We start from the raw sequence: 45,265 nt of genomic DNA, 5'->3' as shown, positions 1-45,265 counted from the left end.
AATCCTTATTTATTACTCGGTAGTTTAATTTTTGGAATCAAATTCTATTCTCTATTTTTCTCCTCTTTCAAATACCTTCTCATCTTCATCTACATAATACAGTATTTTCGGTATTAATTTGATTCATCAAATAAAAAAGGTGTTTGTCCCTCAGTAATTTGTCCATTCCTTAATGCATTTGAAGAATAAACTGTTTAACAGGTAAAGGAAAAGGGGTGGATAAATTTGAATATGCGACAATTTAATAATCAAGGAAATCAGTGTGGGTTTAGAAGTTCTAATAAAAAGAACAACAATAATAACAATAACAATAACAATAATATAGATATTGATGTAGATACTGATTTTGAAAACGATGTTCGCAACCGTTCAGAATCAGATGCAGATGCGGAAGTAGTTAATACTGACCGAAATACCAACGTTGCAAGAGCAACTGTCAACGATTCAGGAAATGCTGTTGTCAATGTTGTATTAAACAGCCGTAGCAATGCTCGTGCTAGAACTGATCAAGAGCAAGACAATGAGCAAGACCAAAATACGGATGTGGATGTTGATGTTGATTGATTTTCAAGAGATATTCTAATCGATATTTCTTAAACTCTATAAATTAATCTAAAATTTTTTGGGGGTTACAGAATGGCAAGAAGAGAAAATAATAATAATATAGCCCGTACAGGAAGAAACCGCAGTAATAACACCGACACAAACGTAAATGTAGATGTAAATAATGATTTTGAAAACGATATTCGCAATCAATCTAATTCCGATGCTGATGCCGAAGTACGTAATACTGACAATAATAATAATGTTGCGAGAGCGACAATCAATAACTCAGGAAATTCTCGGGTAGATATTTCACTAAATAGCAGAAGTAATGCGCGGGTAAGATCGGATCAAGACCAAGAAAATGATCAAGAACAAAATACCAATGTGGATGTTGATTTTTAAGATATTTTATTTCTTTTTCTTAAACTCTATTAATAAATTTTTAAAAAATTAGGGGGACTACAAAAATGTCAAGAGGAAATTCAGATAGAAACCGAAACCGCCGTAATAACTCAAACACAAACGTTAATGTTGATGTAAATACTGATTTTGAAAACGATGTTCGTAACCGATCAGAATCAGATGCTGATGCCGAAGTACGTAATACTGATAGAAACACAAATGTTGCGAGAGCCACAATCAATAACTCAGGAAATTCTCGCGTAGATATTACACTTAATAGCAGAAGTAATGCGCGGGTAAGATCGGATCAAGAGCAAGATAGCGAACAAGATCAAAATACAAATGTGGACGTTGATTTATAATTAACAATTAAGGGTGGGATAAATATATTCCACCCTTAATAAGGATAGGTGGAATGAATGGAAAAATACAGAGGTAGAAACAGGTATATCCCTTCTCGTTGGCAAAACTCAAGGATGAATAATAACACCTCTGAATCTGTTGCTATCGAAAAAGATGATGTAAGGATAAAAAGTGAAAATATAAACACGATAGGCCAAAGTGGCAATTCTGATGTGGATGTACAAGTTGAGGTATTTGTTGACACGACTCCAATTGCGTTTGCCATCCTTACTTCCTTGCTCGCAACTAAACAACTGAGTGTGGAAGAGTTTAACGAAGCAGTAAGGAGACTTGAAAATCTTACCCAAGATAGGGATTTTAATGGTACTTCATTTTTACCAAATAATGTTTCAGATGTAAAATTATTCACAAGAAATAATAGAAGAGCGGATTAATCTTTTAACGGGTTCCGTTTCCTATCGCAAAACGTGAATAAAAAAAAGACGTATGCCAAATTCATACGTCTTTTCTTGTCTTTTAATAAGAAAGCACGCACACGAATACGGAATCCATTGCTAATTTGAGTGTACAGCTTTTCTTTTATGCTTGGAGATCCAATAATCTTTCCTTCACTTCTTCTTCCGTTAAACCGTGTTGTACGATATAGCGATTTCTTGGGTGTGTTCTGCATTCAGGTGAACAACTTCTTAAATGACGGTGTTCGTTTTCTTCAGAACAGAGAATTTTTTTATTACACTCTGGATTTGCACAGTTTACATAACGTTCACATGGTTCCCCGGTAAAGTAATCCTTCCCTACTACCACATGCTCTTTTTGATTTACAGGCACGCTAATACGTTCGTCAAATACGTAAAGCTGACCATCCCATAAATCACCTTGTACTTCTGGGTCCTTTCCGTAGGTAACAATTCCACCTTCTAATTGTGATACATCTTCGAATCCTTCATTAAGAAGCCATCCTGAAAACTTTTCGCAGCGAATGCCGCCTGTACAATAAGTAAGAATCTTTTTACCTTCGAAATCTTGCTTATTTTCCCTAATCCAATCTGGTAAATCACGGAAATTTAGGATATCAGGTCGAACAGCACCTCTAAAATGCCCTAAATCATATTCATAATCATTTCGCGCATCGATGACAACTGTATCTTCTCTTTGCATCGCTTCAAAAAACTCTTTTGGTTTTAAATGTTTTCCAGTAATGACATGAGGGTCGACATCGTCTTCTAGACGTAAAGTAACTAGTTCTGGTCTAAGTCGAACGCGCATTTTTTTGAAGGCATGTTCCGTTGCCTCGTCAATTTTAAAAATCGTACCTGCAAAAAGCGGGTGCGCATCCATATATTTCATATAGGCATTCGTTTGTTCCACCGAACCTGACACAGTTCCGTTTATTCCTTCTGCAGCTATGATGATTCGGCCTTTTAAGCCTAATTCATTACAAAACTGTAGATGTTCTTGTTGTACTTCTTCTGGATTTTCTATTGTGACATATTTATAATATAATAAAACTCGATAATTTTGACTCATACTTACCACCTTATTAACTTTTATACACTCTTTATAGTAATAACTGAATTATTATATCAAAAAACACAGATACATTTCAATTGTAACGAACTTATAGAAAAAAAACACTAACGATGAGTTAGTGTTTTTTTATGATCACCCAAATTGCCAAACGCTATGACTTAAGTTGCCATATCGGTAGCTTCGATGGATTAAAGCAGCTTTTCGGCTATCATCGGCTGCGCCCATAGCGTAAAAAATTGGAATAAAGTGCTCATTTCCAAACTTCGGTACGGCAATTTCAGCATTGGGGGCAAGGGTATCATATTTAAACAATGAATCGGTATCCCATGTATGGAGATGATGAGCAATCCAATCATCAAACTCGATGGCCCATTGATGAATATTTTTGCCATCGTCCCCCCAGCTAACAGCTCCTAAATTATGAACGGTTCCACCGCTGCCAATAATTAATACATCGTTAGCACGTAAAGCAGTAAGGGTTTTTCCTATTTTATACTGTTCTTCCGGAGTAAGAGTAGGATTTACCGACATCGCAATGACAGGAACATCGGCATTTGGGTAAAGCAAACGAAGTACCACCCATGCACCATGATCCAAACCGCGTTTCATTTCTACATCAAAAGGAATATCATTTTCTTTGAACAATTGCTTTATTTCGTTAGAAATTTCCATAGCACCTTGTGCTGGATATTTAATGGTATAAAGTTCAGGCGGGAATCCACCAAAGTCATAAATCGTTTCATAATGATCTACTTCGCTTACTTTTTGTGCTTTAGATTCCCAATGAGCCGAAAATAAAACAATCGCTTTTGGACGTGGCAATGACTGACCTAGTTGTTGTAAAAATTGAGTATACTCATTATTTTCAATGGCTAGCAGCGGTGCACCATGTGCGATAAAGAATGATGGCATCATTATATTTACCCCTCCTATATTATAGTGATTGTGTTTGGTTATTTTGTCCTTTGAAAAAAACTTTATCTAGAGCAAACATCTTGCTGTCGTTGATAGCAATAAATAATGCGATAACAAGTAAGGCTAAATCTAATTCCCAACCTGCACCTTGACCATTACCTAAAAAGCCGCCTGCTAATTTTGCTGTTACAGTAGCTCCTAGCATTAATAAAACAAATAATGCAGATACAATTCTGCTTCCTAAACCAACAAATAAAGCAATTCCGCCCACCATTTCTAACAATGCAACACCATAAGCAAGGCCACCTGGTAATCCGATCGAATCAAACCAGCCTACGATATTTTCAATTCCACCTTGGAATTTCACTAACCCATGGACAAAAAATGTAACCCCTAATACTAAACGTAAAATTAATGTACTTACTTCTATTTTTTTCATCATTTTCTTCCTCTCCATTTTTAAATTATTTTTTTATTTGCTGTAATAGCCAAGTTGTAAAATCCTGCAGATTCTTTACTGAAACACTATGTCCTTCTTGATAGGTGTTAAAAGTTACTTTAGCACCTAAATGCCCAAAATATTCGTTATTAGCTAAACCCCACTCAAATGGGAGAACCTGGTCCATCTCACCATGTGAGATAAATACTGATACTTCATCAACAGGTTTAATATCGTATTCTTCTTTTACAAAGGCAGGAATGTAACCACTTAGAGCAATAATACCTTTTATTTTATTTCCTAAGGTTAACCCAAGAGTCATCGCTAAAATAGCTCCTTGGCTAAAACCTAGCAAGTATAATTGAGATAAATCTAACGGATACTGTTCGCAAGCATAGTCAATAAAGCTTGTAAGTTTATTTACGCCTTCATCGAACACTGCCCGATGTGGTTTGCCGTACCCTTCTATAGTGAAAAAGGCAAAGCCGGGTGGCTGTGTAAGGTGACCACGAATACTGAAAATGTAAAACTGTTCCTCTAAGCCGTTTACCAATGACAGCATATTTTGTTCATTACTGCCTATTCCATGCATAATAAACAAGGCAGGATATTTTTTATCAGGATTGATATCCCGTGGACGGCGTAGTTCATAAATCATCGGTGCATTCATGTCTATCCTCCCTTCTGTATTTTGTTTCTAAAGATCCATAGTAAGAAACACTCTCAAAAGTTTCTCAATATGAATATTTGTTGTTCATAGGATAACAGGAAATCTTGTGGATTGTCAATGGAATTTTTGCTAATATATAAATATGTTCTATATTAGGAAACTAAAAAGGGTGATTACACTGGATATCGGCGCAAAAATTCGTACAATCAGAAACCGAAAAAAAATTACAATCGCACAAATGTGTGAAGGGACCGGACTTTCAAAAGGATTTATTAGTAATGTTGAAAACAATAACACCTCACCATCGATTAGTACGCTGCAAACCATTGCAAATTACTTAGAGATTCCACTACCTTACTTATTATTAGAAAAAAAACAACATTTACGCGTGGTTAGAAAAGATAATAGAACAATGACAGCGCTTAATCAGCTGAAAATTGAGCATATATCTTCTATGGGTGGCTTAAGTTTGAGAAGTGTGGAGTTTCCACCGGGTGCTTCAATTGGGGATGCACATGCACATGAAGGGGAAGAATGCCATTTAGTGCTAGAGGGAAAAGTCCTTGCAGAACAAGGTGAGGATTCTGTTATTTTAGAAGAAGGTGATTCCTTCAGTTGGAATGCAAGTGTTCCTCATACGGTGAAAAATATTGGGGATTGTAAAGCTGTTGTATTAATTGCGGTATATACGAATAAAGAACTTTGAAAAGTAAGGAGGGGTTATCCATAATGGAACCCCTTCTTGCCTAAATGCCTTTGTAATACCATGTTCCATCCTGAAGAAATTTTTTACATTGGTTATTAAAATGTAAATACTCCAAATGGGCGATTGTTTCTCCCACAGCAAAGCGTGTTTCATGGATATTTAAATTTCTAAACATCTGTTGAGTGACTTCAAAGATGGTTGCTGGTCGTTTAATAGAATCATATGTTACCTCTAATCGTTTCTGATGATGTGCCAATAATTCTTCAATTCTCTGGTTGGCATTTCTGAACGGCTTTCCGTGTGATGGAATGACTACGTCCACATCCAATAATTTAATTTTTTCCAATGAAGTAAAAAATGCTTGTAGCGGATTACGAATACCACGGAACCAGTATGAAATATTAGGACTAATTCTTGGTAGAATATGATCCGTTGAAAATAAAATACTATTCTCTTTGTTAAATAAGGTGATTAGTCCATCTGAATGGCCTGGTGTAAACACAACCTCATATTCGTATTTTCCTAATACGATTTTCATTCCTTCTTCAAGGTAATGTTGAATGGTTGGGTATGGTTTTACCTGCGGGTTAAAGCCTTGTTCATCTGTTGTTAACACCTGGGATAAATTATCAGTCAGGCCGCATGTATCGTAGTTCTGATTTACAGTTTCTAATGAGTCTGGCTCCCAATAGGTTAATCCTGCGTCTGCGTCTATCTCAGACATCCATACGTCTGCTTTTGTGAGCTGCTGCAGGGTTCCAGCATAGCCAAAATGGTCGGGATGATAGTGTGTAAGAATAATGTCTTTAACCTCATGTTTTTCGATGATTGGTCTCCAAATGTCTCTAGATACTTCATTGTTCAATCCTGTATCAATAATTGTCCAACCTCTGACCCCTTCAGCTAAAAAGCAATGAACGTGATTTAGCCGAAAAGGCAGTGGAATCGTTACTTGTGTTACACCAATTTCTTTAAGCAATTATTTCTACTCCTCACTCTATTAATCTTTTATAAAGGCTGTGTTAAACTTGGCTGTTGATTTGCGCTACAGGCGCTACGCTTTCCGCGGGCTCACCCGTGAGCCTCCTCGCAGCTTCGCACCTGCGGGGTCTCACTCAGCTCGTGCATCCCGCAGGAGTCGAGCGCCTTTCGCTCCAATCAACAGGTTCTAAAATCAACTCATCCATTAACACAGCCTTTTAAAAAGAATTAGCTGCAAATTGTTATTGCGTATTCCCTCTTATTCACTAATTCTCTCTATAATCGTTCCGTTTGCCATTCCGCCGCCTTCACAAATGGCCTGTAATCCATATAGTCCGCCCGTTCTTTCTAACTCATGCATCATTGAAATCATTAATTTTGCACCAGTTGCACCAAGAGGATGCCCAAGAGCAATCGCTCCACCATTCGGATTCAGTTTCTTTGGATCTGCTTTAGTTTCCTCTAACCAGCACATTGGAACGGGAGCGAAGGCTTCGTTTACTTCATATGTGTCGATATCATCAATTGTAAGTCCAGCTTTGGCTAGAACCTGCTTGGTTGCTTCGATTGGGCCAGTTAACATTAATGTTGGATCAGAACCCACCACAGAACGGGCAACAATCCTGAATCTTGGTTTAAGCCCTAGTTCTTCCGCTTTATCTCTAGACATCAAGAGTACAGCTGCAGCACCGTCACTCATTTGACTAGCATTTCCTGCATGGATTTTTCCGTCTTCCTTAAAAACGGTCTTAAGAGCAGCCAATTTTTCAATGGTAGAACCTTTTCTTGGACCTTCATCCTGGTTCACAACAACTGAAGTCCCATCCTCCAATGTTACCTCAATCGGCATGATTTCCTTGTCAAATCTACCTTCTTCTTGTGCTTTAAGTGCACGATTATGACTTTCGATTGAAAATTCATCTAACTGCGTGCGTGTAAATCCCCATAAATCAGCAATTCGCTCAGCTGATAAGCCTTGATGAATTATTTCATATTTGGAAGTAAGAGTTTCACTCCAATCCGATTTCTGGCGGGATGAACCTAGTGGGACACGTGTCATACTTTCAACTCCGCCGGCAATCACAATATCCATGTCCCCGCTAAGAATCGCTTGGGATGCAAAATGAATCGCTTGCTGACCAGAACCGCATTGACGGTCTAAGGTCGTTCCCGGTACATGGATAGGGAAATCTGCCATTAAGGCTGCAGTCCGAGCAATATTCAGACCTTGTTCTTCTACTTGTGATACACAGCCAAGAATGACATCTTGGACTATTCCTGGAGAAATCCCAGCACGATTCACTAATTCTTTTAGGACTTTTGCAGCTAATTCATCAGGACGGACAGAGCTCAACAACCCTTTTCTTTTTCCAACCGGTGTCCGAACTGCCTCTACAATTACCACTTCACGCATATTTTCTTCCTCCCTATTATAGAAACCGTTTTCATCTATGTTTAAATAATAGCAATTTTCAAATAATTATACAAATAACTAATTTACTAACTTCTAATTTTGAAATAAGAAAGTCAAAAAAATAAGAGAAAAAGCCATGAGTTTAAACTCATGACCCGTTTTCTTTACCCAATTTTCTCTTCAGTTTCAGAGCTTAAAAGCACTCTTTTATTTGGCGTGATTGGTGAAAGGTTAGATCTCTTAAGTAGGTAGTTTAAATGGTCAAGTGGCATTGAGCCATAGCCCTTACCATCTTCAAGTGTGAATTGCACAGTAACCCCATTGTTTGTGGTAACCGTTAAAGAGTCTGCGGAGTTAAAATTCCCCTTAATACCCTGAGAAATTTGATATTTCATTCCTGCTTCGATTTGCATTTAGTTTCTCCTTCGGAAGTATTTAGTAATAGTATTCTCCGATTATTTTTATTCATACAAAAATATTCCATTTTGGCATAAATCAAATTCTAGCTATTAAAATAAGATATGATAAAATATCATTAACTACGGGAGGTGTAAAAATGGAAAGTTTTAGTGAACTTCTTAAAGTGCAGCGTGATTTCTTTCAATCCGGTAAATCGAAAGAGCTATCTTTTAGAATTAAAGCATTAACATCGTTAGGGAACTTGATTCGTTCGCATGAAACAGAGCTGATGGCTGCGCTTAAAAAGGATTTGAATAAGAGTAATTTTGACACGTATATTACCGAAATGGGGATTTTGTTAGAGGAAATCCGGTTTACACTCAAGCATATTAAAGATTGGACACAACCCCGTAAAGTAAAGACAACCTTCACCCAAATGGGTTCGAAAAGCTATATTTATTCTGAGCCTTATGGGGTGGTATTGATCATTTCTCCATGGAATTATCCCTTACAATTAGCCATTGCTCCACTTATTGGTGCGATTGCTGCGGGTAATTGTGCCATTCTTAAACCTTCAGAACTAACACCAGAAACGTCTAAACTCATGGCGGAACTTATCAGTAAAACCTTTCCTCCCGAATATATTTCCGTTGTCCAAGGAGATGCTGAAATAACTCAAGGTCTATTGGAAGAAAAATTCGATTACATCTTTTTTACCGGAAGTGTCGCAGTCGGAAAAGTAATTATGGAAGCAGCTGCCAAGCATTTAACTCCTATTACCCTTGAATTAGGCGGAAAAAGCCCTTGTATTGTTCATCATGACGCCAATCTTAAATTCGCTGCAAAACGGATTGCTTGGGGCAAGTTTATTAATGCAGGACAAACATGTGTAGCACCTGATTATTTATATGTTCATCGGGATATTAAGGATGAATTTTTAAGAGTGTTAATAGAGAGTATCAAGGAACTATATGCGGAAATTGTTAAAAATGGAGAATTTACGAGAATTGTGAGTGAACGTCATTTTAATCGTGTTGCCAGCTTGCTAACTAGCGGTGAAATCCTTCACGGCGGCAAAAATTCTATTGATAACTTAACGATTGAGCCGACGCTCCTTGGTGGGATTACTTGGGATGATGCTATTATGAAGGAAGAAATTTTCGGCCCTATCCTCCCTATCCTTGATTATAATGATGAAAGAACAATGATAAATAAAATAAACGAACATCCAAAGCCTTTGGCGCTATATATTTTCTCTGAAAATAAAGAGTTCCAAGCAACTATTTTAAATTCTGTCTCTTTTGGTGGTGGTTGCATAAATGATACTGTCATGCACCTTAGTTCCCCCTACCTTCCCTTTGGCGGCGTTGGTGAAAGTGGTATTGGTGCCTATCATGGCAGAGGCAGCTTTGATGTCTTTTCCCACCAAAAGAGTATTTTAAAGCAAACGACGACCTTCGATTTACCTTTTAGGTATCCTAATCGGAAAGATGCATTAAAACAAATCAAATTCTTCATTAAATAACAGAAAAGCCTTGCAGAGAGTTCCTGCAAGGCTCCAATTTGATGTTAAGCTAACACTTTTTTAATTTTCTCAACTGCCCAATCAATTTCTTCCTTTGTTATGATTAGTGGCGGCGCAAAGCGAATAACTGTATCATGTGTTTCCTTACATAACAAGCCTTCTTCCTTTAATTGCTCGCAAAATGGTCTTGCTTCTTCTGTTAGTTCCAATCCTATAAATAAACCTCTGCCTCTTATTTCTTTAATGACAGGATTATTGATCATTTTAAGTTGCTCTAAGAAATAGCCTCCTAATTCAAGCGAACGTTCAGCTAATTTTTCTTCCTCAATTACTTCCAATGCTGCTATTGAAACCGCACAGGCAAGTGGATTACCTCCAAAAGTAGAACCATGTGAACCGGGATTAAATACCCCCAATACATCGGAGTTTGCAACGACACAAGAAATCGGAAATACTCCGCCACCAAGTGCCTTTCCTAAAATTAACATATCAGGATTGACGCCTTCCCATTCAGTTGCAAACATTTTTCCTGTACGTGCTAAGCCAACTTGAATTTCATCAGCAATAAACAGTACATTGTTTTCTTTACATAGGTCAGACGCTGCTTTTAAGAATCCTTCAGGAGGTAAAATAATTCCTGCCTCACCTTGAATAGGCTCAATTAAAAATGCAGCTGTATTTGGTGTAATGGAAGCTTTTAATGCTTCAAGATCACCGTAAGGAATTAAGTTAATTCCTGGCAGCATTGGTCCGAAACCACGCTTATATTCTGGGTCGGATGATAAAGAAACAGCACCCATTGTACGTCCATGGAAGTTACCTGTACAAGCAATGATTTCAGCTTGATTCTCAGCTATTCCCTTTACATCATATCCCCAGCGGCGAGCAGCTTTAATGGCTGTTTCAACTGCTTCAGCGCCTGTATTCATTGGCAGTGCCATTTCTTTATTGGTTAATTTGCAAATTTTCTCATACCACGGACCAAGTTGGTCATTATGGAAAGCACGTGATGTTAATGTTACTTTGTCTGCTTGGTCTTTTAATGCTTGAATGATTTTTGGATGACGGTGTCCCTGGTTTACTGCAGAGTATGCACTTAGCATATCCATGTAGCGGTTTCCTTCTGGACTTTCAACCCAAACACCTTCTGCCTTCGAAACTACGATTGGCAGTGGATGATAGTTATTGGCACCGAATTTTTGTGTTTGTTCAATGATTTTAGTTGTTTTATTTATCGTTGTATTCATTCTATTGCCTCCTATAGTGTTTCAGATGTTGTTTTTGCCTGCATATGGAGAAGTAAATAATCAGGTCCACCTGCTTTTGAATCAGTACCAGACATATTGAATCCGCCAAATGGCTGATACCCAACGATCGCCCCCGTACAAACACGGTTAAAGTACAGATTTCCTACATGGAATTCCTCACGTGCACGTTCAATGTGTTCACGGTTATTGGAAATGAGGGCACCTGTTAGACCGTAATCAGTGTTGTTCGCAATTTTCATCATATGATCAAAATCACGCGCCTTAGAAAAACCAACAACTGGGCCAAAAATCTCTTCTTGCATAAGGCGTGCATTTTCGTCTAGGTCAGCAATAATAGTAGGCTGAATGAAGAAACCTTTTGAACCATCGCCTTCTCCGCCAGTCATCAGTCTGCCTTCTTCTTTTCCAACTTCAATATAATTCATGATTTTCTTAAAGGATTTTTCATCGATTACTGGACCCATATAGTTGTTTAAATCTTCTGGGTTTCCGATCGTAAGTGTTTTTGTTAAGGATACTGCTTTGTCTAGCACTTCATCATAAACATCTTGATGAACTACAGCTCGAGAGCCTGCTGAACATTTTTGTCCAGAAAAACCAAATGCAGAGTAAACAATGCTAGCTGCTGCTAAATCTAAGTCTGCATCCTTATCAACTACCACTGTATCTTTTCCGCCCATTTCAGCAATTACACGTTTAATCCAAATTTGTCCTGGGTTTACCTTTGCAGCCCGTTCATTGATCCGGCATCCTACTTCTCGGGAACCAGTGAAGGATACAAATCGAGTTTTTGGATGATCTACTAAATAATCTCCGATTTGAGCTCCGCTGCCAGGTACGTAGTTTAAGACGCCATTTGGTAAACCTGCCTCATGCATAAGCTCTACAAATTTAGCAGCAACAATTGGTGTGGAGTTTGCAGGCTTTAGTAGGACAGTATTACCAGCAACAATAGCAGCAACAGTTGTTCCAGCCATGATTGCTAATGGAAAGTTAAACGGCGAAATAATAATTCCGACACCTAGTGGGATGTAGTGATATTGATTGAATTCACCATCACGGCTTTGTACGGGAAAACCTTCTTTAATCCGCAGCATCTGACGACCATAATACTCGATGAAATCAATCGCTTCTGCTGTATCAGCATCCGCTTCCTTCCATGGTTTTCCTGCTTCTTTCACTAGATAAGCTGAAAATTCATGTTTCCTGCGGCGCATGATTGCGGCAGCACGGAATAAAATATTGGCACGATGCTCTGGCTTCCATCTTTTCCATGATTCAAACGTGGTCAATGCAGTCTGCATTGCCTTTTCTGCAAGGTCTTTGTCTGCCATGGAAACACTGCCAATAACCTCTGTCTTATTTGCTGGATTAATTGAATGGATCTTATGATCAGTCGTTATAGACTCCCCGCCAATTACAACAGGATATTCTTTGCCTAGCTGGGATTGAACATACAACAATGCTTGTTGAAACGCTTGTTTATTTGCCTCATCTGCAAAATTTGTAAATGGTTCATGTGTATATGGTTTCATTACTAATCCCCCTTGTTGTGTATATACAATACATAATGCAAGTTCCGTGCCAATTACAAAATCCTATATAATTAAGGGATTTATATTAGTAACAGCAAAATAATTTTGCGCAAAATATTTAATTATTTTCTTTGTGCAAAATTATTTTGCACTCTTTTAAGTTATTTGTTTTAATAGAAGGATAAACATTAAGGGGATTACGCTCATGGATCAAAGTAATGGTCAATATTTGCAGGTTCTTAACACAATCTATAAACAGATTTTAGACGAAGTGGATGTCGGGGTCCATGCTGTAGATGATTCAGGAAATACGATTGTCTATAATAAGAAAATGTCCCAGATAGAGTCTATGGATATTCAAGATGTCATCAATAAAAAACTGTTAGATGTTTTTATGTTTAAAGAAAATCAATCTAGTACACTTGTAAAAGCCTTACAGGAGAAAAAAGAAACAAAGAATGTGAAACAAACCTATTTTAATAACAAGGGACGAGAAATTACCACCAATAATAATACCATTCCCATTTATGAGAATGACAAACTCATTGGTGCTGTTGAAATTGCCAATGACGTTACCAAACTCGAACGGTTAATAAAAGGGAATATATCCGGAAAAGGGACAACCAGGTATACATTTGAAAGTATTATCGGAAACAGTTCTGCTATCAAGGAAGTAATCGAAGGAGCTAAGCGGGCAGCACGTACATCTTCCTATGTCTTAATTGTGGGTGAAACAGGGACTGGAAAAGAGCTATTTGCACAGAGTATCCATAATGCCAGCAATCGATTTTCTAGTCCGTTTATCTCACAAAACTGTGCTGCATTGCCAGATAATTTAATTGAAAGTCTTCTTTTCGGAACAAAACGAGGAGCATTTACTGGTGCAAATGACCAGCCTGGACTATTTGAACAAGCAAATGGCGGTACCTTGTTATTGGATGAAATTAATTCACTAAATTTAAATCTCCAAGCGAAACTGCTTCGTGTTCTTCAAGAAAAAACCATCCGCCGCCTTGGAGATACTAAGGACACTCCTGTTGATGTACGTGTAATAGCAAATATTAATGAAGACCCGATTGATGCCGTTACGAAAAAACATTTACGAAAAGACTTATATTATCGACTTGGGGTAGTTTCTGTGTTCATTCCGCCTTTAAGAGAGCGTAAAGAGGATATTCCACTCCTCGTCCAATCTTTTATTAAGAAATACAATGAGCGCTTTCAAATGAATGTGAAGGGTTTATCAAAAGAAGTAAAGCAATCTTTTCTAGATTACGACTGGCATGGGAACGTCCGGGAATTAGAACATATCATTGAAGCAGCAATGAATATATTGATGGATGAGGATGAAATCATTGGCTATTCCCACCTTCCGTATCAATACCGAAGCAAATTACATGTAAAAGGAAGAGTCTCTCCTCCTCTCTCAGTTGATACTTTTTTGAAAGAAAGGACAGATACAACAGCTTCATTGAAAGATCAAATCGAATACTTTGAAAAATCCTATATTGAACATGTTTGGAAAAACTATGATTACAATATTTCAAAAACAGCAAATGTGCTAGGATTAAGCCGTCAAAGCCTTCAATATCGCATGAAAAAGCTAAAAATAAAACAAGATTAGCAAGATTTTCTAAAATTGTCGTAAATTATTCAAAAATTTCGCAGGATTTTGTCGAGAAATAAAGGAATATATAAGTAGACCATAAAAAGGAGGAACATAAATGAAGAAGGTTTTAACATTACTTTTTACTAGTTTACTTGTTTTCTTAATGTTTGTAGGACCTGGGAATGTGGCATTGGCACATGAGGGTGACAGTGGTTGTGGTTGTGTAGTAGAGGAAATTTCAGGTGCAGAGAAGAATAAAATTGTTTCAAATTTGTTGAAATCGGATGAATTTAAAATTGAAAGAAAAGGATTTAAGGAAGTAGGCTTTAAATGGAACGGAGTCAATGCAGTTGAAGTTATCTATAATCATTCTTTTGAAACAATGATGATAGGACTACCAGTTTATAATGTTGATGATACTATTTGGACAGCTGTGTTTTTTGATGGAGTATTGGTGGGTATTTCTCCACCAGAAACTCATTAATTATTTTTTGATATAAAAAAGCTGGCAAATGCCAGCTTTTTCCCACTCTATTGACTATTCCTCTTCCTCATCCATAATCTCCTCAAAAGCAGCAGAAACTTTATCAAATTCCTCGTCGCTTTCGATGGCTGTCAAATCTCCATCTTCGTCCACTTTTAAGAAGAAGATATCAATATCATCTTCGGTTTCCTCTTGAATATCTTCAACAAAACCTACCGCCACATAATTGGTACCTTCTATATTAATGGAAGCCAGTACTTCTACTTCCTGCTCTTGCTCTGTCTCATCACTAATCGTAAAAACTTCGCCTACTTCAATATTCGCCACGTTGCATTCTCCCTTTCATTTTAAGAATAAGCGTTTCATTCAATAAGTATCTCTTTAATAGCTGTAAATCATGCTTTAAGACACTTATTTTTGTTCGATGACTTTAATAAATTCACGTAAATAATCCGGTAGATCTGGCGGGCGTCTGCTAGAAACTAAATGTCCATCAACCACAACCGGTTCATCAAACCAGGTTGCACCGGCATTTTCCATATCATCCCTAATTCCAGGTGTACTAGTCACCTTCTTACCCTGCAAAATCTTTGCAGAAATTAACACCCAGCCAGCATGACAAATTTGTCCAATCGGCTTTTTGTTTTCTTCGAAATGCTGAAGCAGTGAAATGACTTCAGGAAAGCGGCGAATCTTATCTGGCGCCCATCCGCCTGGAACCAAAATGGCATCGTAATCTTCTCCTTTAATATCACTATAAGAGAAATCCGATTTCGCCGGCACACCATATTTCCCTATGTACTCTTCCTTAGCCTTCTCGCCTGCTAAGTGAACAACCGCACCCTCTTCTCTTAATCTGAGAATCGGATACCATAGCTCAAGGTCTTCGAAATCATGATGGACAAGACTAACCACTTTCTTACCTTCTAAACGCATACTATTCCCACCCCCTTCTTGTTATTATGACATACAAAATACAAACCTACAAAAAGACACCACTTTTGATCTCATCAGTGGTGTCTTTATTATTTATATCCAACCAAAGATTCTAACGGTTTGGGTAATAACTAAAGGAACAAGTATAGCAATAACAGTAGGTATAAGGAAGGCTAGGAAGGTCCATTTTTTACTTTTTGTTTCTTTATAAATATTCAGCAGCGTTGTCCCGCACGGATAATGAAGCAGTGAAAACAACATCATATTTAGTGCTGTCAGCCACGTCCAGCCATGATCAAGGAAAATTTGTTTTAAATCAATCAAACTATCAACCTCTGTTAACGAACCCGTCGATAAATAACCCATTAAAAGGATTGGTAGGACTATTTCATTGGCAGGTAATCCTAAAATAAAGGCCAACATGATATAACCATCCAGTCCAAGTAATTTTCCGAACGGATCCAAAAACTCAACTGCATACATCAAAATACTTGTATCACCAATAAATATATTTGCGACTATCCAAGTCAAAATGGCTGCTGGTGCGGCGACTTTTACGGCCCGCATTAATACCGACCATGATTTTGTTAAGGAAGATCGAATCACGGTATCAATTATTTTCGGTTTCCGGTATGGAGGCAATTCCAACGTATAGTGAGTTGGAATTCCTTTTAGTGCCGTTTTTGAAAGAACCCAGGAGACAAAAAAGGTAACAATGATTCCAAACATAACGATCCCGACTATAACTCCAGTAGTAACGAACGATTTTAATCCGCCGGTAAAGTTTGCTGCCATGAACAAAGAGGCTAATACAATTAATGTTCCCCAGCGGCCATTACATGGCACAAAATTGTTTGTCAAAATCGCAAGCATTCTTTCCCTCGGCGATTCGATAATCCTAGTAGAGATGACTGCAGCCGCATTACAACCAAAGCCCATCGCCATCGTTAATGATTGCTTACCATGAGCACCTACCCTTTTAAATAATCGATCCATATTAAAAGCTACCCGTGGCAAATACCCGTAATTTTCCAAAAGGGCAAAGGAAGGAAAAAATATCGCCATCGGTGGCAGCATGACGCTAATAACCCAAGTTGTCCCCCGATATAAGCCAAGTATCAGTACTCCATGGACCCATTCTGGGGCATTAATAAATGTAAAAAAGGATGTTAAGTACTTCTCCAACGAACCGAAAAACTCTGCTAACATCGACGATGGCACATTGGCACCAGCAATCGTTAAATAGAACAATACACCTAACAGGGTAAGCATAATCGGAAAACCAAAAATCGGTGAAGTGAAGATCGCATCTAGCTTTTCGGACCTAGTGTCTATTTTAGATTTTGTATAGTTAATTCCTTCCTTACACAGTTGATGGCTTCGTTCATAGAGCTGGTGGACAATGTCATCTCTCAACTGAGCAGTAGAAAGCTGCTGTGCCTCTATATAGAGATTTTGAATACTCATCGTCCTGCCTCCTGTTGTTCAAATCGCTTATTGAGTTCACCTAATAATTTTTCATCCCCATCCAGTAATCTTAAGGAAACCCAACGTGAAGAGAGATGATTTCCAACTAACTGACTTACTTTTGGTTCAATTTTTTTAATTTGTTCTTCAATTTCATCAGCATAGGTTGTTTGAACGGGGTGACATTCAATCGCACCTGTTATGATACGGTCAATTGTATCAAGCAGCATCGGGAACCCTTTTTTGTTTCGGGCTGATATTTTTAGAACTGGAACACCCAACCGATTCGTCAATATCCGATCATTAATATGAATCCCTTGTTTTTCAGCAACATCAATTAAATTAATGCAAAGAATCACATTTTTGGTCATTTCTAATACCTGCAAGGCTAAATTAAAGTTTCGTTCCAGGGATGTAGCATCAAGCACCACCACTGTTACATCAGGCTTTTCAAAAACAATGTAATTCCTAGCAACCTCTTCGTCGTTTGAATTTGAAAAGAGTGAATAGGTACCCGGGAGATCGATTAAATTAAATGTTTTATCGTTATAATGAACGTTTCCTTGAGCAAGTGATACTGTTTTTCCTGCCCAGTTTCCAGTGTGTTGTTTAAGTCCAGTTAGGGCATTAAATAAGGTGCTTTTTCCTGTATTCGGATTTCCCGCCAAGGCAATTCGATAACTATTCTCCATCTGTTATCAACATCCCTTCTATTTTTGAACTTTCCTCTTTTCTCAACGCGATCGTCGTTTGGCTAACCCGGAAGGCGATTGGGTCGCCTAAAGGACTTTTTCTAATAACCTCAACGATTGCACCGGCCACAAATCCTAAATCCAATAATCTTCTTCTCATCACACCGTCCAGATTCAAAGAAGTAATGCGGATGAGATTCCCTTTTTCTCCATTCACCAGCTTCATTATTTTTGGTATAGTCATATATCTTTCCTCCTTGTTAAAGTTTTTCCCTCATGCAACTTTTTCTTAATTATATGATAAAATGTCCATTTTGTGACCATTTTCAAAAAAAAAAAATTAGCTGCCTACAAAAGGCAGCTAATTAAATTCCTCCTCACCCTACATCAACACTTCCCTTAGGATGATTCCGAGCGTAATTCCTATGAACATAGATGATAATGTACCTAACAGAAAATACTCCGCCCAGTCGCGATCATCCATTTGTTTGAAACGGGCAATCGACTTTGCGGCAACAATAAATCCAATGGCTGGATAGGCACTATAATAGGTTAAGACTAAAACTAACAATCTCTCAATATAGCCAATTAATTTTCCTCTAGAGAGATCATGCTTGCTAAAAATCGTGTAGTTATATTCCTCGGTCAAGGCTCTATTTCCATTTGTTCTTTTCGCTGTATAATCCTCGTGTTGTTCATTTTTAAACACGAATTTACCTTCAAAGGTTAATAGCTGATTAGGAAATGAACCCAGAAGAATTTTTATCATGTGTCCGCCTACACTAGTCGCAAGAATAAAAATAATTAAAATAAACAATCCTGAATTTAAGGTGCTTAATCCTCCGTCATGCAGGATAAGTTTATGTATAATCGAAATATCAATTCCTAAAAAAAGTTTGGAGGCAAGAAGGATCGATACCATATGGAGCACCTGATCTAATAGGAAGAAGCCCAGTCGTTTAAGATTTTCTTCTTTATTCATTTTAATTGTATCAAGGAGCTTTATTTTTAGTATATCGATGACTACATGACTACCCACGATAAAAAGCAAGGATAAGGTAAGATTTTTTATTACAGCCACATCTTTAAAATAAAACAGAAAAAAAACCACTAAAACGAGTCCATTCACGAGAAAGTGATGACCGATATGCTTTTTTATATTTTTAATTTTATCCCTTACCATTTCATCGGTCTGCAAATAAAAATCTGCAATCAGATGGGCAAGAACAAGGCTTAATAGCAGCATGGAGTCTCCTCTCTATTGGAAATTTACTTTCACTGCATTTTCTTTTAGATGGTTTCTAATTGATGCTTTTAATATATCACTACGAACAATTCCTTGATCATTTAAATAAGACTTTCCCTGCAACGAATTAAGGATTGTGATCACTTCACCAAACACATTTAGTATTTCTTCGGCTTTCCCCTTTTTAAAGTGGCTTGAAATCGTTGGTGCTGTTTTACCAAGCAATGTTGCTACTGCTTTTTGCTGCTGTAGAATTAGATACAACGTACAAACCTGCTCCTGAATATGTGTCTGCTCCTTCAACATCGTCATTTGGAGACGCAGTATAGAATTGATTAATATCTCAAACTCATGTCGAAATAGATTATAAGGAGATAAGGTATTATTTTCATAAAATTGATCAAGTTTAAATTTAAATAGCGGTCTTACTTGTTCCTTTTTCAATAAATCATTGGCATACCTTGCTTGTTTAATTAAGGGATGAATCCACTTCTCTATGTCTAGTTCCTCTAATTCTTTATCAATATCTCCAAAGGACAAACCAAAATAAGGAGCATGATCTTTATATTTCCATATTCGGCTAATAAAAAATGCAAGAATATAGGCCGTTGAATATCCATATCCGACAAAGATTATTTCATCACCTGCTCTGTGTTTCATCTTGCAAGGTACTACTTCCTCAGTCCAAATGGTAACCCAGTTTACTAAATCATCTAAGTAGTTCGTCAATCTATCACCCATGGCAGGTGACGAAGAATTACTGACATCTAGAATAAAAATAGAAATAGGACGGTTCATCGTTTACTCCTTATCAAAAATAAGATTATTTAATCTAATTTTAATAATTTTAGAGTAAATAGTCAAACTTTACTCTAATTAGATTAAATAATCTAATTAAATAACAATAAAATTCCGCCATTCTAGTGGAAGCAGGCTTTGATAATGCTTTTGCAGGAATCTGTCGTCAACAAGGACGATGGTCCCATAATCCTCTTCTGACCGGATTAACCGACCTCCTGCTTGAAGTACTTTATTCATACCTGGATATACATAGGCGTAATCATAGCCGTTTTTTTTCTTCCTATTAAAATGTTCCTTGATAAGATTACGTTCATAACAAAGCTGTGGGAGCCCTACTCCGATTACAACTACCCCATTTAATCGATCACCTTTTAAATCAACACCCTCAGAAAAAACTCCACCAAGTACAGCAAAACCTATCAGTGTATCCGATTGGTTCGGTTTGAATTGTTCCAAGAAAGCCGCTCTTTCCTCTTCAGACATTCCTGAATCCTGAAGTATGGTATTGATCTCCGGAAAATCGTTTACAAACTGTTCATATACCGACAGTAAATAGTGATAGGATGGAAAAAAGATTAAATAATTCCCTGGACGATTTTGAATCAAAGAATAGATCATTGAAATGATGTTCTCCTTCGTCCTCTCGCGATCACGGTATCTGGTGGATAATGGCTTAATAAAAATATCTGTCTGCTCTTCATTAAATGGTGAAGGAACAGACAGCGAATAATCCTCAACCTGTCCACCGAGAATATCCTGATAGTAAGGTAGTGGTGATAGCGTGGCAGAAAAAAACACTTTTGAACGGTAACCTTTACCCATTTTTTTAAGCAGCTTTGATGGGTCGATACAAAACAGCTTTAATGTAACATCGTTCTTAACTTTCTCCCCATAAATTACATAATGGTCATCAAGTAATTCAACAATTTTCAAGAAAGCATTAGCATTGAAGTAAAGTTCGAGAAGATTTGGAGAAGTTTCCAATTGTAGAACGGGCTGGGCCGCTTCTACAAATTGATTTAAGAGCACAATTAATCCTTCATCAAGCTCATCGATGGTAAATTCATTCTGGTCATCAGAGTTTTTTTTCAAGGAAATAAACCAAGAGTTTATTTTATTTGCACAATCATAAATCACTTTATTTATCGTCTTAAACTCCTTTTTCAATTGAAGAAAGTGCTCTTTAGTAAGCGAAGCAGAGAACATTTCTCTCCCGCGATCCACAAGATTATGAGCTTCATCAACTAATAAGAGTGTAGACTTTTTCTGCTCCTCCAACAATCGTTTTAGTGATACACGTGGATCAAATATATAATTGTAATCACAAATGATTGCGTCTGCAACATATGCAAGGTCAAGGGAGAATTCAAAAGGACAAACCGTATGTTTACGAGCATACTCCTCAAGGACATCACGGTTCATCAAACTTTCATTTGCCACGATATCCAAAATGGCTTCATTGATTCGATTATAGTAACCATCGGCAAACTCACAATAATCCTTTTGACATTTCGTCTCATCCTTAAAACAGACCTTGTCTTTTGCGGTAATCGTAACCGATTTCATACAAAGTCCACAGGAACGCATCCGGCTGGCCGCCTCTTCTGCAGTTGTCCTTGTAATCGTTTTAGCTGTTAGATAAAAAATACGGTTTATGTCTCCTTCCCCAAAAGCTTTTACAGCTGGGAAGAAAGTTGATATCGTTTTACCAATTCCAGTTGGTGCTTTTACAAACAAACTCTTTTTCTCTGAAATGGTCTTAAAAACGGCACCGGCAAGCTTACGCTGCCCAGACCGGTACGATTCAAATGGAAAAACCAACTGTTTACTACTTTCATTTCGTTCTTGCCGATGGTCATCAAGTAATTTTGCAAAGGGATAATAATTTTCTACTACCTCGTAAGCAAAACCTTCAAGTTCCTTAAACGTAAAACATTTGTTTAAATATTTCCTATCATCACTTTCAGTCTGTACATAAGTCAGCTGGACATTGATTTTCTCCAAATCATGATCCTTACTATAGATGTATGCATACATTTTTGCTTGTGCCCAATGTACAGGTAAACCATCACCTTCAAGCTGGTCTAATGGCAGGGAAGTAGACTTAATTTCATCAATCGTCACTTCATCCTTCCAAAACAATAACCCATCACATCTTCCATCAATTGTAAAAATAAGGTCTTTAAAAACAAGGTCAGTTCGTAGGTATACTTCTTTTTGATCAGATTCTTTATATGTACTTTGGATTTGTTGGTGAATTCTCGTTCCTTCTAATAGTGTGGATTGAGATCGAAACCTGTTGTCAATACTTCCACTGCTATAAACATGTTCCACCAACGATCTAACCGCTATTTGTAAAGTATTGGTCAAGAATATCACCTTCTCCTAAATGGGAATGTACGTTTGTATATATAGTATACCAGAAACCATGGTATTTTGGGACACTCACTCGTAAATCTACAATCGCATAATCTATTGTGGAGAGGAGAATGGTTAATGAGTATCGTTACAAATGAAAACATCCACCAAATGTACTTAAAGGCATGGCAAAAAGATGCGCTGGAAAGGTTCCATGAGAAAATAACGAATAAAGAATTTCTCTTCCCATGTATTCCAGCTACCATTGGTTATCACCTGAATAGGTTTTCTTTTGGATTTGCTTCAAATTTACAAAATCCTAGTTCCTCAAGAGAATTGGCACAATTGCTAAAGGATTATACTTCCATTTATAAATCCCTAGGCATGTATACATCCCTCATCATTTTTTATGAACCATTTCCTGATATAGAAAATCCATTTTCGGTAGAACAATATGAACAGTTGTTTTGGGAACAGCTTAATCAGATTAGCAGTTTTGATGAACAGAAGTGGCCTAATCATATTCCATCAGATCCAATCCAGCACATGTGGGAGTTTTGTTTTCATGGAGAACAATATTTTATGTACTGTGCCACTCCTGCCCATATTAATAGAAAAAGCAGGCAGTTTCCCTATTTCATGCTTGCCATTACTCCAAGATGGGTTTTAGAACAATTTAATACTACCTCATTTCATGCTGAAAAGGTAAAAGAGAAAATTCGTGAACGACTAGCAGAATATGATACCATTTCCATTCATCCCAATTTAAATACCTATGGAAAAAATGATAATTTTGAATGGAAACAATACTTCTTACGTGATGATAACACCTCGATATCAAAATGTCCCTTCCACAAAAAATAGAGAACAAGAGTCATCTTGTTCTCTGCCATTTTTTATAATTAAGATCGAATCTGTCCAGTTCCTTTTACAATTGCTTTAGAAGTAGTTATTGCCTTTAAACCCATTGGACCACGTGCATGCAATTTTTGGGTGCTAATTCCGATCTCAGCACCATACCCAAATTGTTCTCCGTCCGTAAAACGGGTAGAGGCGTTATGGTAAACAACAGCAGCATCTATAGACTGAAAGAATAACCGAACATTTTCATCGTTCTCACTAATAATAGCTTCAGAATGCTTCGTCCCATATTGGTCAATATGTTCAATTGCTTCATTCACATCGTTCACCAGTTTTACCGATAAAATTGGTGCTAAAAATTCCGTGTACCAATCTTTTTCAGTAGCTATTTTCACAAACGAATATTCCAAAGCAAGCCATTCATCGCCTCTTAGTTCTACACCATTATCTCTTAGTGAATGTAGTACCTCCGATACATATGGCCAATCCTTATGAATCAGCAAGGTTTCAGCGGCATTACATACAGAAGGTCGGTGCAATTTTGCATTTATTGCAATATCAATCCCCATCTGCTTTTGAGCTGTTTCATCTATAAATACATGACAATTACCAACACCAGTCTCCAATACAGGTACGGTTGCAGTTTCAATTACAGATTGGATTAAACCAGCACCCCCGCGTGGAATCAATACATCTAGGTATTGATTTAATTTAAACATTTGTGAAGCGGTCTCCCTGCTCGTATCCTCAAGAAGTTGAACCGCATCAGCAGGAATTTTACTTTCAGCAAGAGCCTGACGCATTACGTGAACAAGTGCTTTATTAGAATGAAGTGCAGAGGTACTTCCTCTTAATAAAACAGCATTACCTGCCTTTAAACACAAACTTCCCGCATCAACGGTTACATTTGGACGGGCCTCATAAACCATGCCAATAACCCCTAGAGGAACACGAACAGTTTGAATCTGTAAACCATTCGGACGCTCCCATGATTCGATGATTTCACCAATTGGATCATCTAGCTTAATTAACTGATGTATTCCTTCAACGATCTGTTCGACTCTTTCATCTGTAAGTAATAACCGATCCAATAAGGAAGGTGTGAAACCTTTTTCTTCACCTGCATGAATATCTTTCGCATTTTCATTTACGATATAATCTTTTTCATTTAATAAAGCATCTGCCATCATCGCTAAGGCTTGATTTTTCTCTTCAGTTGTAAGGACAGCAAGTACCTTTGATGCCGACTTCAGTTTTTGCGCTTTTTCTAGTAATTCACTCATTTTCTCTTCACTCCCCTGGCAGACTGACCCAATTATTACGATGGATCACTTCTGCACGTTTATTAATTGAAAAATTTTTCGTCTTCTCACCTGGCATCCCTTTGACCATTTGAAGATTCTTTGAAGAATAATAGATCTGTCCCTTACCAATTAGTTCTCCTCTTTGATTGTGAACTTCAACAACATCCATTGCGTTAAAATTACCTTTCACGTTTGTTACACCAACTGGGAGCAAGCTTTTTCCATTTGTAAGAATCGCATCTTCTGCTCCTTCATCGATTTCAACTACTCCAGCAGGTTGAGAATGAAAAGCAATCCATTGCTTTTTCATTTGCATCTGGGTTTGAAAAGAACCGCCTATATAGGTTCCATCCCCTTTTCCCTCTAGAATCGTCGACAGTTTCTCCTTCCCCTTACCGGTTCCAACAAACACGCTGACACCGAAGGAAAGTGCTTTTTTAGCTGCCAAAAGCTTTGATTTCATTCCCCCAGTTCCAACGGAAGAACCACTGTCTCCTGCGGCTGAAAGGAATTCATCTGTAACCCTTGGGATATAATCAATCCTCTTTGCTGACTTTAACACTTTTGGATTGCCGTTATAGAACCCATTTATATCTGTTAAAATAATTAAGGCATTCGCATGCAGGAAACCACTCACGAGGGCAGACAACAAATCATTGTCACCAAAGGTCAATTCCTCAATCGACACCGAATCGTTCTCATTAATGATGGGAATAACACCCCTTTGAATCAATTCAGAGATTGTACTGTAAAGATTGTGGAACCGTTCAAGGCTATAAAAATCCTCCCTTGTTAATAAAATTTGGGCGGGTACAATAGCAAACTCTTTGAATTGTAAAATATAATGCTGCATCAATAATCCCTGTCCTACCGCAGCAGCAGCCTGCTTTCCGGCAACAGTTTTAGGTCTAGCAGGATAACCCAGTGCACCGAATCCTGCAGCTACCGCACCTGAAGTAATCAGAATGACATCATGACCTAATTGTTTTATATAGGCAATTGCCTCGACATGATCACGAATTTTCTCTTCAGATATGGTACCTGAAGCTGTGGTTAACGAGCTGCTCCCAATTTTTACTACCACAAGTTGTTTCTTCATCCGATCCGTACTCCTGTCTTTGAAAAATAAAAAAAACGACTCTTCTGTCCTAAAAAAGGACGGAAAGTTCGTTTTCCGCGGTACCACCTTTATTGATGCTTAAAGCATCCTCTTCAATCCGTAACGTGGAAATACGGCTTATGTTTGCATAAGCGGCTTAATGGGGCAGGTTCAATCTTTTTCCCGTGAGAAACCTTCCAGCCCGTGGGTTTCACTCTCTTTCACGTTTCCAAGTTTACTAATCCCATACCATTTTTAATTTGTAATTTTATTTGATTATCTACAGAAAAGCGTGAAATGTCAAGAGAGTTTTTTGAAAATTAGGTTATTAGCTGGCCAAATAAATATTCACAGACTTTTTCTGACTCTAACCTGGCAGCGATAAAAGGGGGCTGAATCCCTTTTCCCCTATCTAAAGGCAGTCCAAGCCACAAAATTTGCAGGTCGATTATGATAAAGGGGAAAGTATAGCCTTCCTCTTGCCAGTAGTTGTCAGGCTGTAATTCAGGCCAAGACATTTCAGAAATGATAGTTAATTCTGTAGATTGATTACGATTTACGATCGCACTTTTCCATTGATCTGTTAATACCATATGTGGTGGTAAGGAAATTACGATGGAGGAATGGGCATGTTTTAGATCATTAAAAACCTTGTCTAATTGCAGTGCATGGATCCACTGTAATCTAGGAAGATGATTTTTTATCCACATACCAATATCCTTCGTCCTTACACTTTGTTGATGTTTTTCTTGATGTTCAGCAAGCTGTCTAATTGTTTTCCGATTAAAGGCATGTTTACGGAAAAAGGAGAGATTGCAAACATGGATGAATTTCCCCTTTGTTCTAGTAATCGCTACATTAATAAGTCGCTCGCTTTCTTTACCCGTTAACAGCATCCCAGCACGTTCCTGTGGGTCGGAATCAACTGTATCGAAAACCATCACATCCCTCTCACTGCCTTGAAAACGGTGAACAGTTGCAGAAACAATATCTGAGCTAGAACGTTCCTGTTCATATAATTCCTGTAGGAGGATATCCATTAAATTAGCTTGTGCTCGGTAGGGTGTTACAAACCCGATAGAACGGGAACCGCCCAGATAGGATTCATGTATTAATTGAAAAGAAATCAGAAGCTGCCAAAGATTGATCCTTGAATTAGATGTTTTTTCATTTAAGCAAAAAGCACCCATATAGCTTGTATCTAAAAGAATGGCAGCACGTCCTGGAAATGGACCATGCTCTACTATCTCGTTCCTGCTATTCAGCACACTTACATGGTCACCAACAAGAGAATGATAGATGTACTTATTGGTAAATGCTGATATATCGGGGTGCATCCTTCGTTGTTCCTTTAATAAAAATAAATGTGGATGTAGTTTACCAGACTCAACCCAATCTACCACACCTGATTGATGAAAAATATCTTCCTTAAGCCATTTATTTACAAGTGAGTCTCTGGAGGAGGCAATCGGAGGCAATTGTTTAAAATCTCCACAAATAATAACTCTTTTTCCAAGCGTTGCTGCGAATGCCACCTGTGGTACATATGCCATACTTGCTTCATCAAGTATAACTACGTCAAATTCTTTTCCATAAATAGCGGGATCACTTGCTGCTTTGGCAAGGGTAGAGCCTACTATGAACGCCTCCTTGACAAATTCAATTTCCTTTTGCCGAATTTTTTCAAGCACTTTCGCAATCTTTTTCTCAAGTTCCAAAAGTTGATTGGAATCTCTTTTGCTAAAAGAATCGGCTAAATCTTGTTTTAAATTTTTTCTTTCTTCTATTAAGTTATCTTTGTCTTCAACAAGACTTGGTTCCTGCTTTAGTAAAAGCTGACTAGTCGTAAGTGCCTCTTGGGTATCCTCTGCCACTGCCGTATTGAATCCATACCTAAGAACATCTCCCTCACGAAAGCGGGCCTTCTTTTTAATAAAAGCTGAGATTTCAGTTATTAGTACGTCAACCGCTTGATTACTATGAGAAAGGATAAGTACTGATTTTTCCTGAAAATATTTATTAGCGGCAACCCGTGCTAATGTGTACGTTTTCCCTGTTCCTGGCGGGCCCCACACAAAGGTAACTGGATTGTACTTTGACCGTAGAACTACTTCATGAACATTGTTTTTTATTTTTTCTTCCGGATGTTTAGCAGGCATCGAAGGGTTCATTAAGCGATTGACTCTTACCCGTTTTTGTTTACTTTTTTTAATCTCATCCAGCCTTTCAATTAGCTGTTCAAGCAATTCCCAAGGATCATGATATATAAAGGCTTCGGGAATTAAATCACCTAAGGATTGCTCTAATTGAACGATGATTCCCTTCCCCTCCGATGATAATGTTCTACCTTGCTGCTTAAATCCTCCCCATACAAGAGTTATGGAGGAACCAACTGGAATTTTTAATGGCAAGGTTGTGTCAAAATAATAAGGATAGGTACCATCGCTTGAAAGTAATCTTCCATTTATTACTTTATATTTACTACTGCCGAATTTTTTTAAGAAAAAAATTTCATTTTGAAGTGCTTGCTGCCATTCTTTAATATAGGAAACGGTATTTGTCATTATTTTCATCCTTCTGAAAAAGCTTCTTATGTATATAACCAAATATGGTGAATCAACTATAGCATGAATCCCTGTTAAACAAAATAAATTGCCCAAAGTGTTAAACACTTTGGACCTTTTTATGTTATTATTTAATTTTTTTTATTGAATTACTAACCGTCTTGATGATGAAATTTATATCTTCCTGGTCAATCGTTAATGGCGGCGATAACGTTAAGACATTATTATATCCTGCTACCGTGGCACCATTTTTTCCAATTAATAACCCTTCGTGCTTACAGGCCGCAATTACTTGATTAACGAGTGACACATCTAGCGGTTCCTTTGTCTGCTTATCTTTAACTAATTCGATTCCAAGTAATAATCCTTTTCCGCGAACATCACCAACAAACGGATGATCTCCGAGAAGAGTTGTCAATTCATTTACCAACTGTTTACCTAGATCGCAAGACCGGTCAAATAAGTTTTCATTTTCCATAATTTCTAGGTTCTTTAAAGCTAAGGCACAAGCGGCAGGATTACCGCCAAAGGTATTTACATGACGGAAGTAATCATATTCTTCAGTCCCTTTAAAAGTATCATAGATTTCTTTCCGAACAGCAGTAGCAGAAAGAGGTAAATATGCACTTGTAATCCCTTTTGCCATGGTAATAATATCGGGCTTAACATCATAGTGCATGAAACCAAAAGGCTTCCCAGTACGCCCAAATCCACAAATAACCTCATCGACAATCATTAATGCTCCATGTTTTTCACAAACTTCTTTAGCTGCTTTCATATAGCCTTCTGGGGGAACTAAGATGCCTCCTCCCGTGATAATCGGTTCCATGATCATCGCTGCTATCGTTTCACTCAACTCCCATGTCATCGTTCGATCAATTTCCTTCACAGAAGACAATTCCTTTGGATTGGTTACGTTTGTCTCATCTCGATAGGAATCTGGTGGAGCTACATGAATAAAGCCTGGCGCCAAAGGCTCGTATTTATATTTTCTTTGTGCCTGCCCAGTTGCTGCAAGTGCGGCCATAGAATTGCCATGATAGCTTCGATAGCGTGAGAGAATTTTGTAGCGATTATGTTCCCCTTTTTGCTGATGGTATTGTCGAACGATTTTAAAAGCTGTTTCATTGGCCTCTGATCCGCTATTTGAGAAGAAGATAACGTATTCATCACCAAGCATTTCATTTAATTTTGCTGCAAGCTTGATAGCTGGTATATGGCTTTGAGTTAGTGGGAAATAGGCCATTTCCTTTAGCTGTTCATAGGCTGCTTCTGCAAGTTCCTGTCTGCCGTAGCCTATATTCACGCACCATAATCCTGCCATAGCATCTAAATAACGCTTGCCATCTACATCTGTTACCCAAGACCCCTCTGCCTTAGCGGCGACGATCGTTGCATTGGGATTATATGGCTTCATTGAGTGCCAGATATATTTATCATCCTGTTGAAGTAATTCTTCTTGTGAGCGATCTGTTTGAACCATTTACCATCCCTCCCCATCTAACCATCATAACGCGATGTAATCATTTTTTTTCGCGTATAGAAGTTTAAGCCATCCTTTCCATTCACATGCAAATCTCCATAGAAAGAATCCTTCCAGCCTGAAAATGGAAAAAAGGCCATTGTTGCTGGAACACCAACATTGATACCCAGCATCCCTGCATCAGCTTCTTCACGAAATTGCCGGATTGCTTTTGCATTATTTGTATAAATCGTTGCACCATTTCCATATCGTGATTTTCGAATATACTCCAATCCTTCGTCTAAATCTTGAGCCCTTAGAAGACTGAGAACAGGTGCAAAAATTTCTTCCTTAGCAATGGTCATTTCTGGGGTGACATGATCAAAAATGGTTGGCCCGAGAAAATTCCCTTGTGAGTGTTCACTTATTTCTTTGCGTCCATCAAGAAGTAAGTCAGCACCCTCTGCGATTCCCTTGTCAATGTACCCTAAAGCTTTATCCCGTTGTTCCTTTCTTATAAGAGGAGTTAATAACACCTCGTCATCCATGCCATTTCCGATAATTAACTCATCTGCTTTTTTCGTTAATGCCTTAACGAAACGTTCATTGTCATCCACAACAACGACCGCGCTACAAGCCATGCAGCGTTGTCCAGCACTTCCAAACGTAGAACTGATGATATGCTGCACCGCCTTATCGATGTCAGCATCAGGCATGACAATATGATGGTTTTTTGCACCAGAAAGAGCTTGAACTCTTTTCCCTTTGCTCGCAGCCCGTTCGTATACATACTTCGCAACCGGCTGGGAACCAACAAAGGATATGGCTGCAATGTCTTCATGATCAAGTAGACCATTTACTACATCATGTGCACCATGGACGACATTTAATACTCCAGGAGGAGCACCAGCATCAGCGAATAACTCTGCTAATCTATTAGCCAAAATGGGCGTACGTTCTGAAGGTTTTAACACAAAGGTATTTCCACATGCGATGGCTAAGGGAAACATCCAGAGAGGTACCATCATTGGAAAGTTAAACGGAGTAATTCCGCCGACAACCCCTAGTGGATAACGGAACATTTCAGAATCAATCTCTTCTGCAATACCTGATAAAGTTTCACCCATCATTAAGGTGGGAACTCCTGAAGCAAACTCAACACACTCGATGCCACGTTGTACTTCCCCATATGCCTCTTTGTACGCTTTACCATTTTCATGGACGATTAGTCTTGCTAACTCTTCATGGTTATCGGTTAATAGGCTGTGATATTTAAAAAGAATTCGTGCACGTTTCGGAACAGGAATTTTTTTCCACCTTTTAAAAGCTTCTTTTGCAGAAGTTACAGCTGCATTTACATCTTCTTTTGAAGAAACAGGAACTTTCGTCAGTAACTCATCGGTTGCTGGATTTGGAACATTTAGTGTTTGGCTGCTGATTGAATTCACCCAAACACCATTTATAAAGTTTTTTAGAATGGTTGTATCTTTTTTTATTAAGCTCACATACTCCCCTACTTTATCCCTAAATTTTGTTTTATTAGTAAACTAGCAAAATACTTTCTTGCATTGGCGGTGCCAATCAGTAAAATTTCTTTTTCCTTACTGCTTGGATGGTAAAACTCTACAGAAGCACCGTCTAAATGTTCATGGACAGCATTAATCCGATAACCTTTTTGGATGAGAAAATCAAGTTTATCTCTTTCATTTAGATATTGTTGATAATCTGACATCGTATCCTCCCTGCAAATAATTAAATTTCTAATTAAGGAAGCTTTATTTCGTTTAAACCAATTTTTTTCAATCACAGGAGCTTTTATACAGCATGATATTGAAGGGGAATACATCCAAATCGAGTGTAAAATTATGTTAGGATCTGCTTAATGGAAAAGGTTTCATCTTGGATAAATGGCATATTGACATTGTATTTGGCTCTTTTCAAATACCTTCCAGAACCCGGTTTACCAACAAATTGCTTGTCACGGACGACAAATTCTCCCCTGGATAAAACAGAAACTGGCTCACCTGTTACTTTCATCCCTTCGAAGGCATTATAATCTACTGCCATATGGTGTGTTTCGACAGAGATTATACGCTCGCTATTCGGATCAAAAATCACAATATCTGCGTCAGAACCCACTGCAATGGTGCCTTTTTTGGGGAATAAACCGAATAATTTTGCTGCTCGTGTGGATGTAAGATCAACAAATTGATTTAAACTAATGCGTCCCTTCCTCACCCCCTCAGAAAATAGAATGGACAGACGATCTTCGATGATTGGACCGCCATTTGGAATTTTAGTAAAATCATCCCTGCCTAAATCCTTCTGCCCTTTAAAATCAAATGAACATTGATCAGATCCGAGAGTTTGGAGCTGACCACTCTTTAAAGCATTCCAGAGCACCTCTTGGTTCCATTTTTCTCGTAAAGGCGGGGACCATACATATTTGGCGCCTTCAAAATTTGGTCTTTCTAAGTAACTTTGGTCTAACACTAAATATTGCGGACAAGTTTCACCCCAAACATTAAATCCCTTGCTGCGTGCTTCGGTAATTTTTTCAACCGCTTCCGCACAAGTAACATGCACCACATATAATTGTGAGTTTGCCAGCCCTGTCAGTTTTGCTGCTCTTCCAGTTGCTTCTCCCTCTAATTCCGGTGGTCTGGTTAGGGCGTGATAAATGGGAGCAGTGTTTCCTTCTGCTACAGCTTTTTTCGTTAAGTAATCGATGACATCGCCATTTTCTGCATGCACCATGACAAGGGCACCGTGCTCTTTAGCTGAAATCAATGTCCGGAAAAGCGTTTCATCGTCCGCTTGAAATACGTTTTTGTAGGCCATAAACACTTTAAAAGAAGTTATTCCTTCTTCGTTAATTACATAGGGAAGTTCATTCAAGACATTTTCATTGATTTCCGCAATCATTAAATGAAAACCATAGTCAATTACCGCTTTTTCTTTTGACTTAGCATGCCAGGTTTGGATGGCGTTTTTTAATGGTTCACCTTTATTGGTTAAACAAAAATCAATAATCGTTGTTGTTCCGCCAAAGGCAGCAGCCATCGTTCCCGTTTCGAAATCATCTTTTGTGACCGTACCACCAAATGGCATATCTAAATGGGTATGTGGGTCAATGCCGCCAGGGAACACAAGGCAGCCATTAGCGTCAATTACCTCTGCACCATGAGCAGAAAGATTCGTACCAATTTGAGAAACTTTTCCGTTTTCAATTACTATTTCTGCTGTAAAGGTATCTGCAGCTGTGACAATTGTTCCATTTTTAATCAGTTTTTTCATTCAAGTTCTCCCTTCTCATTGTTTACTATCAATCTTACATGCTGTCGTAACACTCAAAGCTGCCTGTCTTTCGTTCCATGTCATCGGTGGTAGTTCATTGGTTGCTTCGACCATATCGATTGCGCCATCGACTGGGCAGACAATCGAACAAAGATTACAACCGACACAATCCTCTTCCCGAACTTTAAGATAGCCTTTACCGTTTTCGTCTGTAAGCATATCGATACATTGATGCGAAGTATCCTCACAGGCAATATGGCACTTATTACAATTGATACAGACATCCGTATTAATTTTTGCGACGATATTGTAGTTGAGATCCAAATTACCCCAATCCGCATACCTCGGAACTGATTTGCCAATGATGTCGGAAACGGACTTAATTCCCTTTTCATCTAAATAATGGTTGAGTCCTTCAATCATGTCTTCCACAATACGAAATCCGTGATGCATGGCAGCTGTACAGATCTGGACACCCGTTGCCCCCATTAACATGAATTCTACTGCATCCTGCCAGTTTGAGATTCCTCCGATACCCGAAATTGGGACAGTAATATTTGCATGTCGGGCACATTCTGCGACCATGTTAAGGGCTATAGGCTTTACTGCAGGTCCACAATACCCGCCATGTGCACCTTTACCTGCGACATGGGGGATTGTATTCCATGTATCTAGGTCAACTCCCATCAAACTATTAATGGTGTTGATCATACTAATTGCATCTGCCCCACCTTGGCATGCGGCTTCAGCAGTAGCGGTAATATCGGTAATATTCGGTGTTAGTTTTACGATGACAGGAGTTTTAGCCACCTCCTTTACCCAATAGGTCTGGCGTTCAACCAGTGATGGGACTTGCCCTGAGGCTGATCCCATTCCCCGTTCAGCCATACCGTGCGGACAGCCGAAATTTAATTCGAGACCGTCTACACCGACATCCTCCACACGCTTTACGAGTTCGTGCCATTTTTCCTGGGTTGGTTCCACCATTAACGAAGCTATAATGGCATGTTTGGGAAATCTCTTTTTCGTTTCATAGATTTCTTTTAGATTTACAGCTAGCGGTCTATCCGTTATCAATTCAATATTATTAAACCCTGCAACTCGCTTTCCATTAAAACTAATGGCGGCAAACCTAGAGGAAACATTTAATATCGGGCCCCCTAAGGTCTTCCAAACAGCTCCTCCCCAACCAGCTTCAAAGGCTCTCTGAACCTGATAACCTGAATTGGTCGGGGGTGCTGATGCAAGCCAAAATGGGTTTGGAGATTTTATCCCTGCAAGATTAATACTTAAATCAGCCATCTCTTATTCACCCCTAATTAGTAGAACTTACTTTAGCAGCGGAAAGCGCTTACATATTAATATCCTCTTTATATTTAAGTTATTGTGCTTTTCCGAAAGCGGCAGCGGTATATTGTTTGTGAATGTTATAGGCTGCTAGTTTCCCTTGTTGGGCTGCAGTAACAACCATGGCGTCACCTTTACCCTTTCCAAATACAACATCACCACATGCATAGATTTTTGGATTGGAAGTTTGATAGGTATCTTTATTAACGTGGACCACCCCACTGTTATGCTGCAAACCAAGAGCTTCTATTAAGTCTAGGTGTCTTGTTTGGCCAATCGCTTTAATAACAGCATCCACTGGAATAACATATTCAGAGCCCTCAATCGGAATTGGTTTTTTGCGTCCATCTTGATCGGGGTCACCGAGATCCATCTTGATGCACTCAATACCCGTTACTTTTCCTTGTTCATCACCTGTAATTCTTTTCGGGGCCGTTAACCAGCGGAATTCAACACCATCTTGTTTAGCAAATTCATATTCAAAATCATAGGCTGTCATTTCTTCCTCTGTTCTGCGATATAAGATTTTTACATTTTCAGCCCCTAACCTAACTGAACAGGTTGCACCATCTATGGCAGTGTTTCCTGCACCAATGACAACGGCACGCTTACCTACAAACTCCGTTGATAACCTGCCACTCTTTGTTTCCTTTACAAACTCAATGGCATCGTAAACTCCCTCTAAGTTTTCTCCTTCGATACCTAAATCAGGAACTTGTGCCATACCAACCGCAAGCACCAGGCAATCAAAGTTTTTTAGTAATTGCTCTACTGAAATATCTCTTCCAACCCTTGTGTTTGTTTTGATGGATACATTTAGTTTTTCAACTTGTTCCACTTCCCAATATGAAATCGACTGAGGCAGTCGGAAAGAGACAATTCCATAAGTATTTAACCCTCCAGCTTTTTCAGCTGCCTCAAATATCGTTACTTCATACCCTAAACGGGCTAGTTCTCTAGCCGCTGAAAGTCCAGCGGGTCCCCCACCAACAACAGCAACAGATATACCAATGGGATTTCCCGGATTGAAAAGGGATTGGTCATTTTTAATTGCCCAATCTGTGGCATATCTCTGTAAATTACCAATCATAATCGGTTTCGTTGAATGATTTAAAACACATGCGCCTTCACACAATTCCTCTGTTGGACACACCCTAGAACAGCTTGCACCGACCGGATTGGCAGCCATAATTGTTTTTGCTGATCCTAGTAAATTTCCTGAAGAGATTTTTTTTATAAAGGCGGGGATGTCAATGCCAGTTGGACATGCCTGGATACATGGGGCATCGTAACAATAAAGGCAGCGGTTTGATTCTTCCAGTGCTTCTTGATTTGTAAGTGGCCGATCTACTTCTTGAAAATTAAATTCCAAATTGAGATTAGATATCCGTTGTTTTTTTATCAATAAAATTCCTCCTTTTTGATGGTTATTTTACTGAAATTTGCATGTAGACAGACATAAAAAAGACTTCATATGTATGCCCATATAAGATGATACTCGTATTCTACTTCCTAGTTGGAAAACTTGAATATATTACACATGTATGCGGTTCATTTATACTTAATGATGGTTGAAGGGAAAAATCGATGATAAATTAGTAGATAAATGAGAGTTGTTGTTGTACATTCCTTGTCTGTTCTCAATTTATCACATGTGATCAAAAAAATTTGTAAAATTACATCGAAGATAATTAAATAGGGTTCTTTGTTTAAAAAAGGATAAAAACCAATGTTAATACTAGAAAAATAGCGTTATGTTAGTTGAAGATGTTCCGTAATTGCAAGATCTTCTTCCAAATAAATTCTCGACAATCACAAATAAATTGACGAATTTAAATCACAAAAATAAAGCATACCGAAAGGCATACTTTAGTTCGTTGTCATCTTGTCAATCTCATGAGAAAGATAAATAGCCGCACCCCTTTTATTTGCTTGAGCAATATTTGCCATAGCTTCTGCCACCTTTTGGGCATGTATTCCTTTATAAGGAAGTAATGGTCCAATCATAATAAAGTTTAAGAAACTACTTGCCTTCTCTGCTATCTTTTCTCCTAAACGAAACTCATCTCTGTTTCCCAATAACAAAGAAGGTCGAAAGATATGTAGAGATGGCAGATCCATCTTCTTAAGAGAATCCTCCACTTCGCCCTTTACTCGATTGTAAAAAAAACGAGAATTTACATCTGCCCCCATTGCAGAAACGATTAGGAAGGTCTCCACGCCATTATCCTTTGCAAGTTTGGCTGCCTCAATGGGATATTCGTAGTCTACCCTCCGAAAAGCCTCTTTTGTTTTTGCTTTTTTTATCGTGGTACCCAAACAGCAATATACATCATCCACCTGAAATAGCGCTGAATATTTATGCAGTTCATCAAAATTCACAATATGTGTTTTACATCTCTCATTATTAATTTCAATTGATCTACGAACCAATAAATGTATTTTTTCATATTGCTCATTCTCAGATATTATTTTTACTAACTCCTTGCCAATTAGGCCTGTGGCACCCAGAACAAGAGCCGTTTTTTTCTGATTACTCATATACTATATAAATCCCCTCTCTATAGTATGGTTAGTAAATATCTACTATTTCAAATCCTTCAATTAGACAAAAACCAACCAGTTATTCAGCTGGTTGGTTTCTTAACTGTGCCCACTAAATTCGATAAAAACTGTTGAATAAGCTGAAAGGCATCACTAATAGACAGATCCTCTTTGTATCCAGCAACATAATTTAAGGCGAAATTTAAATCCCATAAGCCATCATCATGACTAAACATGAGATCGAATTTTGAAGGTTCACCATCTAAGTTGCTATTTAGATACTCCCTTAATAAAGGGTCAAACTTCTTTTGCAGCTTTAAGCCAAGCATAACATCATATGTACCAAAAACATCATCAGCTTCAAGTGAAATACCTTCAACACCAATTTCTTCAAACAAAATGGACTCTAGATAAATAAATTCATTTTTATGTTCTTTTAAGTATTTGATTGGCTGATTTAAGAAACTAGTTGATTCAATTGAGATCATCGTTTCCGTTTCTTTGCTGCAGCGTTCAATATAAGCATTAGAAAAATTTGCTTCCAATCCTGTAAGCCTCCCATTTAACAATTCTTATCTTTACTATAGAGTTTTTCTTTATAAAAAAGCAAATATCTTTTATTTGTAAGGCTTTGTTAAACTTGACTGTTGATTTGGACTCCAGGCGCTACGCTTTCCGCGGGCGGTCCGGGAAGCCTCCTCGGCGCTGAAGCGCCTGCGGGGTCTCCCCTGCCCCGTCCTCCCGCAGGAGTCGAGCGCCTTCCGCTCAAATCAACAGGTTTATAAAATCAACAGTGTTCTTTAACAAAGCCATTTGTAAAAAAAAAGCAGCGCAAACTGCTTTTTTACTTAGTTTTCAACTAGTTTCGTTACGACTTTTTTTTCAACTGGGTTTTCATCGATTTTATCGGCAGCTTGTGTTACACGTTTCATAAAGAATGCTAAGAAAAGTGCTACTCCGGCAATAAAGGTGGAAACTAAAAAGGCAAAATTTATCCCATCCAACATTGCATTCGTCATGATCTGCTGCTGCATTTCTGCCATTGCTGCTTGGGTTGGCTGTTCTGTTAAGGCAGCCTTTGCAGCCTCACCTAGTTCAATCGCTTTCGACTCAGTGCGATTAGACATGATTGTCACCAATAACGCTGTTCCAATGGCACCAGAAACTTGCTGCAGCGTATTGTTCATAGCAGTCCCATGTGGATAAAAACGTGCAGGTAATTGATTTAAACCATTTGTAGACACAGGCATCATTACCATAGACATCCCAAACATTCGAACCGAGAATAAAAGCAGTAATTGAGTATACGTTGTCTCGAGCGTTAATTGGCTGAAAAGATAACTAGTTACCACCGTGATGACTAAGCCAACTATGGCTAAACTGCGTCCGCCAAATTTGTCAAATAGTTTACCAGTAATTGGTGACATTAGCGCCATAATGAGTGCTCCTGGAAGCATCATTAGACCAGCATCCATCGGGGAGATACCGCGTAATGTTTGAACATAAATCGGTAGCAAGAGCATTCCCGAAAACATTGCCATCGTTAGTACCATTGAGATAACAGACGATAAAGCAAACATAGGGAACTTGAAAATCCGATAATTTAGCATAGGTTTATCCTGTTTTAGTTGGCGTAAAATGGAAACAAGCAATGATAGTGTTCCAATAGCTATCGTCAAATATACTTGGGGACTGTCCCAGCCCTGCTTTCCCGCTGAACTGAACCCATATAACAAACCGCCAAAGCCCACACTTGTAAGTAATACAGATAAAGAATCAAGTCTAATATCCACTTTTTCTTTTTTATCTTTTAATAGGAAGAAACCGATTAATAGAACAATGGCTGCAATCGGTGTTACGAAGTGGAACAACATTCTCCAGTCGTAATGTTCAATTAACCAACCAGATAAAGTTGGACCAATTGCCGGTGCCCCCATTAATACTAATCCAAATATCCCCATAGCTGCCCCTCTTTTTTCAATTGGGAAGCTAACTAGCATGACATTCATTAACAGTGGCATCATAATCGCAGAACCTGCCGCTTGAGTCATTCTGCCTGCAAGTAAAACAGGAAAAACATGGGCAAAACCAGCGATAATGGTTCCCGCTGTGAACAAGCCCATCGCTACTAAGAAAAGCTTTCGTACTGAATATTTTTGAATTAAAAATGCTGTTGTTGGAATTAATACGCCGTTTACTAACATAAAGCCTGTTGTCAACCATTGAACGACCGAGGCGTCAACTTTTAAATCCGCCATTATCGAAGGAAGTGCTATATTAAGTAATGTATTGTTTAAAAAAGCAATAAAAGCCCCAATCATTAGGATCGAAATAATCCCGTATGGGGGACGCTTTGTTTCATTTTTTTCATTTCCCATGTTTAATACCCCCTAGTAAACTCATTGTACATTTTTTTATACCCCTGTTTCACGCTTTATTAATAATATACCGTCAGTTCATTTTTTGCAATCAAAAAACACTATAAAATAATGGGTTTGTAATCTCCATATTTATCATGTAGTATAATTTTATACTGTTAGTATAATTCAGATTATAGGTGATAACATGAATGAGCGGAAACAGCATGTCATTAATAAAGCCCATCAATTATTTATCGAAAAAGGATATCAAGCAACATCCATTCAGGATATATTAGATTTTAGCTGCATTTCAAAAGGAACTTTTTACAAATACTTTTCTTCCAAAAGCGAACTTTTAATTGCGATTTATAAGACCGTTTATAAAAAGCTAGAAAAAGACCGGAATGAATTGTTAATTGGTAAAAATCCTTCTGATCTAGAAATTTTTGTCAGACAATTGGAAATGCAAATGATTACAAATAGGAAAAATAAGTTAATTGCTCTTTACGAAGAAGTTATGGCTTCAAATGACGTCGATCTTAAACAATACATCCGTCACAGTCGGTTACGGTCACTTCGGTGGATGTTTGGGCGGTTTATCGATATCTTCGGTGAAAAAAATAAACCATACTTATTAGATTGTGCGATTATGTTTACTGGGATGCTACAGCATAATCTTCAATATAATCGGATAGCAACTGACTCTAATGAAAAAATCAGTGATGTTGTCAGATATAGTGTGAATCGTTTAGTAAACATGGTTAACGAAGTAGCTGAGACTGGTGAGCAATTACACGCTCCCGAACTTTTAGAAGTATGGCTTCCTGGTATTCGGAAGAAGAATCATGAATTGATTGATTCATTCTGCAAAATCACAGGACATTTGCGGAATTCTATTTCAAAACAATTTTCTGATACAAAAGAACAAGAAAAGTACTATGAACTAATTGATTTTATCCAAGAAGAGGTCATCCATACGCGGTCACCAAGGAAATTCTTAATTGAAAGCTCCCTGCAAACATTAGAAAACAATTCAGCAAAACTCTGGAAAAAAGAACTTGATCAAATAAACCAAATCATTGCCTCCTTCTATCAACACATCGAAGAAAGCGAAGAAAATTAACAACCCCCGTCCGCAACCTAGGACGAGGGTTTTTTACTATACATTTTCCTTATTGAGGTTCTACATGAATATGTACGTCATATACTTTATGTTTTTCGATTAATTCATTCTCGACCTCCGTAGCAATATCATGCGCACGCTTTACATCTAAAGTAGAATTGACAAAAATTACGACATCGACAACGACGTTATTACCATAATTCCTTGCCTTTATTTCTTTCACACCCTTCACACCGTCACAGTGGTGTATGGTTTCTTTAAATAATTCAATTTCTTTTTCATCAAATCCATCTGTCAAATAGAGTGATGCTTCTTTAAAAATGTCCCAAGCTGTTTTACAAATTAGGAATCCGACAAGAACGGCTGCTAATGGGTCCAGCCACGGAAGTCCGAATTGGGCACCGATAATCCCAATGAAAGTTCCTACGCTGACCCAGGCATCAGAGAGATTATCCTTAGCGGCAGCCATGACTGATTGGCTGTTTATTTCAGAAGCCAGTTTCTTATTATAACGATAAACAAAATACATCACGAAGGCACAAAATAACCCTGTCCATGCAGAAATTACGTCTGGTGATTCACTTGGCGAATAGAAAATATTAATAATCGCTTCGTATGCAACTTTTAGACCAACTGCCATCATGATAAAAGACGCAACCATAGACGCTACTGTCTCTGCTTTCCAATGGCCATAAGGATGATCATCATCAGCAGGCCTTTGGGATAATTTAAGACCAATCAATACTGCAACTGAAGCTATAATATCTGTGACATTGTTAAGCCCATCAGCCTTTAATGCCTCGGAATTTGCTAAATATCCTACTCCCAGTTTTACTGCTGATAAACAAATATAAGCAATAATACTGATAATAGCTCCTCGTTCTCCTCTTTTTAAATCTATAAATCCTTGTTCTTCGATCACTGTATCACCCACTTCTTTTCCCTACCTATATTATTGAACATAACCATCTAGTGGGTCTAGAGAAACCTTTTTCCCCTATTCTAAAATAGTATTAGATACGAAAAAAAGTTGACGATGGGAAACAACAATTAAAACTTAACCTTGAAATTATCCTATTAGTTCAGTATTCTAAAAACATAATTTAACCAAATAAGGAAGTGTTTAACCTGCGATTAAATAAATTTATTTCCGAGTCTGGAAAAACATCAAGGCGCGGTGCAGATAAATGGATTGAAGAAGGTAGAGTAACAATTAACGGAAAGTTGGCAAAAGTGGGCAGCCAAGTTGAGCCTGGGGACGTGGTTCGGGTAAATGGAGAAACCATCAAGGTTGCCAAAAATAATGTCTATATTGCATTAAATAAGCCCGTTGGGATCACAAGTACCACTGAAAAACACATCAAAGGAAATATTGTAGACCTAGTTAATCACCCACTGCGAATTTTTAATATTGGCAGGCTTGATAAAGATTCGGATGGATTAATTCTTCTAACAAATGACGGAGACATCGTTAATGAAATCCTGCGTGCCGAAAAAAAACATGAAAAGGAATATATTGTTACCGTTGATACCCCGATAACATCGGAGTTTTTAAAAAAAATGTCTGAAGGAGTTCGAATCTTAGATACAAAAACACTTCCCTGTAAGGTGGAACAATTATCTAAATATGTTTTTAACATTACCTTAACACAAGGGTTAAACCGTCAAATAAGACGAATGTGCTCCGCCCTTGGTTATTCTGTTGTTCGACTCCAGCGTGTTAGAATTATGAATATTCATTTAGGCAACCTCCCTGTTGGTCAATGGAGAGACCTAACGAAGAAAGAAAAAAACCAATTATTCAGTGATCTCAATTATGAACCTAGAGAGTGGTAAGAACAGTGCCAAGTACCTCCCAATTTTACTAGGAGGAGCCTGGCACTTTACTATAGACCTTACTTAATTGAAACTTTTTCCCTATATAATCGTAAATATATAGACTCAGTAAGAAGATAAATAATAAAGGGGAATTGGTTATGGGAAATATGTTTTTGTTTGCTTTGATAGTTGGTATTGCTTCTGCTCTTATACTTATCCCGGTTTATGGGAATAACAAATCTACTGATAAAAAAAGTCATAATAAAAGTACAAAAGAAGATAGAAAGTTTATTCCGGGAGCAATTATTGCTGTTTTAGTCATCTTAATCCCGTCTGTTTATGCTTTCTACTATTTTACTAATTACGATAGAAACCTATCATCTTTATGGGTGCTAGCGATAGTAGTGACTGCGATTGGGGCAGTATTTTCTACAGGCCTCGAACGAAAAGTGAAAGCATTGCTTTTTGTTGCAAGTTTAGTTCTTGGCGTCTACTTTCTTACAGCCTTTTTATTTAATTCAGATGAAAAATATGAAATTGCAAAGATGGACCAAAAAGTGGAAATTAAGACATTTGATGAAAAAGAAACACCTGCGAGCGTTCCACCAGAATTTGCTCGAAATAAAATGAAAAAAGCTTTCGGTCAAGTCCCGAATACAAGTTATTATGAACTTGGCAACCTCCAAATTCAAAAAGTAGATAATGAATATGTCTACATTGCACCTGTTGAATTTTCTGGTTTTTTTAAATGGTGGAAAGGAAAGGAAACACCTGGTTATTTCACATTAAGTGCAACTGATTCGTCAGATAATCCAAAGTTTATTCAATCGACAATGATCTATACGCCTTCTTCCTTTTTTAACAAATCGATTGAGCGCCATATTCGAATGCAATTCCCTAAACATATTTTCTATGGCGATGTCCAACTAGAAATTGATGATGAAGGAAAACCATATTATATTCGTTCTTTCGGTGAATACATATCGGCCCGTAATGGTTTTGATGTTAAAGGTGTTGTGGTAGTGAATTCTAAGAATGGCAGCACAAAGTCTTATGCTTTATCAGATGTTCCGGAATTTATTGATGGTGCGGTTTCTCCGGAGATTGTCAGCTTACAAAACAGCTATTTCGGAAACTATATACACGGCTATTGGAATAGTCTTTTCGGAAAATCTGACGTAAAACTCCCTTCAGACGAAGGAACAGAGGCAAATGTTAGTCCAATTTTTGATCAAAACGGTGATATGTATTACTTTACAGACTTCACCAGCCCAAAAGAAGGTGTGGACTCCATGCTGGGTTATTCATTGACAAACTCTCGTTCCGGTGAAGCGACCTACTATACTGGAAACCCTGAGGATTCATATATGGATTCACAAGGTGCATTACAAATAATTGAAAAGAAATTTATTGAAAAGAAATGGCATGGTGAAATGCCAGTGATTTATAATTTCTATGGCGAAGCAAGCTGGCTGACACCTGTTTTAGATTCGAATGGCTTCTTACAGAATTACTTTATTGTCTCAGCAGCAAATCCAGAAATATCCGTTTTTGGGGTAACACCAAATGAGGCGTTAAAGCAGTATAAAACAGCCCTGCAGCGAGGCGGCGGTTCCGTTGACGGCAGCTCAAACGCCGATGAAAAACAGACAACAGGTACAGTCCTACGTGTTTACAAAGAAAAATCAGGTGATTTTACCATTGTTTCTTTCCTTCTGGACAACAAGAAAAGCTATATCATATCCTCTGAAAAAGAACAATTGGTTATTTATCTAAAAGAAGGAGATCAAGTAAACATTACCTACTTGGATACAGCTGAAGACTTCTTGCCTGCAAAAGAGATTGAAATTGAAGGCCTACAATAGTCAAATGAAAACACGATGAAGGGATGACTTCATCGTGTTTTTATTTATCTTTTTTGAAGTAAGCTTTGAAAGGCTGCGGAGGTTCTCACTTCAACAGTAAAGGTTCCATTGCTATTATAAATGGTCTTTATTAGGAATGGAACACCTGCGGTATTCTTAAATTGAAAATCCTTGCCACCATATGAAACCGTTGCATCCCTTCCTGTAGGTACGTACCCTACTGTCAGAGAATGATGGTGCCATTCTACATAATCGATAGCCAATTGATCAACTGCATTAAATAAGGTAGAAGATGTTTGACAAATACCTCCGCCAATACCCATGACCAATTCCTTATTAACAATTTCTTGAGCAGGCTGATAACCATGTGCAGCATCACTTGGTCCCACTGTATGATTAAAGGAGAAGATATCCCCTATTCCAACAATGACATTATCTATAGCCTGTGCGGATAATTCGATGTTTTTATTTCTCCCTGTTATGCTAGGATTAAATTTAGTACTGTAAGTTGCAACTACAACTTCAGATAAATAGGCTGCATCCTCTGGCTTATAGCCACTTTCATTGACATAGATTGGCAGAAAAACTTCCCCACCATTAGCAGAAGCCTCGATTACGTTTGTTACTAGCTCTGCTTCTTCAAGAATCACCCTTGGTTTCCCTTTTGTGACCTGCCCATTTGCGTCTATTTTGTCTAGAACCATCTTTGTATCATAACCAGGAGTCGTATCCGTACCCCTAGCTAATTCTCTTGCCCATTTCTCTAGCTCCTGCCGATATCTTTCATTATCCGTTCCAAACCCCATCTCAACGGGAATGAAGCTTTTAACAATATTTTTGGTGCTTGGGTCGACTACATTGATCACTTTCGGCTTTTTAGCCTCTTCTTCTGCAATTCTTTTTGCTTCGGCTTCAGCAGCAGCTTTCTTTGCTGCTTCAGAGGCTTTTTGCTCCTCAAGCTTCTTTTCTTGTTCAGTCACCCTATTTTTTTGTTCGGATTCCTTACCAGCGGTTGTTTTCTCGGTACAACCTACTAAACCTAGTAAACTGCCAATTAAAATAAGGAAAACTATCCATTTCCGCATTTGCTTTTCTCCTCTTTTCCCAAAATCTAGCCAAAACACTTCCGAATATTCAGAAATTCGAATATAAAGCCATTCACTTATTCTATTCCGTATTAAAATCTCATATTCCCGATAATTTCCCCAAATTTATCGTATTTTTTTAAAAAACTCCCTTTTTTTGGATATACTTATTAGACGAATTTGCACATTTTTAGTTTCATTATTTAGTAATTTATTTGTTTGTTATTAAGAACAATATAATATAGAATGA

43 protein-coding genes and 1 other annotated feature are annotated in these 45,265 nt (G+C 38.0%); of the genes, 12 read left to right on the top strand and 31 right to left on the bottom strand.

From position 1 onward, the window contains the following. Positions 1-225: 225 nt before the first annotated feature. From V7124_RS21300 to V7124_RS21285, 4 genes are all read left to right on the top strand, one after another. Positions 226-564 (top strand): hypothetical protein, encoded by a 339-nt coding sequence (locus V7124_RS21300; protein ID WP_335493208.1) that lies wholly within the window; start codon positions 226-228, stop codon positions 562-564. A gap of 72 nt (positions 565-636) precedes the next feature. Beyond that, positions 637-948 carry a hypothetical protein gene (locus V7124_RS21295; RefSeq protein WP_335493206.1) on the top strand — a complete coding sequence of 104 codons (312 nt, stop codon included), beginning with the start codon at positions 637-639 and terminating at the stop codon, positions 946-948. Positions 949-1,013: 65 nt separating this feature from the next. Further along, a complete protein-coding gene (locus V7124_RS21290; RefSeq protein WP_335493204.1) occupies positions 1,014-1,310 on the top strand; it encodes a hypothetical protein in 297 nt (98 codons plus the stop codon). 57 nt (positions 1,311-1,367) lie between these two features. Continuing rightward, positions 1,368-1,745 (top strand): hypothetical protein, encoded by a 378-nt coding sequence (locus tag V7124_RS21285; protein WP_335493202.1) that lies wholly within the window; start codon positions 1,368-1,370, stop codon positions 1,743-1,745. Between the two features lie 145 nt (positions 1,746-1,890). Here V7124_RS21285 and trhO read toward each other — a convergent pair whose 3' ends face one another. The 4 genes from trhO to V7124_RS21265 form a co-directional block, all read right to left on the bottom strand. Further along, complete coding sequence (trhO, locus tag V7124_RS21280) at positions 1,891-2,838, bottom strand: oxygen-dependent tRNA uridine(34) hydroxylase TrhO (protein WP_335493200.1); 948 nt, start codon at positions 2,836-2,838, stop codon at positions 1,891-1,893. Between the two features lie 135 nt (positions 2,839-2,973). After that, on the bottom strand, positions 2,974-3,756 hold the full coding sequence (locus V7124_RS21275; protein WP_335409796.1) for a dioxygenase family protein: 783 nt from the start codon (positions 3,754-3,756) through the stop codon (positions 2,974-2,976). 19 nt (positions 3,757-3,775) lie between these two features. After that, the gene (locus V7124_RS21270) at positions 3,776-4,198 is read right to left on the bottom strand and encodes a DoxX family protein (RefSeq protein WP_335409794.1); all 423 of its coding nucleotides are present in this window, start codon (positions 4,196-4,198) and stop codon (positions 3,776-3,778) included. A 22-nt stretch (positions 4,199-4,220) separates the two neighbouring features. Further along, on the bottom strand, positions 4,221-4,865 hold the full coding sequence (locus V7124_RS21265) for an alpha/beta hydrolase (RefSeq protein WP_335409792.1): 645 nt from the start codon (positions 4,863-4,865) through the stop codon (positions 4,221-4,223). Between the two features lie 178 nt (positions 4,866-5,043). Between V7124_RS21265 and V7124_RS21260 the strand changes: the two genes are divergently transcribed. Beyond that, a complete protein-coding gene (locus V7124_RS21260; RefSeq protein ID WP_335409802.1) occupies positions 5,044-5,571 on the top strand; it encodes a helix-turn-helix domain-containing protein in 528 nt (175 codons plus the stop codon). A 40-nt stretch (positions 5,572-5,611) separates the two neighbouring features. Here V7124_RS21260 and V7124_RS21255 read toward each other — a convergent pair whose 3' ends face one another. From V7124_RS21255 to V7124_RS21245, 3 genes are all read right to left on the bottom strand, one after another. Continuing rightward, positions 5,612-6,550, bottom strand: coding sequence for an MBL fold metallo-hydrolase (locus tag V7124_RS21255; protein WP_335493197.1), 939 nt, complete (start codon positions 6,548-6,550; stop codon positions 5,612-5,614). A 261-nt stretch (positions 6,551-6,811) separates the two neighbouring features. Beyond that, entirely contained in the window at positions 6,812-7,966 is a 1,155-nt protein-coding gene (locus V7124_RS21250) for a thiolase family protein (protein WP_335493195.1), read from the bottom strand. A gap of 164 nt (positions 7,967-8,130) precedes the next feature. Continuing rightward, entirely contained in the window at positions 8,131-8,379 is a 249-nt protein-coding gene (locus V7124_RS21245; protein WP_335493193.1) for a hypothetical protein, read from the bottom strand. 143 nt (positions 8,380-8,522) lie between these two features. On the opposite strand from V7124_RS21245, the gene V7124_RS21240 reads away from it, so the two are divergent. Further along, complete coding sequence (locus tag V7124_RS21240) at positions 8,523-9,890, top strand: aldehyde dehydrogenase (RefSeq protein WP_335416595.1); 1,368 nt, start codon at positions 8,523-8,525, stop codon at positions 9,888-9,890. A 44-nt stretch (positions 9,891-9,934) separates the two neighbouring features. Here V7124_RS21240 and V7124_RS21235 read toward each other — a convergent pair whose 3' ends face one another. Both V7124_RS21235 and pruA read right to left on the bottom strand, forming a co-directional pair. Further along, on the bottom strand, positions 9,935-11,137 hold the full coding sequence (locus V7124_RS21235; protein WP_335416597.1) for an ornithine--oxo-acid transaminase: 1,203 nt from the start codon (positions 11,135-11,137) through the stop codon (positions 9,935-9,937). 11 nt (positions 11,138-11,148) lie between these two features. Beyond that, positions 11,149-12,693: an L-glutamate gamma-semialdehyde dehydrogenase gene (gene pruA / locus V7124_RS21230; protein ID WP_335493191.1), complete on the bottom strand. Its 1,545-nt coding sequence runs from the start codon at positions 12,691-12,693 to the stop codon at positions 11,149-11,151. Between the two features lie 205 nt (positions 12,694-12,898). Here pruA and V7124_RS21225 point away from each other — a divergent pair, with 205 nt between their 5' ends. Together V7124_RS21225 and V7124_RS21220 are read left to right on the top strand one after the other, a co-directional pair. Beyond that, positions 12,899-14,317 (top strand): sigma-54 interaction domain-containing protein, encoded by a 1,419-nt coding sequence (locus tag V7124_RS21225; RefSeq protein ID WP_335493189.1) that lies wholly within the window; start codon positions 12,899-12,901, stop codon positions 14,315-14,317. Positions 14,318-14,417: 100 nt separating this feature from the next. Beyond that, complete coding sequence (locus V7124_RS21220) at positions 14,418-14,786, top strand: hypothetical protein (protein ID WP_335493187.1); 369 nt, start codon at positions 14,418-14,420, stop codon at positions 14,784-14,786. 54 nt (positions 14,787-14,840) lie between these two features. Here the strand turns inward: V7124_RS21220 and V7124_RS21215 are convergent, their stop codons facing one another. The 8 genes from V7124_RS21215 to V7124_RS21180 all read right to left on the bottom strand — a co-directional run bounded on the left by V7124_RS21215 (position 14,841) and on the right by V7124_RS21180 (position 22,298). Continuing rightward, a complete protein-coding gene (locus V7124_RS21215; protein WP_335493185.1) occupies positions 14,841-15,113 on the bottom strand; it encodes a DUF1292 domain-containing protein in 273 nt (90 codons plus the stop codon). An 84-nt stretch (positions 15,114-15,197) separates the two neighbouring features. Continuing rightward, positions 15,198-15,722, bottom strand: coding sequence for a type 1 glutamine amidotransferase domain-containing protein (locus tag V7124_RS21210; RefSeq protein WP_335493183.1), 525 nt, complete (start codon positions 15,720-15,722; stop codon positions 15,198-15,200). Between the two features lie 93 nt (positions 15,723-15,815). After that, positions 15,816-17,189 (bottom strand): nucleoside recognition domain-containing protein, encoded by a 1,374-nt coding sequence (locus V7124_RS21205; protein WP_335493181.1) that lies wholly within the window; start codon positions 17,187-17,189, stop codon positions 15,816-15,818. Further along, the gene (locus tag V7124_RS21200; RefSeq protein ID WP_335493179.1) at positions 17,186-17,881 is read right to left on the bottom strand and encodes a FeoB small GTPase domain-containing protein; all 696 of its coding nucleotides are present in this window, start codon (positions 17,879-17,881) and stop codon (positions 17,186-17,188) included. Before V7124_RS21200 ends, V7124_RS21205 begins: the two co-directional genes overlap by 4 nt. Beyond that, positions 17,871-18,125: a FeoA family protein gene (locus tag V7124_RS21195; protein ID WP_335410302.1), complete on the bottom strand. Its 255-nt coding sequence runs from the start codon at positions 18,123-18,125 to the stop codon at positions 17,871-17,873. The genes V7124_RS21200 and V7124_RS21195 overlap by 11 nt, the downstream gene beginning before the upstream one ends. A gap of 138 nt (positions 18,126-18,263) precedes the next feature. Then, complete coding sequence (locus V7124_RS21190; RefSeq protein ID WP_335410300.1) at positions 18,264-19,127, bottom strand: DUF3307 domain-containing protein; 864 nt, start codon at positions 19,125-19,127, stop codon at positions 18,264-18,266. Between the two features lie 12 nt (positions 19,128-19,139). Continuing rightward, positions 19,140-19,925 carry a hypothetical protein gene (locus V7124_RS21185; protein ID WP_335493177.1) on the bottom strand — a complete coding sequence of 262 codons (786 nt, stop codon included), beginning with the start codon at positions 19,923-19,925 and terminating at the stop codon, positions 19,140-19,142. Positions 19,926-20,021: 96 nt separating this feature from the next. Then, positions 20,022-22,298, bottom strand: coding sequence for an ATP-dependent DNA helicase (locus V7124_RS21180; RefSeq protein ID WP_335493175.1), 2,277 nt, complete (start codon positions 22,296-22,298; stop codon positions 20,022-20,024). 126 nt (positions 22,299-22,424) lie between these two features. Here V7124_RS21180 and V7124_RS21175 point away from each other — a divergent pair, with 126 nt between their 5' ends. Then, positions 22,425-23,150 (top strand): YqcI/YcgG family protein, encoded by a 726-nt coding sequence (locus V7124_RS21175; RefSeq protein ID WP_335493172.1) that lies wholly within the window; start codon positions 22,425-22,427, stop codon positions 23,148-23,150. 38 nt (positions 23,151-23,188) lie between these two features. On the opposite strand, the gene V7124_RS21170 is transcribed toward V7124_RS21175, so the two are convergent. The 12 genes from V7124_RS21170 to V7124_RS21115 form a co-directional block, all read right to left on the bottom strand. After that, entirely contained in the window at positions 23,189-24,430 is a 1,242-nt protein-coding gene (locus V7124_RS21170; protein WP_335493169.1) for a glutamate-5-semialdehyde dehydrogenase, read from the bottom strand. Between the two features lie 7 nt (positions 24,431-24,437). Further along, entirely contained in the window at positions 24,438-25,550 is a 1,113-nt protein-coding gene (gene proB / locus V7124_RS21165; protein WP_335410291.1) for a glutamate 5-kinase, read from the bottom strand. Between the two features lie 52 nt (positions 25,551-25,602). Then, positions 25,603-25,809: a binding site (T-box leader), on the bottom strand. 61 nt (positions 25,810-25,870) lie between these two features. Then, entirely contained in the window at positions 25,871-28,114 is a 2,244-nt protein-coding gene (locus V7124_RS21160; protein WP_335493167.1) for a DEAD/DEAH box helicase, read from the bottom strand. Between the two features lie 127 nt (positions 28,115-28,241). Further along, complete coding sequence (locus tag V7124_RS21155) at positions 28,242-29,597, bottom strand: aspartate aminotransferase family protein (RefSeq protein ID WP_335493165.1); 1,356 nt, start codon at positions 29,595-29,597, stop codon at positions 28,242-28,244. A 17-nt stretch (positions 29,598-29,614) separates the two neighbouring features. Beyond that, positions 29,615-31,081 carry a CoA-acylating methylmalonate-semialdehyde dehydrogenase gene (locus V7124_RS21150; RefSeq protein ID WP_335493163.1) on the bottom strand — a complete coding sequence of 489 codons (1,467 nt, stop codon included), beginning with the start codon at positions 31,079-31,081 and terminating at the stop codon, positions 29,615-29,617. Positions 31,082-31,089: 8 nt separating this feature from the next. Further along, positions 31,090-31,308, bottom strand: coding sequence for a hypothetical protein (locus tag V7124_RS21145; RefSeq protein WP_335410286.1), 219 nt, complete (start codon positions 31,306-31,308; stop codon positions 31,090-31,092). Positions 31,309-31,439: 131 nt separating this feature from the next. Beyond that, on the bottom strand, positions 31,440-32,873 hold the full coding sequence (gene hydA, locus V7124_RS21140) for a dihydropyrimidinase (protein ID WP_335493161.1): 1,434 nt from the start codon (positions 32,871-32,873) through the stop codon (positions 31,440-31,442). A 15-nt stretch (positions 32,874-32,888) separates the two neighbouring features. Further along, positions 32,889-34,175, bottom strand: a complete 1,287-nt coding sequence (gene preA / locus V7124_RS21135) for an NAD-dependent dihydropyrimidine dehydrogenase subunit PreA (RefSeq protein WP_335493160.1) — start codon at positions 34,173-34,175, stop codon at positions 32,889-32,891. Positions 34,176-34,254: 79 nt separating this feature from the next. Continuing rightward, positions 34,255-35,625 (bottom strand): NAD(P)-dependent oxidoreductase, encoded by a 1,371-nt coding sequence (locus V7124_RS21130; RefSeq protein WP_420490579.1) that lies wholly within the window; start codon positions 35,623-35,625, stop codon positions 34,255-34,257. 464 nt (positions 35,626-36,089) lie between these two features. Next, positions 36,090-36,761 carry an oxidoreductase gene (locus V7124_RS21125; protein ID WP_335493158.1) on the bottom strand — a complete coding sequence of 224 codons (672 nt, stop codon included), beginning with the start codon at positions 36,759-36,761 and terminating at the stop codon, positions 36,090-36,092. An 86-nt stretch (positions 36,762-36,847) separates the two neighbouring features. After that, positions 36,848-37,309: a branched-chain amino acid aminotransferase gene (locus V7124_RS21120; RefSeq protein ID WP_335410275.1), complete on the bottom strand. Its 462-nt coding sequence runs from the start codon at positions 37,307-37,309 to the stop codon at positions 36,848-36,850. A 303-nt stretch (positions 37,310-37,612) separates the two neighbouring features. Next, complete coding sequence (locus V7124_RS21115; protein ID WP_335410272.1) at positions 37,613-39,142, bottom strand: DHA2 family efflux MFS transporter permease subunit; 1,530 nt, start codon at positions 39,140-39,142, stop codon at positions 37,613-37,615. A 187-nt stretch (positions 39,143-39,329) separates the two neighbouring features. Between V7124_RS21115 and V7124_RS21110 the strand changes: the two genes are divergently transcribed. Beyond that, positions 39,330-40,247 (top strand): TetR/AcrR family transcriptional regulator, encoded by a 918-nt coding sequence (locus tag V7124_RS21110; protein WP_335493156.1) that lies wholly within the window; start codon positions 39,330-39,332, stop codon positions 40,245-40,247. 49 nt (positions 40,248-40,296) lie between these two features. Here V7124_RS21110 and V7124_RS21105 read toward each other — a convergent pair whose 3' ends face one another. Further along, positions 40,297-41,166 (bottom strand): cation diffusion facilitator family transporter, encoded by an 870-nt coding sequence (locus tag V7124_RS21105; protein ID WP_335493210.1) that lies wholly within the window; start codon positions 41,164-41,166, stop codon positions 40,297-40,299. A 200-nt stretch (positions 41,167-41,366) separates the two neighbouring features. Here V7124_RS21105 and rluF point away from each other — a divergent pair, with 200 nt between their 5' ends. Both rluF and V7124_RS21095 read left to right on the top strand, forming a co-directional pair. Further along, positions 41,367-42,083 (top strand): 23S rRNA pseudouridine(2604) synthase RluF, encoded by a 717-nt coding sequence (rluF, locus tag V7124_RS21100; RefSeq protein ID WP_335493154.1) that lies wholly within the window; start codon positions 41,367-41,369, stop codon positions 42,081-42,083. Between the two features lie 140 nt (positions 42,084-42,223). Next, entirely contained in the window at positions 42,224-43,930 is a 1,707-nt protein-coding gene (locus V7124_RS21095) for a hypothetical protein (protein WP_335493152.1), read from the top strand. A 44-nt stretch (positions 43,931-43,974) separates the two neighbouring features. Here the strand turns inward: V7124_RS21095 and V7124_RS21090 are convergent, their stop codons facing one another. Next, on the bottom strand, positions 43,975-45,015 hold the full coding sequence (locus V7124_RS21090) for a VanW family protein (RefSeq protein WP_335493150.1): 1,041 nt from the start codon (positions 45,013-45,015) through the stop codon (positions 43,975-43,977). Positions 45,016-45,265 lie beyond the last annotated feature (250 nt).

The organism is Neobacillus niacini, assembly GCF_036961885.1.
Classification (GTDB): domain Bacteria; phylum Bacillota; class Bacilli; order Bacillales; family Cytobacillaceae; genus Neobacillus; species Neobacillus niacini_H.
The sequence above is the reverse complement of the archived record's forward strand: the minus strand, read 5'-3'. Positions and strand labels throughout refer to the sequence as shown.

What these genes read in the sequence shown, in the direction of transcription:
- V7124_RS21125 (WP_335493158.1), bottom strand. Translation starts at nt 36,761, where the DNA reads ATGAGTAATCAGAAAAAAACGGCTCTTGTTCTGGGTGCCACAGGCCTA.
- V7124_RS21240 (WP_335416595.1), top strand. Translation starts at nt 8,523, where the DNA reads ATGGAAAGTTTTAGTGAACTTCTTAAAGTGCAGCGTGATTTCTTTCAA.
- V7124_RS21245 (WP_335493193.1), bottom strand. Translation starts at nt 8,379, where the DNA reads ATGCAAATCGAAGCAGGAATGAAATATCAAATTTCTCAGGGTATTAAG.
- V7124_RS21175 (WP_335493172.1), top strand. Translation starts at nt 22,425, where the DNA reads ATGAGTATCGTTACAAATGAAAACATCCACCAAATGTACTTAAAGGCA.
- V7124_RS21295 (WP_335493206.1), top strand. Translation starts at nt 637, where the DNA reads ATGGCAAGAAGAGAAAATAATAATAATATAGCCCGTACAGGAAGAAAC.
- V7124_RS21185 (WP_335493177.1), bottom strand. Translation starts at nt 19,925, where the DNA reads ATGAACCGTCCTATTTCTATTTTTATTCTAGATGTCAGTAATTCTTCG.
- V7124_RS21270 (WP_335409794.1), bottom strand. Translation starts at nt 4,198, where the DNA reads ATGATGAAAAAAATAGAAGTAAGTACATTAATTTTACGTTTAGTATTA.
- V7124_RS21145 (WP_335410286.1), bottom strand. Translation starts at nt 31,308, where the DNA reads ATGTCAGATTATCAACAATATCTAAATGAAAGAGATAAACTTGATTTT.
- V7124_RS21200 (WP_335493179.1), bottom strand. Translation starts at nt 17,881, where the DNA reads ATGGAGAATAGTTATCGAATTGCCTTGGCGGGAAATCCGAATACAGGA.
- V7124_RS21250 (WP_335493195.1), bottom strand. Translation starts at nt 7,966, where the DNA reads ATGCGTGAAGTGGTAATTGTAGAGGCAGTTCGGACACCGGTTGGAAAA.
- proB (WP_335410291.1), bottom strand. Translation starts at nt 25,550, where the DNA reads ATGAAGAAACAACTTGTGGTAGTAAAAATTGGGAGCAGCTCGTTAACC.
- trhO (WP_335493200.1), bottom strand. Translation starts at nt 2,838, where the DNA reads ATGAGTCAAAATTATCGAGTTTTATTATATTATAAATATGTCACAATA.
- V7124_RS21275 (WP_335409796.1), bottom strand. Translation starts at nt 3,756, where the DNA reads ATGATGCCATCATTCTTTATCGCACATGGTGCACCGCTGCTAGCCATT.
- V7124_RS21155 (WP_335493165.1), bottom strand. Translation starts at nt 29,597, where the DNA reads ATGGTTCAAACAGATCGCTCACAAGAAGAATTACTTCAACAGGATGAT.
- V7124_RS21110 (WP_335493156.1), top strand. Translation starts at nt 39,330, where the DNA reads ATGAATGAGCGGAAACAGCATGTCATTAATAAAGCCCATCAATTATTT.
- V7124_RS21095 (WP_335493152.1), top strand. Translation starts at nt 42,224, where the DNA reads ATGGGAAATATGTTTTTGTTTGCTTTGATAGTTGGTATTGCTTCTGCT.
- preA (WP_335493160.1), bottom strand. Translation starts at nt 34,175, where the DNA reads ATGGCTGATTTAAGTATTAATCTTGCAGGGATAAAATCTCCAAACCCA.
- V7124_RS21170 (WP_335493169.1), bottom strand. Translation starts at nt 24,430, where the DNA reads ATGAGTGAATTACTAGAAAAAGCGCAAAAACTGAAGTCGGCATCAAAG.
- V7124_RS21195 (WP_335410302.1), bottom strand. Translation starts at nt 18,125, where the DNA reads ATGACTATACCAAAAATAATGAAGCTGGTGAATGGAGAAAAAGGGAAT.
- V7124_RS21090 (WP_335493150.1), bottom strand. Translation starts at nt 45,015, where the DNA reads ATGCGGAAATGGATAGTTTTCCTTATTTTAATTGGCAGTTTACTAGGT.
- pruA (WP_335493191.1), bottom strand. Translation starts at nt 12,693, where the DNA reads ATGAAACCATATACACATGAACCATTTACAAATTTTGCAGATGAGGCA.
- V7124_RS21205 (WP_335493181.1), bottom strand. Translation starts at nt 17,189, where the DNA reads ATGAGTATTCAAAATCTCTATATAGAGGCACAGCAGCTTTCTACTGCT.
- V7124_RS21190 (WP_335410300.1), bottom strand. Translation starts at nt 19,127, where the DNA reads ATGCTGCTATTAAGCCTTGTTCTTGCCCATCTGATTGCAGATTTTTAT.
- V7124_RS21210 (WP_335493183.1), bottom strand. Translation starts at nt 15,722, where the DNA reads ATGCGTTTAGAAGGTAAGAAAGTGGTTAGTCTTGTCCATCATGATTTC.
- V7124_RS21160 (WP_335493167.1), bottom strand. Translation starts at nt 28,114, where the DNA reads ATGACAAATACCGTTTCCTATATTAAAGAATGGCAGCAAGCACTTCAA.
- V7124_RS21115 (WP_335410272.1), bottom strand. Translation starts at nt 39,142, where the DNA reads ATGGGAAATGAAAAAAATGAAACAAAGCGTCCCCCATACGGGATTATT.
- V7124_RS21265 (WP_335409792.1), bottom strand. Translation starts at nt 4,865, where the DNA reads ATGAATGCACCGATGATTTATGAACTACGCCGTCCACGGGATATCAAT.
- V7124_RS21220 (WP_335493187.1), top strand. Translation starts at nt 14,418, where the DNA reads ATGAAGAAGGTTTTAACATTACTTTTTACTAGTTTACTTGTTTTCTTA.
- V7124_RS21235 (WP_335416597.1), bottom strand. Translation starts at nt 11,137, where the DNA reads ATGAATACAACGATAAATAAAACAACTAAAATCATTGAACAAACACAA.
- V7124_RS21225 (WP_335493189.1), top strand. Translation starts at nt 12,899, where the DNA reads ATGGATCAAAGTAATGGTCAATATTTGCAGGTTCTTAACACAATCTAT.
- hydA (WP_335493161.1), bottom strand. Translation starts at nt 32,873, where the DNA reads ATGAAAAAACTGATTAAAAATGGAACAATTGTCACAGCTGCAGATACC.
- V7124_RS21290 (WP_335493204.1), top strand. Translation starts at nt 1,014, where the DNA reads ATGTCAAGAGGAAATTCAGATAGAAACCGAAACCGCCGTAATAACTCA.
- V7124_RS21285 (WP_335493202.1), top strand. Translation starts at nt 1,368, where the DNA reads ATGGAAAAATACAGAGGTAGAAACAGGTATATCCCTTCTCGTTGGCAA.